This is a genomic window from Bacillus sp. 005/A4HT-01/001 (genome assembly GCF_004634445.1).
Taxonomy (GTDB): domain Bacteria; phylum Bacillota; class Bacilli; order Bacillales; family Bacillaceae; genus Bacillus; species Bacillus altitudinis.
Genome location: NZ_SEIZ01000005.1, coordinates 1 through 57,415, shown reverse-complemented (window position 1 = coordinate 57,415; position 57,415 = coordinate 1). Strand labels below are relative to the sequence as shown.

Annotated in this window: 62 protein-coding genes, 2 tRNA genes, 1 rRNA gene, 1 pseudogene, 1 riboswitch and 1 other annotated feature (1 of these 68 cut by a window edge); of the genes and pseudogenes, 21 read left to right on the top strand and 45 right to left on the bottom strand. The window is 38.8% G+C overall.

The window, feature by feature from the left end:
* The 3 genes from ES896_RS20175 to ES896_RS14985 form a co-directional block, all read right to left on the bottom strand.
* Window positions 1–87, bottom strand: the 5' portion of a protein-coding gene (locus tag ES896_RS20175; protein ID WP_008344307.1) for a hypothetical protein. 75 nt of this gene lie to the left of the window's left edge; the window shows 87 of its 162 coding nt (coding positions 1–87); it begins with the start codon at window positions 85–87; its stop codon lies off the left edge, out of view.
* 206 nt (window positions 88–293) lie between these two features.
* On the bottom strand, window positions 294–1,619 hold the full coding sequence (locus ES896_RS14990) for an NCS2 family permease (protein ID WP_035703624.1): 1,326 nt from the start codon (window positions 1,617–1,619) through the stop codon (window positions 294–296).
* 145 nt (window positions 1,620–1,764) lie between these two features.
* A riboswitch (purine riboswitch) is annotated at window positions 1,765–1,866 on the bottom strand.
* 126 nt (window positions 1,867–1,992) lie between these two features.
* Window positions 1,993–2,871, bottom strand: coding sequence for a LysR family transcriptional regulator (locus tag ES896_RS14985; protein WP_017366744.1), 879 nt, complete (start codon window positions 2,869–2,871; stop codon window positions 1,993–1,995).
* Between the two features lie 100 nt (window positions 2,872–2,971).
* Between ES896_RS14985 and ES896_RS14980 the strand changes: the two genes are divergently transcribed.
* The gene (locus ES896_RS14980; RefSeq protein ID WP_135226966.1) at window positions 2,972–4,159 is read left to right on the top strand and encodes an MFS transporter; all 1,188 of its coding nucleotides are present in this window, start codon (window positions 2,972–2,974) and stop codon (window positions 4,157–4,159) included.
* Window positions 4,160–4,177: 18 nt separating this feature from the next.
* Here the strand turns inward: ES896_RS14980 and ES896_RS14975 are convergent, their stop codons facing one another.
* Together ES896_RS14975 and ES896_RS14970 are read right to left on the bottom strand one after the other, a co-directional pair.
* The gene (locus ES896_RS14975) at window positions 4,178–5,608 is read right to left on the bottom strand and encodes a DUF4179 domain-containing protein (RefSeq protein WP_025206854.1); all 1,431 of its coding nucleotides are present in this window, start codon (window positions 5,606–5,608) and stop codon (window positions 4,178–4,180) included.
* The gene (locus ES896_RS14970; protein ID WP_025206853.1) at window positions 5,577–6,122 is read right to left on the bottom strand and encodes a sigma-70 family RNA polymerase sigma factor; all 546 of its coding nucleotides are present in this window, start codon (window positions 6,120–6,122) and stop codon (window positions 5,577–5,579) included. Before ES896_RS14970 ends, ES896_RS14975 begins: the two co-directional genes overlap by 32 nt.
* A gap of 179 nt (window positions 6,123–6,301) precedes the next feature.
* On the opposite strand from ES896_RS14970, the gene ES896_RS20325 reads away from it, so the two are divergent.
* Entirely contained in the window at window positions 6,302–6,475 is a 174-nt protein-coding gene (locus ES896_RS20325) for a hypothetical protein (protein WP_025206852.1), read from the top strand.
* A gap of 44 nt (window positions 6,476–6,519) precedes the next feature.
* Here ES896_RS20325 and ES896_RS14960 read toward each other — a convergent pair whose 3' ends face one another.
* Window positions 6,520–7,089, bottom strand: coding sequence for a hypothetical protein (locus ES896_RS14960; RefSeq protein WP_052320602.1), 570 nt, complete (start codon window positions 7,087–7,089; stop codon window positions 6,520–6,522).
* 134 nt (window positions 7,090–7,223) lie between these two features.
* Between ES896_RS14960 and ES896_RS14955 the strand changes: the two genes are divergently transcribed.
* From ES896_RS14955 to ES896_RS14940, 4 genes are all read left to right on the top strand, one after another.
* Window positions 7,224–7,799, top strand: coding sequence for a GNAT family N-acetyltransferase (locus tag ES896_RS14955; RefSeq protein ID WP_135226965.1), 576 nt, complete (start codon window positions 7,224–7,226; stop codon window positions 7,797–7,799).
* A 15-nt stretch (window positions 7,800–7,814) separates the two neighbouring features.
* Entirely contained in the window at window positions 7,815–8,267 is a 453-nt protein-coding gene (locus ES896_RS14950; RefSeq protein ID WP_035391468.1) for a LytTR family DNA-binding domain-containing protein, read from the top strand.
* A gap of 5 nt (window positions 8,268–8,272) precedes the next feature.
* Window positions 8,273–8,683 carry a hypothetical protein gene (locus ES896_RS14945; RefSeq protein ID WP_008344327.1) on the top strand — a complete coding sequence of 137 codons (411 nt, stop codon included), beginning with the start codon at window positions 8,273–8,275 and terminating at the stop codon, window positions 8,681–8,683.
* A gap of 94 nt (window positions 8,684–8,777) precedes the next feature.
* Entirely contained in the window at window positions 8,778–9,533 is a 756-nt protein-coding gene (locus ES896_RS14940; RefSeq protein WP_052321114.1) for a CPBP family intramembrane glutamic endopeptidase, read from the top strand.
* A 563-nt stretch (window positions 9,534–10,096) separates the two neighbouring features.
* Here the strand turns inward: ES896_RS14940 and ES896_RS14935 are convergent.
* The 4 genes and pseudogenes from ES896_RS14935 to ES896_RS20475 all read right to left on the bottom strand — a co-directional run.
* The gene (locus ES896_RS14935) at window positions 10,097–10,687 is read right to left on the bottom strand and encodes a DUF6037 family protein (RefSeq protein ID WP_135226964.1); all 591 of its coding nucleotides are present in this window, start codon (window positions 10,685–10,687) and stop codon (window positions 10,097–10,099) included.
* 285 nt (window positions 10,688–10,972) lie between these two features.
* A complete protein-coding gene (locus tag ES896_RS14930; protein ID WP_135226963.1) occupies window positions 10,973–12,856 on the bottom strand; it encodes an ATP-binding protein in 1,884 nt (627 codons plus the stop codon).
* Window positions 12,843–13,859 (bottom strand): SIR2 family protein, encoded by a 1,017-nt coding sequence (locus tag ES896_RS14925; protein ID WP_205687773.1) that lies wholly within the window; start codon window positions 13,857–13,859, stop codon window positions 12,843–12,845. The genes ES896_RS14930 and ES896_RS14925 overlap by 14 nt, the downstream gene beginning before the upstream one ends.
* Window positions 13,860–14,094: 235 nt before the next feature.
* Window positions 14,095–14,367 (bottom strand): annotated as a pseudogene (locus ES896_RS20475) (GMP synthase (glutamine-hydrolyzing)); the annotation flags it as partial.
* Between the two features lie 101 nt (window positions 14,368–14,468).
* Between ES896_RS20475 and ES896_RS14920 the strand changes: the two are divergent.
* The 4 genes from ES896_RS14920 (at window position 14,469) to ES896_RS14905 (ending at window position 19,142) form a co-directional block, all read left to right on the top strand.
* Entirely contained in the window at window positions 14,469–15,236 is a 768-nt protein-coding gene (locus ES896_RS14920) for a helix-turn-helix domain-containing protein (RefSeq protein ID WP_225310541.1), read from the top strand.
* 347 nt (window positions 15,237–15,583) lie between these two features.
* Window positions 15,584–15,848 (top strand) — a binding site (T-box leader).
* A 55-nt stretch (window positions 15,849–15,903) separates the two neighbouring features.
* Window positions 15,904–17,565 (top strand): 2-isopropylmalate synthase, encoded by a 1,662-nt coding sequence (locus tag ES896_RS14915; protein WP_135226962.1) that lies wholly within the window; start codon window positions 15,904–15,906, stop codon window positions 17,563–17,565.
* A complete protein-coding gene (locus tag ES896_RS14910) occupies window positions 17,566–18,675 on the top strand; it encodes a helix-turn-helix domain-containing protein (protein WP_135226961.1) in 1,110 nt (369 codons plus the stop codon).
* Window positions 18,657–19,142 (top strand): YbaK/EbsC family protein, encoded by a 486-nt coding sequence (locus ES896_RS14905; RefSeq protein WP_052320940.1) that lies wholly within the window; start codon window positions 18,657–18,659, stop codon window positions 19,140–19,142. Before ES896_RS14910 ends, ES896_RS14905 begins: the two co-directional genes overlap by 19 nt.
* A 205-nt stretch (window positions 19,143–19,347) precedes the next feature.
* Here ES896_RS14905 and ES896_RS14900 read toward each other — a convergent pair whose 3' ends face one another.
* From ES896_RS14900 to ES896_RS14840, 15 genes are all read right to left on the bottom strand, one after another.
* The gene (locus tag ES896_RS14900) at window positions 19,348–19,926 is read right to left on the bottom strand and encodes a hypothetical protein (RefSeq protein WP_135226960.1); all 579 of its coding nucleotides are present in this window, start codon (window positions 19,924–19,926) and stop codon (window positions 19,348–19,350) included.
* A gap of 18 nt (window positions 19,927–19,944) precedes the next feature.
* A complete protein-coding gene (locus ES896_RS14895; protein ID WP_135226959.1) occupies window positions 19,945–21,186 on the bottom strand; it encodes a tyrosine-type recombinase/integrase in 1,242 nt (413 codons plus the stop codon).
* On the bottom strand, window positions 21,186–21,389 hold the full coding sequence (locus tag ES896_RS14890) for a DUF3173 domain-containing protein (protein ID WP_056705756.1): 204 nt from the start codon (window positions 21,387–21,389) through the stop codon (window positions 21,186–21,188). Before ES896_RS14890 ends, ES896_RS14895 begins: the two co-directional genes overlap by 1 nt.
* A gap of 20 nt (window positions 21,390–21,409) precedes the next feature.
* The gene (locus ES896_RS14885) at window positions 21,410–22,441 is read right to left on the bottom strand and encodes a replication initiation factor domain-containing protein (RefSeq protein WP_135226958.1); all 1,032 of its coding nucleotides are present in this window, start codon (window positions 22,439–22,441) and stop codon (window positions 21,410–21,412) included.
* Window positions 22,419–22,925, bottom strand: coding sequence for a hypothetical protein (locus ES896_RS14880; RefSeq protein ID WP_034320420.1), 507 nt, complete (start codon window positions 22,923–22,925; stop codon window positions 22,419–22,421). The genes ES896_RS14885 and ES896_RS14880 overlap by 23 nt, the downstream gene beginning before the upstream one ends.
* A gap of 299 nt (window positions 22,926–23,224) precedes the next feature.
* Complete coding sequence (locus tag ES896_RS14875; protein ID WP_236810255.1) at window positions 23,225–24,613, bottom strand: FtsK/SpoIIIE domain-containing protein; 1,389 nt, start codon at window positions 24,611–24,613, stop codon at window positions 23,225–23,227.
* A 17-nt stretch (window positions 24,614–24,630) separates the two neighbouring features.
* A complete protein-coding gene (locus ES896_RS14870) occupies window positions 24,631–24,993 on the bottom strand; it encodes a hypothetical protein (protein WP_135226957.1) in 363 nt (120 codons plus the stop codon).
* A 152-nt stretch (window positions 24,994–25,145) separates the two neighbouring features.
* Window positions 25,146–25,364: a hypothetical protein gene (locus tag ES896_RS14865; protein ID WP_135226956.1), complete on the bottom strand. Its 219-nt coding sequence runs from the start codon at window positions 25,362–25,364 to the stop codon at window positions 25,146–25,148.
* 25 nt (window positions 25,365–25,389) lie between these two features.
* Window positions 25,390–25,530, bottom strand: coding sequence for a hypothetical protein (locus tag ES896_RS20170; protein ID WP_167764461.1), 141 nt, complete (start codon window positions 25,528–25,530; stop codon window positions 25,390–25,392).
* A gap of 220 nt (window positions 25,531–25,750) precedes the next feature.
* The gene (locus ES896_RS20165) at window positions 25,751–25,927 is read right to left on the bottom strand and encodes a hypothetical protein (RefSeq protein WP_167764460.1); all 177 of its coding nucleotides are present in this window, start codon (window positions 25,925–25,927) and stop codon (window positions 25,751–25,753) included.
* Window positions 25,928–26,056: 129 nt separating this feature from the next.
* Window positions 26,057–27,598, bottom strand: coding sequence for a glutamine-hydrolyzing GMP synthase (guaA, locus tag ES896_RS14860; RefSeq protein WP_017359841.1), 1,542 nt, complete (start codon window positions 27,596–27,598; stop codon window positions 26,057–26,059).
* Window positions 27,599–27,784: 186 nt separating this feature from the next.
* Entirely contained in the window at window positions 27,785–29,983 is a 2,199-nt protein-coding gene (locus ES896_RS14855; RefSeq protein WP_135226955.1) for a transglutaminase TgpA family protein, read from the bottom strand.
* A gap of 11 nt (window positions 29,984–29,994) precedes the next feature.
* Window positions 29,995–31,185 carry a DUF58 domain-containing protein gene (locus ES896_RS14850; RefSeq protein WP_007496954.1) on the bottom strand — a complete coding sequence of 397 codons (1,191 nt, stop codon included), beginning with the start codon at window positions 31,183–31,185 and terminating at the stop codon, window positions 29,995–29,997.
* Complete coding sequence (locus ES896_RS14845; RefSeq protein ID WP_135226954.1) at window positions 31,182–32,144, bottom strand: AAA family ATPase; 963 nt, start codon at window positions 32,142–32,144, stop codon at window positions 31,182–31,184. The genes ES896_RS14850 and ES896_RS14845 overlap by 4 nt, the downstream gene beginning before the upstream one ends.
* Before the next feature lie 102 nt (window positions 32,145–32,246).
* Complete coding sequence (locus ES896_RS14840; RefSeq protein WP_008344349.1) at window positions 32,247–33,146, bottom strand: cation diffusion facilitator family transporter; 900 nt, start codon at window positions 33,144–33,146, stop codon at window positions 32,247–32,249.
* Window positions 33,147–33,628: 482 nt separating this feature from the next.
* On the opposite strand from ES896_RS14840, the gene gabP reads away from it, so the two are divergent.
* The 3 genes from gabP (at window position 33,629) to ES896_RS14825 (ending at window position 37,281) form a co-directional block, all read left to right on the top strand.
* Window positions 33,629–35,017, top strand: a complete 1,389-nt coding sequence (gabP, locus tag ES896_RS14835) for a GABA permease (protein ID WP_017359846.1) — start codon at window positions 33,629–33,631, stop codon at window positions 35,015–35,017.
* A 97-nt stretch (window positions 35,018–35,114) separates the two neighbouring features.
* Entirely contained in the window at window positions 35,115–36,644 is a 1,530-nt protein-coding gene (locus ES896_RS14830) for a multicopper oxidase family protein (protein WP_017359847.1), read from the top strand.
* Between the two features lie 262 nt (window positions 36,645–36,906).
* Window positions 36,907–37,281, top strand: coding sequence for a carboxymuconolactone decarboxylase family protein (locus ES896_RS14825; protein WP_007496965.1), 375 nt, complete (start codon window positions 36,907–36,909; stop codon window positions 37,279–37,281).
* A 213-nt stretch (window positions 37,282–37,494) separates the two neighbouring features.
* Here the strand turns inward: ES896_RS14825 and ES896_RS14820 are convergent, their stop codons facing one another.
* Together ES896_RS14820 and ES896_RS14815 are read right to left on the bottom strand one after the other, a co-directional pair.
* Entirely contained in the window at window positions 37,495–38,544 is a 1,050-nt protein-coding gene (locus ES896_RS14820) for a hypothetical protein (protein ID WP_046342824.1), read from the bottom strand.
* Between the two features lie 73 nt (window positions 38,545–38,617).
* Entirely contained in the window at window positions 38,618–38,986 is a 369-nt protein-coding gene (locus tag ES896_RS14815) for an RlpA-like double-psi beta-barrel domain-containing protein (protein WP_003213878.1), read from the bottom strand.
* A gap of 209 nt (window positions 38,987–39,195) precedes the next feature.
* Between ES896_RS14815 and ES896_RS14810 the strand changes: the two genes are divergently transcribed.
* The 3 genes from ES896_RS14810 to ES896_RS14800 all read left to right on the top strand — a co-directional run bounded on the left by ES896_RS14810 (window position 39,196) and on the right by ES896_RS14800 (window position 40,951).
* Window positions 39,196–39,870 carry a hypothetical protein gene (locus ES896_RS14810; RefSeq protein ID WP_135226953.1) on the top strand — a complete coding sequence of 225 codons (675 nt, stop codon included), beginning with the start codon at window positions 39,196–39,198 and terminating at the stop codon, window positions 39,868–39,870.
* A 124-nt stretch (window positions 39,871–39,994) separates the two neighbouring features.
* Complete coding sequence (locus tag ES896_RS14805) at window positions 39,995–40,462, top strand: hypothetical protein (RefSeq protein ID WP_017366718.1); 468 nt, start codon at window positions 39,995–39,997, stop codon at window positions 40,460–40,462.
* Window positions 40,463–40,600: 138 nt separating this feature from the next.
* The gene (locus ES896_RS14800; protein ID WP_017366717.1) at window positions 40,601–40,951 is read left to right on the top strand and encodes a DUF4064 domain-containing protein; all 351 of its coding nucleotides are present in this window, start codon (window positions 40,601–40,603) and stop codon (window positions 40,949–40,951) included.
* Window positions 40,952–40,996: 45 nt separating this feature from the next.
* Here the strand turns inward: ES896_RS14800 and ES896_RS14795 are convergent, their stop codons facing one another.
* The gene (locus ES896_RS14795; protein ID WP_017366716.1) at window positions 40,997–41,422 is read right to left on the bottom strand and encodes a hypothetical protein; all 426 of its coding nucleotides are present in this window, start codon (window positions 41,420–41,422) and stop codon (window positions 40,997–40,999) included.
* A gap of 205 nt (window positions 41,423–41,627) precedes the next feature.
* Between ES896_RS14795 and ES896_RS14790 the strand changes: the two genes are divergently transcribed.
* Entirely contained in the window at window positions 41,628–42,506 is an 879-nt protein-coding gene (locus tag ES896_RS14790; protein WP_135226952.1) for a D-alanyl-D-alanine carboxypeptidase family protein, read from the top strand.
* Window positions 42,507–42,541: 35 nt separating this feature from the next.
* Here the strand turns inward: ES896_RS14790 and ES896_RS14785 are convergent, their stop codons facing one another.
* The 5 genes from ES896_RS14785 to groES all read right to left on the bottom strand — a co-directional run bounded on the left by ES896_RS14785 (window position 42,542) and on the right by groES (window position 46,518).
* On the bottom strand, window positions 42,542–43,153 hold the full coding sequence (locus tag ES896_RS14785; RefSeq protein WP_081114873.1) for an FMN-binding negative transcriptional regulator: 612 nt from the start codon (window positions 43,151–43,153) through the stop codon (window positions 42,542–42,544).
* Between the two features lie 20 nt (window positions 43,154–43,173).
* A complete protein-coding gene (gene paiA / locus ES896_RS14780) occupies window positions 43,174–43,692 on the bottom strand; it encodes a spermidine/spermine N(1)-acetyltransferase (RefSeq protein ID WP_135226951.1) in 519 nt (172 codons plus the stop codon).
* Window positions 43,693–43,713: 21 nt separating this feature from the next.
* A complete protein-coding gene (locus ES896_RS14775; protein WP_135226950.1) occupies window positions 43,714–44,166 on the bottom strand; it encodes a MarR family winged helix-turn-helix transcriptional regulator in 453 nt (150 codons plus the stop codon).
* 376 nt (window positions 44,167–44,542) lie between these two features.
* Entirely contained in the window at window positions 44,543–46,177 is a 1,635-nt protein-coding gene (gene groL / locus ES896_RS14770) for a chaperonin GroEL (protein WP_007496015.1), read from the bottom strand.
* Window positions 46,178–46,233: 56 nt separating this feature from the next.
* Window positions 46,234–46,518 carry a co-chaperone GroES gene (groES, locus tag ES896_RS14765; RefSeq protein WP_003214120.1) on the bottom strand — a complete coding sequence of 95 codons (285 nt, stop codon included), beginning with the start codon at window positions 46,516–46,518 and terminating at the stop codon, window positions 46,234–46,236.
* Between the two features lie 230 nt (window positions 46,519–46,748).
* On the opposite strand from groES, the gene ES896_RS14760 reads away from it, so the two are divergent.
* Genes ES896_RS14760 through ES896_RS14750 form a run of 3 tightly spaced genes read left to right on the top strand, consistent with a single transcriptional unit; the run spans window position 46,749 to window position 48,358 of the window.
* On the top strand, window positions 46,749–47,483 hold the full coding sequence (locus ES896_RS14760) for a CPBP family intramembrane glutamic endopeptidase (RefSeq protein WP_017366711.1): 735 nt from the start codon (window positions 46,749–46,751) through the stop codon (window positions 47,481–47,483).
* A complete protein-coding gene (locus tag ES896_RS14755) occupies window positions 47,480–47,674 on the top strand; it encodes a YdiK family protein (protein ID WP_017366710.1) in 195 nt (64 codons plus the stop codon). Before ES896_RS14760 ends, ES896_RS14755 begins: the two co-directional genes overlap by 4 nt.
* Before the next feature lie 57 nt (window positions 47,675–47,731).
* The gene (locus ES896_RS14750) at window positions 47,732–48,358 is read left to right on the top strand and encodes an NUDIX hydrolase (protein ID WP_135226949.1); all 627 of its coding nucleotides are present in this window, start codon (window positions 47,732–47,734) and stop codon (window positions 48,356–48,358) included.
* A gap of 39 nt (window positions 48,359–48,397) precedes the next feature.
* Here the strand turns inward: ES896_RS14750 and tatC are convergent, their stop codons facing one another.
* From tatC to moaC, 4 genes are read right to left on the bottom strand one after another with little or no spacing between them, the layout of a single operon-like run.
* On the bottom strand, window positions 48,398–49,162 hold the full coding sequence (gene tatC / locus ES896_RS14745; RefSeq protein ID WP_135226948.1) for a twin-arginine translocase subunit TatC: 765 nt from the start codon (window positions 49,160–49,162) through the stop codon (window positions 48,398–48,400).
* A 6-nt stretch (window positions 49,163–49,168) separates the two neighbouring features.
* The gene (locus ES896_RS14740) at window positions 49,169–49,348 is read right to left on the bottom strand and encodes a twin-arginine translocase TatA/TatE family subunit (protein ID WP_012009077.1); all 180 of its coding nucleotides are present in this window, start codon (window positions 49,346–49,348) and stop codon (window positions 49,169–49,171) included.
* A 27-nt stretch (window positions 49,349–49,375) separates the two neighbouring features.
* A complete protein-coding gene (locus ES896_RS14735) occupies window positions 49,376–50,029 on the bottom strand; it encodes a redox-sensing transcriptional repressor Rex (RefSeq protein ID WP_008355687.1) in 654 nt (217 codons plus the stop codon).
* 15 nt (window positions 50,030–50,044) lie between these two features.
* Window positions 50,045–50,536, bottom strand: coding sequence for a cyclic pyranopterin monophosphate synthase MoaC (moaC, locus tag ES896_RS14730; RefSeq protein ID WP_026050052.1), 492 nt, complete (start codon window positions 50,534–50,536; stop codon window positions 50,045–50,047).
* A gap of 138 nt (window positions 50,537–50,674) precedes the next feature.
* On the opposite strand from moaC, the gene ES896_RS14725 reads away from it, so the two are divergent.
* Window positions 50,675–52,597, top strand: coding sequence for an ABC-F family ATP-binding cassette domain-containing protein (locus ES896_RS14725; RefSeq protein WP_073414383.1), 1,923 nt, complete (start codon window positions 50,675–50,677; stop codon window positions 52,595–52,597).
* Between the two features lie 468 nt (window positions 52,598–53,065).
* Here ES896_RS14725 and tsaD read toward each other — a convergent pair whose 3' ends face one another.
* The 8 genes from tsaD to rrf all read right to left on the bottom strand — a co-directional run bounded on the left by tsaD (window position 53,066) and on the right by rrf (window position 57,291).
* The gene (gene tsaD / locus ES896_RS14715) at window positions 53,066–54,094 is read right to left on the bottom strand and encodes a tRNA (adenosine(37)-N6)-threonylcarbamoyltransferase complex transferase subunit TsaD (RefSeq protein WP_135226947.1); all 1,029 of its coding nucleotides are present in this window, start codon (window positions 54,092–54,094) and stop codon (window positions 53,066–53,068) included.
* Entirely contained in the window at window positions 54,087–54,515 is a 429-nt protein-coding gene (gene rimI / locus ES896_RS14710) for a ribosomal protein S18-alanine N-acetyltransferase (RefSeq protein WP_008344382.1), read from the bottom strand. The genes tsaD and rimI overlap by 8 nt, the downstream gene beginning before the upstream one ends.
* A gap of 25 nt (window positions 54,516–54,540) precedes the next feature.
* A complete protein-coding gene (gene tsaB / locus ES896_RS14705; RefSeq protein ID WP_007496036.1) occupies window positions 54,541–55,230 on the bottom strand; it encodes a tRNA (adenosine(37)-N6)-threonylcarbamoyltransferase complex dimerization subunit type 1 TsaB in 690 nt (229 codons plus the stop codon).
* Entirely contained in the window at window positions 55,211–55,687 is a 477-nt protein-coding gene (tsaE, locus tag ES896_RS14700; protein WP_007496038.1) for a tRNA (adenosine(37)-N6)-threonylcarbamoyltransferase complex ATPase subunit type 1 TsaE, read from the bottom strand. The genes tsaB and tsaE overlap by 20 nt, the downstream gene beginning before the upstream one ends.
* Window positions 55,688–55,699: 12 nt before the next feature.
* A complete protein-coding gene (thiL, locus tag ES896_RS14695; RefSeq protein ID WP_041093276.1) occupies window positions 55,700–56,677 on the bottom strand; it encodes a thiamine-phosphate kinase in 978 nt (325 codons plus the stop codon).
* 278 nt (window positions 56,678–56,955) lie between these two features.
* Window positions 56,956–57,032, bottom strand: a tRNA-Asp gene (locus ES896_RS14690).
* 49 nt (window positions 57,033–57,081) lie between these two features.
* Window positions 57,082–57,158, bottom strand: a tRNA-Met gene (locus ES896_RS14685).
* 17 nt (window positions 57,159–57,175) lie between these two features.
* Window positions 57,176–57,291 (bottom strand): 5S ribosomal RNA (gene rrf, locus ES896_RS14680).
* Window positions 57,292–57,415: the final 124 nt, after the last annotated feature.

Genomic DNA, 57,415 nt, shown 5'->3' with positions numbered 1-57,415 from the left:
ATGTTTTTCTTCATGCCCCCATAAAAGGAGCTGCTCAATCAATACCTGCTTTTTCCGCTCAATCACCTGCCTAAGCCAGCGTGACAAGTCATCCCCTCCCGTTATGATGAATGCAAGAAAAAAGGCACTCTGAACCCTTCTATAGAAAAAAGGAAATCAAAGCGCCTTTGGTGATCCAATCAGCGAATTATGTCTTTTTATCATAAACACATAATTCCTATAAGTCAACTATGTTTTTAAAATTTCCCTACAAAAAACAGCAGCCTCCATGAGCTGCTGTTTCAGACAAACGATTAATGATTTAAGAAAGCAAAATATAGAATAAAGATGACAAACAGGCCGTACATAATTGGATGCACTTCTTTTGCTTTTCCTTTAAAGATCATGGTGATCGGGTAGAAAATGAAACCAATTGCAATCCCTGTCGCAATACTATATGTCAGTGGCATCATAATCATGGTTAAGAAAGCCGGTACCGCAATTTCAAAACGATCCCATGCGATCTTCGCAAGAGGTGCTACCATCAGTGCACCGACAATGATTAAAGCAGGTGCCGTTACATTCGGTGTCACGACAGATAAAAGCGGCGAGAAGAACATCGCAAGTAAGAAGAAAATACCTGTCACGACAGCTGCAAAACCAGAGCGGGCACCCGCAGCAACACCTGAACTAGATTCAACATAAGACGTCGTCGTTGATGTACCAAGAACAGAACCGACGACGATAGAAGAAGAATCCGCCAGAAGCGCTTTTCCTGCACGCGGCAGCTCATTATTTTTCATTAAACCAGCCTGCGTTGCCACAGCCACAAGTGTACCAGCTGTATCAAAGAACCCAACGAATAGGAACGTTAAAATAACCACAAGCATTTGAATGGAGAAGATGTCTGGCAAGTGAATCAAGGCTTGACCAAAAGTTGGAGACAAGCTTGGAATGCTATCTACAATTTGAGATGGAACTGGCACAAGACCAAGGATCATCCCAGCAATAGCTGTCACAAGCATCCCAATGAAGACACCTGCATTCACTCGAAGAACCATTAAAATGACAGTCACAACGATTCCAAATACCGTCAACAGGACAGGACCACTATGAATGTTTCCAATCGAAACGAGCGTATTATCGTTATTTGCAATAATACCGGAGCCTTGAAGCCCTACAAATGTAATGAACAAACCAATCCCTGCACCAACAGCCAGCTTCAGCTCACTCGGAATAGCATTGATGATTTTTTCACGGAAACCTGTTAAAGAAAGAGCAACGAAAATCAATCCTGAAACAAACACACCGGAAAGTGCTGCCTGCCATGAGATTCCCATACCAAGAACAACTGAGAAAGCGAAGAACGCATTCAGTCCCATACCTGGTGCAATTGCGATCGGGTACCTGGCGATCAATCCCATCAGGAAACAACCTGCCGCAGAAGCTAACGCTGTAGCTGTAAAGACAGCCCCCTGATCAATTCGTAATTTATCTGGAAAATCCGGTACTGCTACTAAAGCAAGTGTGATCGGATTGACAAACAAGATGTAAGCCATCGACAAAAATGTCGTTAAACCGCCGATGATCTCTCTGCGATAATTCGTACCTAACTCATCAAACTGAAAAAACTGTTTCAAAGCCAACTGACTCCCTTCATGTCCTTTTGCTTTAGTCTGTCCCATTCACAAGTCAAATAAAAAACGCCCCAACAGTTTTTGGGACGCTTGACTACAATGTGAATTCAGACCGTGACATCAAACAAGAACAATGCATGATTTATATCAAACGAGTGTGAATTGACGTAGTCAAGCCATTTACGGTAGCTTGGTAGAAACTTGCGGGCCATATCCCCGCCATTATACGACTTCTATCTATTTGATTTCTGTGTCTATTGTACCAACTTCATTTTTAAAACACAATACAAAATGCGAACATTTTTCAAAGAAATGTCCGCTTCATTCGTCTTATTACACGAATTTGGAAAATCACATCTAGTTCTTTATACACCCATCACTGAATTCTGGCAAAAACCGTTTCTGCTACATCGAAAAATGCCTTCACAGCAGGAGAAGCTTGCGTGAGCGATGGACAGGCAAGCGCCACCTCACGATGATGCGATACATTCAGGTGACTGATCTGCACAAGTTGCTGCGTTTTCAGGAATAACTCAGGACCTATCGTCACACCAAGTCCTTCCCCAACCATGCGGGCAATGGTCGTACAATCATGCACTTCAAATAAAATAGACGGCTTGATTTGCGCCTCTGAAAAAATATCCTCTACATGGGATTGATACATGCCAGTTGGCATAATAAATGGTTCATCTGCTAATTCTTCCATGTCTACAATTGGCTGCTGCTCAAAACGATGATTTTCGTGATAGGCGACCACCATTTTATCTTTCATAAGTGGCAATAGATCAAACGATTCATCCGCTTTACCTTTTACAACAAACCCAACATCAATAATGCCAGAATCGAGCCACTCCAATATTTCTTCATATGTCCCCTCATAGAATTTAAATTCAATCTTTGGATGCTTTTTCTGATAGCTCACAAGCAGTTTTGGCAATAAACAAGCGGATGCACTGGCAAATGTTCCAATCCGAATCAAGCCAGATTCAATATTTTTGGTGAGCGCAATTTCCTGCTGAATTTTCTCTACTCGATTTAGCACTTCTCTTATATGCGGAAGAAGGGTTTCACCGGTGTCTGTCAGCGTAATGCCCTTTTTTCGGTCACGCACGAATAAAGACACACCCCACTCCGTCTCTAAACTTGCCACCGCATGACTCACGGCAGACTGTGTCATATTTAATGCTTCAGCTGCAGCTGTAAAACTGCCTAGCTCGACCACCTTAGCCATCGTCTCGAATCGAACAAAGCTCATGAGTATTCACTCATCCCTTTCATGAAAAACATCAATTTTACTTATGTTAGCACGGAATTTAAAATGAATACAACGTTTCAACATAAAGGAAGGGTTCAAAATGAAAAGTACATCTTATCCATTGCTTATATTTCTTTTAGCCGTCGGTTCTTTCGTCACAGGTACTTCAGAATTCGTCGTATCAGGCATACTGGACATCATTTCTGACGATCTGCACATCTCCATCCCTGTTGCTGGTCAGCTCATCACCATCTATTCTCTTTTTTATGCCGTGGGTGCCCTCTTTTTAGTCATGGCCACATCGAAATTGAATCGAAAAAAGGTTCTTTTATCGGCGATTTCCATGTTTATAGCAGGGAATGTGCTTGCCTTTTTTAGCCATCACTTTATGCTGCTCATGCTCTCACGGGTCATCATGGCCATGAGTGGCGGCTTATATATTGTACTCGCAACAAATTATGCAGCGCAGCTCGCCCCGCCAGAAAAAAAGGGGAGTGCGATGGCCACGGTGATCACTGGATTTACAGTTTCACTAGTACTCGGTGTACCGATTGGAACATTTTTAGCAGGATATGTAGATTGGCATGCCATTTTTCTCATCATTGCAATAGGAACCGCTTGTCTCTTGTTTCTTCTGTATCGATTATTACCGCCTATGGAGGGACATTCCCATGTGCCATTTAAGCAGCAAATGCAAATTCTTCAAGACCGCAGGGTGTTAAGCGGCTTAGCCACGACAGCCTTTTGGATTTTAGGTTACACAATGGTATTTGCCTACATTTCGCCATTATTGCGTCAAACATCCGGATTTACGCTTGAACTGACAAGCATTGCCTTGCTTGTCTTAGGCATCTCTGCTTTTATTGGCTCACGCTTTGGTGGATACGCTGTCGATCAATGGGGACCAAACCGAACCATTTCAATCAGCATCACGGTTCAGATGCTCATGCTCTTTGCATTATCCTTTACACAATTTTCGGTAGTTGGCGTCTTCATCACGCTCGCCATTTGGGGCACCGCCACATGGACAACAACACCAGCGAAGCAATTTTATCTCATCTCCCTAAAACCCGAAACATCTGAAACCGTGCTGAGCTTTAATACAGCGATTATGAATATCGGCATGATGCTCGGCTCGTCAATGGGTGGTCTGATTATTCAATATACAAATGTAACGAATTTAAGTTGGATCGGCGGGCTAGCCAGTTTTGTTGCATTGATGTTGATTCGGTACTCGTTCAATCGCAATCGACTGGCGCATCAACAGATAAAAAGCGAACATGTGTAATCATGTTCGCTTTCTGATTTATCGATTAGCTTTTGATGTTTCTTTTTTGACTGGAATGGTTACAGGTATATCTTTCTGTGGTGCCAATCGGTTCAGATCTGACAAATCAAGGTAAAGTCCATAATCCTTAAAAGAAAATGTGTCTAACTTCTTCACATCAAATTCAAAGGTGGATTGCATAGAGGCTATCTTGAAATTGGTCACCTTCGCATCGTTTCTCTCCAAGTAATATCCGTTTTCATCATTTGCTTCAGGATCTGACCACGATTTCAATTTTTTAACATCACCTAATCCTATCCATTCACCGATATTCTCCATAACATCCTCATCTAATTCTTTCTGATCTAGTCCAGTAAATTGATAATAAACTGTCACAGAATGCCCCTTTTGCTCTATTTTATTGATTTTGATCCCTATTCCATGATGCTTTGTTTTGAACTGAACAGGCAGCTTTGTCTGAAGAGGAATGATTTTGCTTTCTTCTTGTTCGTCTGTCACACCCGTGTAAAATGTTAATTCAGTTGCCTCTGGATCAATCGACTGATCTAAAATGGTCAAATGATTTTTTCTAGTTTTGTCAGAAGTCAGTTGTTTTTCTCCTAAAACTGTTCCAATTTCGAGCTGATAATCATTCCCTAGATTATCCTTCATTCTTTCTATACTAATTATATCGTCTTTAGCAAAACCATTGTAATCAATGGTATATTGAATAACAGAGCTTTTCACTCCATTTTCTACCTTTATATTTCTTAAGTGATAACGTCCATTTAAAATAGACACGTCTTTTTGTCCAGCTAATACAGTGGTTTTTTGCTTGACCGCTGGTACCTTGAAGCGCCAATTCCCTACAATATCCCCAATTTTAGAAATGACAAGTGGCACTTGTTGACCTTGTTTGATCGTTTGACCATTTGTATAGACTGTCACCTGCCCAACATAATGGCCATCTTTTAATTTTTTCAATTCATGATTGTAGGAACTCGATTGGGAAGCTTGATTTACTGGATCTAAGTTGACTATGAAAGGGACAACATCTTCCTTTGTATTCAAATTCTCCACAGTAAACGTATAAACAAGCCGCCCTGCATCATAATACACACTGTTCACTTTCACAGTAACCCCTCTTGATTCAGCCCCCTCATTGACATGCTTCACCAACTCACTCTGAAAAAGAGACATTCCTACTTTATCGTGAAACATCATATATAACTGTCCAACAAACGGCACTCGAGCCATCGCTGTATTAAGAGAAGGAAAAAGGAAGCCGGATGAAAAATAAAGAACGATTAGTACGATGGCAGAATATATTGGCGTTCTCCAATTCCATGTGAACCAACGTCTTTTCTTTTCCGCTTTCACATCTCCCATTGCTTGGCGAACCGCAGAGGTCAATTCAACCTTTGGTACATCAATCTCATCATAGAGCTTTTTCATTTCTTTTCGTTCCATCGACACTCTCCTCCTTCTCCAATGTTTGCTTTAATAACTTTCTTGCTCGATACAAATGAGTTTTGACCGTTCCTTCGGGCACACCCATCTGTTCAGAAATCATTGAAATCGAATAATCTTGAAAATAAAATAGCTGAATCACGAGCTGATATTGCTCATCTAATACATCTAGTGCATTTTTTAAATCCAGCTTGTCTTCCAAAAAATCATGCCGCTCAACGCTCTCATGATGCTGTTCAAACGGAACAACATCTTGCTGTTTTTTCTTCATCGCAAAAATTGTATGAATCAAAATTCTCGTCAGCCAGCTAGAAAAATAAGCCGGTTCTTTTAATCCAGATAGATGCTTAAACGCTTTAATGACCGTCTCTTGAACAGCATCTAACGAATCCTCTTTATTTCTTGTGTAGAGAAAAGCCGTTTTATATAAACGCTCTTGATACATCAGCATTAATGTCTCAAATGCCGGGACATTCCCTTTTTGTGCTTTTTTAATTAGACGCACTTGCTTCATCTCATCCACACCTCCTACACCTGTTAGAGCAAGGTTTCTCTCAAACGGTTTCAACCCTCGGAAATTTCTTTTACTTAGCATATGTCGGATAAAAATAGAGAAAGTGAAGAATGGAGTCGAAAGAACAAGTTGGATATTTGATATAATTGAAGAAATATCTACAAAAAGGAATATGTCGATTGTTTCGATTCGAAGAACCCACGTGTGCTAGCTGTCAGAAAAAAATAGAAGGAAACGAAGAAGTGTACGTCAAGCTGGTCTATCCAAAGAGAAAAGGAATGACAGAGGTAAAGGCTTGGCTGAGGAGTGAAGGGGTTTTTTATTGTAAGGCATGTTATGAAAAAACAACATAAAGACGAGCACTTCAATAGAATGCTCGTTTTTACTTTCTACTATTTCACTCCCGCTTACTGCGAAGTTCAATGAGTGCTAGTGTCTCGTCATTGAAAAAGAACTCCAAAATGATGCCATTTGATTGATCTTGGTATTGTATACCTTTGCTATACCCTTCGACAAACCAGAGCTTCTTGAATTGCTCTCCATATGTTTGTATCACAGATGAATAATCTTCTCCTATTTTAACTCCCTTAGATGTTTGAAGATTTTTCTGTTTTGACTGATTGTAAATAGATGTTACTCGATGATGCTGATCAACTGATACGACAAAATCTTCATTTTCTTTTTCCATGTAGACCGTCTGTTTTTGATGAGAGAATTGAGAATTCTCAACAAACTGATGATCTCCCTTAAATGTTTGACCGATCTTAAAATGACCTATCGATTCATCTGTTAAAGTGATAGAGTGAAAATTAAAAAACATTGCTATCCAGACAACTAGTATGGCTCCACCTAAAACAGAACCTATTATCACTAACACCTTAGAACGAATGGCACCTTTTTTAAATAAATAAATCATTAAAGATACGGTGATCATCATGATACAAATCATGATCAGAAAAATGCCCATTTTTTTTATCCTCTTTTTTGTAAAATTCGAATGTACATGATTACCCCAATGATAAATTCATATTATATCAGAGCAGTCCACAAATTGTGCCAATACAGGTATAATTTAAATAAAATAAACTATAGGAGATACATATGACTAGACATAAACTGATATTTCCACAATCATTTCCAACGATACAGACCGAAAGACTGATCTTAAAACAAGCAACGATCGCAGATGCCGAGGATATGCACTTCTACTTATCCAATGAAACCGTGTGCCGCTATATGGGCATTGATGCACATGAAACCATCGAAGACACAAAAGGAGAAATCAAGTGGTATGACAATATCTACAAAAAACAAACAGGCATCCGCTGGGGAATTTCTTTAAAAGATAACCCTACCATCATCGGCAGCTGCGGCTTTCTCAATCTAGAAAAACAGCACCGCCGTACGGAAATTGGCTATGAATTACACCATGATCATTGGAGAAAAGGCATCATGAATGAAGCGATTACTGCGGTGTTGTGGTATGGATTTCAGGAGATGAACTTGAATCGGATTGAAGCGATCATTGATCCAGCTAATACGTCCTCTGTTCAATTATTGGAGAAGATACATTTTGTACAAGAGGGTTTATTAAGAGAGTATGAATTAGGTCAGAAGGGATTCGATGATGTGTATATGTATTCGATTTTGAAGAGAGATTACGAAAAATCCTATTAAACAGAGGAGAAACAAATGAAAACGGATATTCATTTCATCCAAAAGCCGCAACCAGAGTATGTTTCTTTTCACATTTATGAACTCAATCCAGCGATTGAAAAACTTGTCCAGCAAGTGGAGCAGTCAGCTCCCTATTTCTTAGCACAAGAACCCACGAAAGAAAGAGTGAAAAAGGTCTATTATCACGACATTTTATATATAGAAAGCGTTGATAAAAGATCGTTCTTGTATACGTCAGATGGAGTGTTTCTCTTAAAGGAAAAGTTATTTGAACTTGAAAAACAGCTTGAAGCGCACGATTATGTCAGGATTTCAAAATCGATGATTCTAAATATAGATTCTATTGCCGCTATTTCTCCTAAAACAAGCGGTCGTTTTGAAGCAAAGCTTACAAATGAGGAAAAGGTGATGATTTCACGTTTTTATATCCAATCATTAAAAGAGAAACTTGGGTTACGAAGGAAGTGAACAGGATGAAACGTTATATCACAAATCTTTTGATCACATTTTGTATAATCTTTACTGCACTCGTATTGATTTACTGTTTCACGTTTGGAACGATGCCCATCTATATTTTACAAGCCATCATGTTCAATTCCTTTTTTTCAAGCGCCCTGACCTTCTTGCTATACCCAAAACAAACGTACAGCCATCAACGGATTCTTTTTCAACAAATTCTATATATCGTCCTTGTGATGTGTATGATTATGACCACCATCATTATTGTGAGCGGTCAAATCAGCCCCCTTTCGTTTATCGTGAATTTCCTTGTGGTCATGGCTTTATTCTTTGTGATCAAGTACCTATTGTATAAAAAAGATCAAGCAACCGCTGAGGAAATCAACGATCTTTTACAGCAGCGAAAGAAACGAACAACATCTTAATATGCATCTTAGGGCTAAATATTGACATGTTAGGAAGATTTCATTGTGACTTCTGCATGATTCCACTACTCTGACATTAGAGGGGGAATCAACAATGAAACCAATCACAATCATTCGAAAATCAGTACTTCTACTGCTCTTTTCTTTAATCATCCCAACAAGTGCAGGTGTCTATTTATCCATCAAAGAAGTCACCGACCCGATGACCATCTATCTCATCAATGGCTGCGCCATGCTAGCTGGGTGTCTTTTACTTCTATTCATTATTCAAAAAAGTCGTTTTCACTTGAAAGAAATAGGTTTTCGAAAAGGCTCTCTCGGTATGTGGATATTTCCGATCCTGATCATCGAGGCCATTCCGTTTATTGCTGGATTAAATAAGGATCTAACCCTTTCTTCCTTTCTAGCACTTTGTTTCTTCATGGTGTGTGTCGGTCTTTTTGAAGAAGGAATCTTTCGAGGCATTCTGTTTCAATATTTAAAACAAATCAACTTGCGCACTGCCATATGGGGCTCCGCCGTACTATTCGGCCTTGGTCATGCTGCGAATCTACTAAGCGGAAAAAGCATCACATTAACAGTGGCACAAATCTTATTCGCCTTTTTATTTGGATTCGTTGCAGCTGAAATCGTGGCACTCACAAACAGCCTGCAATGGGTGATCTTATGGCATGCCGTTCATAATATCGTGGATCAAATGACAAATGGGCAAACGCCTGTCGGAATGCAAATGCTTTTACTTTCGGTTCAATGTGTCATTTTGCTTGTTCTTGCGGTGGTGTTGTGGAGAAGATTAAAAATGCGAACCATCGTCAATAAATTTATTTTCTACAATGATCGAATGCAGTAAGCAGGAGAAAAGAATTGATACGGCTTACTTTCACAAAATTATTTCACTCAAAGATTTATATAATAGATATGATGACCTTCTAGTAATTCTGTATTTGATTATTAGTAAATATAATAGAATAAATTATTAGATGTTACTTGAAACTAGTGACAGAAATGATATATAACGCCTTTTCCTATGTATCGCTTTTATCTATTCTTTATGAGTTAAACAGGCCATAAATAAACCACTTAATTCACATCTAATTTAGATGATATAGGTAGAGATACGTTGGAAAAAATCTGAATAGTCGCAAGTGTTTCAAGGAACTCTATAAGGTTAAAAGAACAAAAAAGCTACTATGGAGAGATAAAAATAGTCTGAAATATATTAATCTCAGGGTTAGATTTTGCTTTATGTGATAAACTTATTCCAAAGCACTCGATTTCAAATAACACATTATCTCTGTAATTGATCTATTCTCGTCAAAACCTTAGTTTAACTCAAACTAGATGTTTATATTTTATTTTGCATCTAAGTTAAAAATCATTAAAAAAGGCGTAGTATCATCGCCTTTTTTTAATTTACGATTTATTTTTAGGGAAGTCTCTCATTGATTTACCTGCGTACTTAGGATTGTCTGTCCAGCCACTACTTATGTTCCTTTCTTTACACGTTCGATAAGCTTCTTCTCCAATTAACAATCTTGTTTTCTCTAAATTTTCAGGTTTGGCGTTAGATTTAATACCATCATGAGGAATCCATTTTAAAAAATAAATTTTATTTTCTTCTTCAGCAATTTTTCGATAGGGAGCAATATCTGCGGGAACAAGACGATCATTTTCTGATATATTATGAGGAACTCTGTCATTAATATGATTTAGAAAAGCATTAGTGCTAAATTTATTATTATCATCTCTCTTTAAACCTAATATCTCACATAATCGATAATACTTATCTTTTTCTATGTAAGAGTTAACTTTAAAACCATGTTTAACTTCAAATTCTAAATAAAAATTCTTTCCTCTAGCTGCTAATATTAATTTAAATGGGGATTTATCAACAAGAAAAAGGCATTTGAATAGTACTCCCTTAAAAAAGAATTCAAATTTAGATCGATCAATATTTTTAATTTTCATATCCTTATAAAGTAATTTCAAGTTATTTAATTCCAAACAGTCTACCTCCTATTTTATTAAAATCATTACGTTTATATTTTTACGTTTTAATTCCTTGAAAGGTTTCATTTGCATATATTTGGACTGAGCACCAAAAACCGAAAAAGCCAATTCCTTATATTGAAGGAATTGACTTGGCCAAAGCACCACAATTTTATATTTTTTGTCACATAGGGCATAAATTGAATTATAATGTCTAAAATTAAATTATACTCTGTAGATAAATTTTTAGTATATTCTTTTATCTGCTATATTTCATCTTTACTACAACTTTATACTATTTTACGTTTCAATCCACAAATTAGTAAGCTTGATATCATCACTAGCTGGCCGGAGTGATTTCTCTTTATCAACTTTTACGAATACAGGAACTTGCATAGCATTACCTGTTATAATCGCTTCACCTTGTCCTAGACTAGGAATCATCTGATACGAACTTTTATCAAGTGTAGGCATAGTGTTCTCAAGCATTCTTAAATCTTTCTCATTCACTAAACGATGAATCAAATAATTATGTGTTTGTGAAAGAATCGTGGGTGAAATATCTGCGGGCCTCTGACTGGATAAAGTTAAGTAAAAACCAAACTTTCTCCCTTCTTTAATAATTTCTTCAAAAATAGTTAATCTATAATCTTGCCAGTCATCTCCATTATTCTTATACTCAGAATTTAAAATGTTATGAGCTTCATCAATAATTAAGTGTTTAGTTTGATTAACACTGTTTCCCGAAACTATTTTTTTTTGCTCATCATATATCATTTTAGATAATAGCATAGGGATTAAACGAGTGATTTCTTGATTTGCATGGACAAGTGAAATAATATTTATCATTTTATAATCGTCGATAGCCTCATCTTTTACTTCAATAACTTTCTCAAGACTCTGAAAAGATGAATTGATTCGGCTAAACAACGGATTTAAATGTTCACGATTTACTTTACCCCAAGCAGTTCGATGGACCCGCTGAAATTCTAAAAATATTTTCAATTGGTTTAGTGGTGTAATTTCCATACGCCTAAAACACATAGTAAGACTTTCAGATATTGCATGAATTTTTGATCTATTAAGAGAATCTTGCGAAATTCCCTCTTCGGAACCACTATTGAACCAGATTTTTAATGAGGGAATACTATAATCCCCAGTATTATATTGTACAATTTGGTCTAATTCTGAAAACAGCGAGGAGTCTTGCAAATAGTTTTTTGCTGTGTCTATCCAGTCTTGCAAACTATCCTGATTAGCAGACTTGCCAGATGTTAATATCTTCTTAAGAGTTCCTGTTGCATATACACCAAAACAAAAATTGGTCTCATGAGAAACTTCATTAAATCTGGTTATCGAACTTCTTAGAAAAGGTACTTGTGTAGCCGGTCTTGCATCAAAAAGGATTGATAGAATGTCTGCATCAAAAAGGTACTTCTTTTTAACTGGTAATTTTCTCCCTTCGCACAGATTCCGAGTATTAATTTCAAAGATTTCTTTGTCTTCTTCATCAACACCAAAAACCCCTTTTTGAGTAGCTCCATCAATTTTTGATGATGAATATTCTCCATTAAAATCAATTACAAAGAATTGAGATTTATTTATCATTTGATTATAAAATTTCGATCTAAACAGCTCCAAATATAATTTATGCAAACTATTAGACTTTCCACTTCCTGTGTTCCCAAATATACCTATGTGAGAAGCAAAAAACTTATTAATTGATAATTGAATTGGTTGATTTTCTAAAATTGATTTTCCAATTTTAATTGTTGATTCATTATTTTCAATTCCATAAATAATTTTCAACTCTTCTATACTAGTGAGAGAGACCTCATTACCAATCATGGGTACGTATTGACTTGTTACTTGAAATTTCCCATCTTCAATGACTCCTTTAGTTTTCACAGAAACAATTCTATTTATTGAATTTTTAGAATATCTGTTATCAAATTCAGTACTTTTTATTGAGTTTTGTTGATCAATTACTTTCTCATTTGAAACAGTTACTATTATTTTAATCTCATTTTGATTAATAGTAAGATAAGCTCCAATTTTTGGTCCTGCCAATATTTCACCATACCAAATGAATTCTGCGTCATTTGACATGCTGTACATTCCAACTTGTGATACATCACTATCAACAGAAGTAATTACTCCTAATTTTTTCTTAGGACTTTCCATCTTTTAAGTCCTCCAACCTTATACCAGAAAATAGATCAGTTAAATTTATTAAGTTAAAACTGTGCCAGATCTCTTCATCATTAATTATGTTTTTTGTTTTATATTCATCACAGAAATTTTCAGGAGTTAAAATAGTAAAATTACTTCGTTCACCCTGCCATCCTAAATTTGATAAAAAGGTTGCTCTATCATTATCACTGAACCCAAAAACATACACCATTAATTCTGGGTTTTGAATAGCTCTTTTAACCATCTTTGCAATATGCTTATCTTGAAAAGAAAATCCAATTACAAATAAAACTGCTTGTGGCTTATCTAGCTCTAACTGAAAAACCCTAAGCATCTCATGAAAATGATTATTATAAAACGTCTCTTGTTCTTCATAACCTGTGGGTTTTACAATAAGTGGATTATCAACAACACTATTTCTAATATACACTGAATCATTATTTATTTCCCAATTCATAGAACCATGAGGTTTTATTAGTGTAAGTGATGGTATTTCATTTGTATAATTATCGTTTAATCCCTTATACGATACAGTTCGATTATAATTAGAGCCATCAAGTTCTCTTTCAAAGTAACCACTAGCACCATCATTAACCACAAATCTATAATTTTTTAGTACTTTGTCAAAAGCTTTCTCAATGAATAAATCATAGTTTGTCGTAAAAAGATTTGCTGTACGAGAAGTTTGCCTTGAATTTGACATGTTAAGTATATCTATTATGGTTGAAAGAAAATTTATATAATTATTCAATGTAATAGATATTTCGCTACATTCTTCAACATTATTTAATAAATCTTTACTTACTGCTTTAACTTTTTGTTTTAATTTTTCATTTCTTTTTTCATAATCTTTCTCATCAATCATTCCCATTAAAGGTATAGCAGGTAAGGAGTTACCTGAACCAATTAAAAAATTTAACTGCTTTGTAATAGCCATTTTTCTAAGTGTTTTTACTAATTCATCATTGTTATTACTCATCCGTTCGTCAACCATATTGCCCTCCTACTCGACTACTGATTACCAGATTACTACAATTATACAACACTTCACAAAAAATGAACTTACGTTGCAGAATATTTTTATGATAAAAATTACAAAACTTACACAGATGATCTTCACATAATATTGAAATTTGGTTGGAAATTCATAGATAACAAATTTATATTTGGAAAATCACCTTTAAACTCACAAATCTCCATTAAATATCATTTAAGTTACCATCTTACTTCTACTCTATCGCGCAGGTCTTACTCGTTATATCATATACCCCGCGGTTATCATGCTTCCTTGACGATACGAATTTGGTATCTCTCAAGCACTTCTTCAAGGATACTCTTGCCCAGTCACTCGTCATACAGCGCGGAGGCCAATTGTGTAGTTAGTATGTTCTTGCGTCATCCAAGACCGAATCTAAGGAAATTCCTTTACGTAGAATTGCATCCAATTCCCGGACGATTTCTAACTTTTCTACAGAAATTTCAACCAGTACACGGATACCTAGGACTAAAAGATACATTCTACAATCGCAACATAGCACAAAAAGTGAAGTTTCCTAAAAAGCATTTCCGCTATACTAAACTCGTAAGGCAAGTAGGTGCTCGATTGTCCTATCAAGAACATGAGAAAACGATTCAAGACACATTAAATTATATTGAACAGCACCTGAAAGAGGATTTACATCTTCAAACTCTAGCGAAACACGCTAGTTATTCTAGATTTCATTTTCACCGTATTTTCAAGAAAGTGATTGAGAAGTCAGTTGTGGATTATATACGGGAACGTCGAATAACCCAAGCGGCGAAGGATTTAATTCATAATGACCAACGGGCGATTGAAATCGCGTTGCAGTTTCGATTTAGTTCACAGGAATCCTTCACTAGAGCCTTTAAGAAGATATATGACATGTCATCCGCACGTTATCGGAGATTACTAAGGAATGTCATTGATAAGGAGGTAACGAATATGGTTGCAAATAAGAACACACCTACTGGCTGGATTATGACGGGAGAAACACCAACTGATTATGAAACAGGTTTGGTTGACAGAATTGTACACAGTGGGACTAACTCCGCTTATTTGAAATCAAAAGATGAAAAAACTGGAGGTTTCGCAACATTGATGCAGCAAATTAAGTCTGATCGTTATCAAGGAGAACGGCTTCAATTTTCGGCTTTTGTTAAAAGCGATGATGTGAAAAGCTCAGCTGGTTTATGGATAAGAATCGGCCATTCTTCAGGTAAAATTCTTGCGTTAGACAATATGATGAACCGAACCATTACAGGAACAAATGGATGGAATCATTTTAGTGTAGTAAAAAGTGAAGTCATTGCGTTTGGCATATTGCTACAAGGCACAGTCACATTTGGATAGACGAACTTAGTTTTAAAACGGTAGATGAAAGTGTGCCAGTGACAGAACAAAATACTGTGGATCATTTAGAGGATGAACCAGTGAATTTAAATTTTGAAGGCTAACAGGCTGAAGTGAAGAGGAGGTTAATTGCCATGAAAAAAATTGGTGTGATTTTATTGTTCGCTTTGAATTCACTCACCTTTATTTGTGGCCTTGGATTTTTATTTAAGGAAGAGGATACCACTTTAAAACAGAAGTAAAATAAAGATCAGACACCCACAGGACAAAAAAAATCAATTAAAAAAGATATCCCTACCACTATCACTTTTTTGTCATCTTGATATAATAGAAAAAATCAGAAAAATGAGAATGCGATGATAAGGAATATTACTTGCCGAAATGTTGTCAGAAAGTTGCTGGTTGATGAGAAGCAATAACATAAAGGCAGGGAACTCACCTTAGAGTAGCCTTAGTGAAATGAAAAGGATTGATGTAGTTAAGGTCGGCACCCCACCGTTATACGGGAAGGATATAAGATATAACAATCTGTATCCGAATAAGGGCATGATAATGTAAAGTTATCATGAAACAGGGGTGGTACCGCGTAAGAAGAAGTCTTTCGTCTCCAAGTTCAATCTTGGAGATGATAGGCTTTTTTTATTTCCATTTACAGGAGGAATCGATGATGTTTAACCACAAAAAATACGAAAAGAAATACTTTCTGCCACCGAACCTTACTTATGATTGGGTGAAGAAAGAAACATTAGAACGTGCTCCGATATGGTGCAGTGTGGACTTACGGGATGGAAATCAAGCATTACCTATTCCTATGAACTTAGAAGAAAAATTGGACATGTTTCAGTTACTAGTAGAGATCGGTTTTAAAGAAATTGAAATCGCATTTCCAGCTGCTAATGATACGGAGTTTAAGCTATTACGGACACTGATTGATCGTCATATGATTCCAGACGATGTCACGATTATGGTGATCACGCAAGCGAGAGAGCATATTATCCGCCGAACCTTCGAAGCCATTAAGGGGGTACCGAAAGCGATTGTTCATTTATATAATTCGACTTCAGAAGCGCAGCGCAGACAAGTATTTAAGAAAACAAAAGATGAAATTAAACAAATTGCCATTGATGGCGCTATTTTAGTAAAAGAACTGGCCGAAAAAACAGAAAGTGATATTTATTTTCAATATAGTCCTGAAAGCTTTCCAGGAACAGAAGTGGATTACGCGTTAGATATTTGTAATAGTGTTTTAGATATTTGGAAACCGACACCACATCACAAAGCGATCATCAATATTCCGACAACAGTTGAATATTCAATGCCTCATATCTTTGCAAGTCAGATTGAGTATATACACAAAAATCTGTCTTACCGAGACAGTGTGACATTATCTGTTCACCCTCATAATGACCGCGGGTCTGGGGTGAGTGATGCAGAATTTGGTGTGCTAGCTGGCGCAGAAAGAGTCGAAGGGACATTATTTGGTATCGGTGAACGTACAGGGAACGTAGACTTGATTACCTTGGCAATGAATATGTACTCACAAGGTTATGATCCACAATTGAATTTCAATAACCTAGAAGCGATTCGTAAAAAATATGAAAAACTAACAAAAATCACTGTTCATGAGAGACAGCCATATTCTGGTGAGATGGTTTTCACCGCATTCTCAGGGTCACATCAAGATGCGATATCTAAAGGTATGAAATATAGAAAGGAACATCATGTTGATAAATGGGACGTTCCGTATATCCCAGTAGATCCAGTTGACTTGGGGAGGAATTATCAAACGGATGTGATTCGAATCAATAGCCAGTCTGGAAAAGGCGGCATAGGCTATATATTAGAAACAAATTATGGCATTCAACTTCCTTATCAAATGAATGAAGCCATGGGATATGCAGCGAAGAAAGTATCTGATCAGACAAATAGGGAATTGTCTGTCGAAGAAATATATCATGTTTTTAAAGAGCAGTATGTTGATTTTCACCCTCATTTCCAGCTGATCGATTATCAATTTCATAAAGGAGAGAAGCAAGAAGTCACCTTAACTTTGCTGAGAGATCATCAACAAATTGACATACAAGGAACTGGCACTGGAAGTTTAGATGCAATCAGTAACGCGTTAAAAGCACATTTTCATCTCGAGTATGATTTGGAAGTCTATGAACAGAATTCTTTGGGCAACGATTCTCAAGCAAAAGCCTGTGCACAGATTGGTATTTCATATCAAGGAAAAATGCATTGGGGTGCTGGAATCGATAAAGATATTATAGAAGCAACAGTAAAGGCCCTGGTGGTTGCAGTAAATAAACTAGAGGTTTGGATGTAGATGGAAACAGATACACTTGAAAAACATGAAGCGATGCAATATTTAAGAGAGTACAACGAACAAGAAATCTTTTATCAACAATACCAACAGAAAAAGCATGACAATCAATCATTGCAATTATTTTTGAAGGATTATGATCAAAACAATTTCATGCAAAAGCAAATATATATAGAAGAATTTTTGCTAAGAGGCCAAAACGAATTTGAAAAAGAGGATACTATGTGGTTAGGTCAGGAGAAAGATATCGAAGTGAGAAAGTATAGCCGTTTTATGCCTCAATTGTCGGCTATCCATGATTTCTTTGAGATGATTTATGTTCTAGAAAATGAGATGTATGTAGAAGTGGAAGATAAAAAAATCGTTTTAAAATCAGGAGATATTGCCTTTATTCCACCTGACACAATACACAAGCCACTTGTAATGGAGAATACAATCGCAATCCAAATCATGATCCGCAAAAGTACTTTTCAAAAAGTGTTTTTTAAAATGTTAAAAGGAAATCATGTCATTTCAGAGTTCTTTTTGAATGCATTGTATATAAAAGAAAATAAACATATTCTTATTTTCCATAGTCACTTGGATAAAAACTTGCTAGACTGCTCTCTTCAACTTTTCACAGAAAATCACAATCGATTTCCTAGTTACCAGTTGATTATGAATAATTTGTTTGAGATATTATTATGTCTCTTATTAAGATTCAAGCCAAGTCATATGAACTTCATTCAGGTCAAACCATATAGTGATATACGTATGATTCAAATGCTTCAATATATTCAGCAATGTTGTGAGCATATAACACTCCAGAAGATGGCAGAGAAATTTAACCTTTCACAATCTTACCTGTCTAAATATATAGCTCGTAAACTCGGCAAATCATTTCGTGAGATTCGACAAGAAATAAGATTGGAAAAAGCCTGCGAAATGCTAACCGGTAGTAATTTACAAGTGGATCATATTTCGGGAGCCGTTGGTTATCAAAATGTAGAGCATTTCATTCGTTTATTTAAGAAAAAGTATCATCTAACACCACATCAATATCGTTTAAATAATAGATCATGTCAAATCAATACGAATAAAAAGGAGAAATCATCATGTCAATCAAGCAAGTAAAAGATTATTTTAAACAATATGAAATGGATACTCGAATTCAGGAATTTTCAGTATCTAGTGCAACCGTAGACTTGGCTGCTTCTGCATTGGGCTGCGAACCTGAAAGAATCGCAAAAACACTCTCCTTTCTAGTAAATGGACAAGCTATTTTAGTTGTGACCTCTGGTGATGCAAAAGTTGATAACAAAAAATTCAAAGAATATTTTAAAACAAAAGCGAAAATGCTGCCTCCTCATGAGGTCGTTGACTTGGTCGGTCATGAAATTGGCGGAGTATGTCCTTTTGCTATAAAGAATGGCGTTTCTGTTTATTTAGATATGTCACTCAAACGTTTTGAGACAGTCTATCCAGCCTGCGGGAGCAGTAACAGTGCTATTGAACTAACAATCAAACAACTAGAAAAACACTCCGGTTATACACAATGGATTGATGTGTGTAAGGGATGGAATGATGAATTCACACAATAAAACGGAAGGAAAAAGTGCAATTTAACATAAAAAAGAGCTAGAAACCCTTGATACACAAAGGTTTCTAGCTCTATTATAACTACTCCCACTCGATCATGCATAGTAACAAAAATTCCTTTAGTAGCAAGGTTTCTTAACTGTCTAATTTGATTTGGTGGTAATTTCGGTGGGAAAGCAAATTGCAAACATTATAAAAACAAGATTATCATTGTTGAAGATTCCTATTGAAATCAATTAAATCAATATTATGTTTTTCAAAATCACTAGCATCTTTTTCTTTGTAATATGTTTTAGCAGCTAAACAAATGTACTCACACAATTTATCAATATTTATGGTCACACTTTTTGTCTTTATGATTTTTCCATTATCACAAACTGAACTTGAACAAGAAGAACCAAACGAATCTGCCCCACCTATCCCTAGCTTAAATTCGTAATAATAACGATGTTCATCGTCTTCATTCTCTCCCCACTCTTTTATAGCTGAATTTCCAGCATGTAAAAAAGAGCAGCGTAGACCATAACACATTTCTCCAGTGAAATATGGATTTTCCGCCTCTGAATCATTATTTGTCCAACCTGTGTGGTCTGCATAATATTGATTTACCCAATCATTAAACCATGTTTCATACTGTTTTCTACCTAGTCTGGACCCATTTTTGTGTTTAAATTGGGGATATTCAATTCCCCCACAAATATCAGGTAAAGTTAAAGATAGTGCCAGCGCTGATAAATAGCTTTTATTACGAAGAGCATTTTCAATATCCTTTATTAAATCTAACATGGAATTTTCCTCTCTAATTCATTTTTTTAATGATTGGTTTCCATTGAATTTTATTTTTGTTTGTAAAGCAGTTTCAATTAAAATATTTCCTGCCATTACCTCAGCTAGTGCAGTATCTGCCCCACTCCACATATGGGCATAGTGTTTTAAAGTAATCTCTGGACTTGAATGCCCCATACGTTGTGATAACACAAGAACAGAAACGTTAAATTCGTTGATTAGATACGAAGCATGGGAGTGACGCAATCCTTTTGCTTGAATCCCTGTTACTCCTGCGAATTGAGAATAGCGTTTAATGATTCTGCCTATTGTCGATTTAATCATTGGCAATCCATCATAACTAAAAATAAAGTCATTTGAATTACCTAATCCTATCTCCAATTGTCGATTTCGCCATACTGTTAATATATTTATTGTATCATCATCAAGTGCAATTATTCTCTTTCCATCTTCCGTTTTTGTATAAGAATTTCTTTTCCATTCACTTCTCGTTTTCATAATTAACATATGATGGACACGTAAACGTTTATTTTTCAAATCGACATCATTCCACCATAAAGCAGTGCCTTCATTCACTCGTATTCCTGTCATATAGTAGACCCACAGCATAACAAAATTCAAATGTTCATAAAAATCTTCTATATAAATTTGGTTTATTACTTTTTCAAAATCTTCTTTTGTCCAATACGACACATTTGCCTTACCTTTTGGTATTGCTCTAACCTTCTTAGAAATATTCATTTCTAAGTATTGCATTTCCACAGCTTTATCTAAACTTTTACGGAACGTTCCAAATACTAGACTTGCATATGATTGTGAATACCCCGCACCACCATTTTCTTTACTTGTTAATAACCATGTTCGAAAATGCTGTACGTCTTCTACCGAGATTGAACGAAGAGGGATAGAAGCAAATCTATCCCTGATCTTTTCCAATATCCTTTTTCGAACAGAAAATGTACTTTCTTCAACATTCGTTTGATAATAAGGTATGTACACACTATTCATAAATTGTTCGTAAGTCATTTTATAGTTAGAATAACTGTTAACCTTATGATATTCTCTTTTTAATCGAGTTAACTCTTTGTTTGCTTCAAATGCAGAAGCAAAAGGCTTGCCATTAACATCTTTTCTTCCCTTTTTACGTATTCGTTTTCCCGTAATTCGATCAATACCAAATTCCGATTGATAAAAGAAATTTCCTTTATCATCAACATATACACCAGGGTATTTCGTTGTTTGTTGCGTTTTATTTTTCATTAGGAGTTACTCATTTCTGCCAAAAGGGAAACTCCTAAAATTGATTCAACCACATCCCTCGGTACTCTCCCCAGCCTTTTGTTGTTATAATACGGACAACCTTTTTGTACCATGATTGCTTTTGCCTGCCTAATTAGCGAAATAGCTTGATATTTCTTATAGCCTAGTTTTATTAAATCATCTTTACAAATTGTTGTACCCATCACACATATCCCTTTCCACACTAATATTCATCTTCGCTTACAAGTTCTAAAACACGTTGCTCGATTAATGATTGATCAGACTCAGTGATTTTTTCTTTCCCTATGTGTACTAACTCTTTCAAATATTCCTCAGCATATTTTTCACCGTATACTCGCCTAAATGATTCATAGACCATACTTATTGACTTTACAGTTGAATGCTCAACCCATTTTTTCTTTTTCTTTAAAGTCAACTTTTCACGCTGTACTTTCAAAGGTATTTCTTCAATACCTTCTATAAACTTTCCCCACCATTTCATTGTAGGAAGCCTATTTTTGTTATGTAACTCACTAACATTCTTAGGTTGTCTCTTGAAACAATAATGTGCTGATAGAACACCTTTAACTATAGCGTTCAATGGTTTCCCATTTGAGATTTGAAGAGCAACTAACATTGCTTTGTTTCCTGTCAACTCAAGTTCCCATCTAACCCATTTTCCAATGTTCACAACTTCATCTGCATTATCTCGTCTTTCTTGTTTCTTATCATAAATTCGTAAAATTTGAGGAGATGATCCTACGTACAACGTAAACCCTGTTAGTTTTCCATCAAGAATCCTTCCACTATTTATTTCAACATATTTATGGCTTTTCGTACTCAACTGCCCTCGTTTCACATAATCCTGTAGCGTTTTTACAGATGGAGAAGCATTATCGAATATATCTAATGCCAAATCTATCCTTGATACCTTCCCTTGTATTCCTAAAATAAATGATACAAATTTGTACCAATGCCATCCATCAATTCTTGACATGTATTCCTCATACTGTCGACAAGCTTGTCCTGACATATCTACAAGAATGCTTCCATGATTTCCCGAAGAATGTAGTTTTATATTCGCAAAGCTAATGCATCTATCGTATGTTGGATAAGGTGACCCCTTAATCTCTGAAGAAAATTCAGAGATAGGGATTCCTAAAATTTCATTAGCAACAATTGAAAATTCACTATTCGGAATTGAACAACGAAAGTAATCAATGAGACACTGATTACTTCGATTTAGACGACTCATGTGCTTCACCAATGATATAACTATCAGCTTCAACTTTAAGCTCTGAATACTGCCATGTATCAATCATTGGTTTACCTTGCCCAACAAATGCTTTCTTTTGAACCTTTTTAGGCTTTACTTTTAGTCCCGAAAAGGAAATTGGAATGAACTCACCATCTTCATAATCATCTAAAATAGGTAGGCTATCCTGTTTTTCAACTATTACAGTAATAGGGGAGCCAATTTCAGTACCGCCATTTTGTAAGACGAGTTCGATAAATGGACGATCATATACTTTAAATGTGACAGAATACTTTCCAGTTTCAACTAACTCTCCATTTAGATTTTTTTCTTTCTCAATTCGAGTAGTAAAGCCGTCTTTCTGAATCAGCATGGCTGTAGGAATCTTAAATTGTTTAATATCAAAGTGGAAATCAGCCAAATCCACATTTTCCGAGTCATTTAACGAATGTAATTTAGACGATTTTAATATTAGTTTTCCCATTTTTACAGACACCTCTTTATCATTTTTTAAATCCCCAACTCTCGGGATTTCACACAGCCCTCTAACCCATGAGCACCAAGGGTTTCGAGCATTTTCGTTGAGGGAGATTCACCAGTGTTACCCAACTGGTGCGACCCTATTTTTCGATTCATGTTGAGCAAAAATCGCTCAACTGGCCATCACTTTTTCTGAACGTTTTAGACCACTCCGTTCGGATGGCTCTGCCACCGCCTCAAACCTTCACAAAAATTGACGGTCAATATTGGCTGTAGTTGTTTGACAAGAATAGCATTAAACACTTAATTTGCTCTCTGAATCATTAGTTTTTCTATTTCTGCTATAAAATCAAAATCTTTGTCTATATACGGCGTTTCGAAATAAACTGGAGAAGTGTGTTTGCCATCTAGTTGTATGTAACCTCCACCTTTTTCTGTGACGGTCTTATATTCAACGTTTTTCGTATCAAATATCATATTATAGCCAATGGAATCCATAGCACCTAACCCAGCTTTAAACCCCATTTGTGCCCTTATATTCGTAGGTAGATCATCTGCTGATGGACGTTGCATAAGGATCTCGATCATTACTCCTGCTTGTCTACCTTTCATTACTAGAGTAAATACATAATCTAATGCTTCTTTAGCAATTTTCTTATCTACTGAATGCATAAAAGCTGAAAATTCATCAAATATCACAATAACAACAGGCAAATTGAAGTCTCGATACGTTTTTCCGAAAGCTGATATATCATTAAAATACTCCGTATATCTTCGTTCCATCAATTCGACAGTTTCCCTAAGAATTCGGCATATTTGGTTGGCATCTGTTGCAACTTTATTTTCAAATCCAGTAACAAATCTAAACAGACTTAAATCGGCTTTTTTAGGGTCTATAATTCGCAAATCAGCTTGCGGAGTCAACTTTAAATAATTAACAATTTTACCTAATATAAAGAATGATTTTCCCGATCCAGTGCCTCCTACAATAAGAGAATGGGGAACCTTGTGAAGCTCATAAGATATGTTGCCAGTTATTTTGATTTCATCTGAATCATTTACGTTAGTAACAGTAGAATTTAAATCTATACGTTCATCTTTATGCTTTAAAAATACATATTCAGCATAGTCTACTGATTTATTGATAGAGTCTAGTTCCAAGCCTAAAGCAGCTTCTAAATTCTCTCCAAGTTTCGTGGCTTCTTTGGTAAACCTATCACCGTCACGTAAAATCCTTACGACTACATGCTTACTTGTTTCCCTATATTGAATTCGAATTACTCTGATAATTTTCTTTTCCCTAACAACTTTATCGTTTTTAATAGATTCAAAGTATTCCTCGTCATATAATTTCAAAGTATCAATCATATAAGCTAAATTGTTCGCAATCCATGATTTAGGATACTCAACAAAGTTAAAGTAGAGCCTTATACTTTTATAAATGGATACCGCCCAAAAAATGATGATGATTAGATTAACGAAACCATTAAAACTGACAGAGCGATACACCACAGGAATATTAATTATTAGTGGAGGAATAGCATTAGACACCATTCCACAAAAAGCTGTCAGCACAAATATGAATACTCCAAGGAGATATTTTAATAAATTCATTTTCCTGCGCGGAAAAACAACATGATGCCATTCATTCTGCCTTCTACTAAGGATATTCTTTAGTGCCTCTAGCTTCACGGATCACTAACGCCCTTTCAAGTTCTATTTTTTATATTTACTCGATTCACTAATAATTTTACAAGGCCCACATGAATTAGCTTGCCAATTAAAACTAGAAGAATTGCAGATATTAATCCGCCCCAAAATACATGGGAAACATCAAAACTGTAATTTTCAAAACCTTGACCAAAGGTATCAAACTCTATCCAGCCATACTTTACTCCTGTCCCATAAACTTCACGAAGATTAGTTACATCAGATGAAAACACATATGTTCTACCAAAATCCGTAATACCTGACAGCCAATTCCCCAATACCAAATAAACAATCGCAAAAGGTAGAAGAATTATAGCTACTTCAAAGATGAATTTATTTATCACTTTAATTTTATTTTTCATTGTATTCTCTTCCTTTTTAAATTGATGTCCCGTTGAAAATAATTATCCAAAACGTTATTTAATATAATGGATATATTTATTTTGGTAGACTACTTTTTGGCGGGAAATGAATTCCCGCCAATTAATTTCTTTTTCAAACGAATATTGCTTCTTCACTTATTAATCTTTTTAGAATTCAGAAGAATACGCTTATCAAACAGTTCTTCTATATGAATGATTTTACTTTTTAGAGAAACGAGTAGATTCTTTACATCATCTTCATTACATTCATAACGATTTGTTGAAAGGTTTGCTATTAAATCTAATTTGATTAATGCTGTGTCTAATCTTTTATTACATAATCTTTGAAATTTATCTTTTTTTGATGACATGTAAGTTTTCTCCTTTCTAATTAAATTAATCAATAATGATTTCCCCATTTTGATCAATCTGATAATCTCCATTCCCAATAAACACAAACTCAAAATATTCATCTAAATATTCTAAAACATCTTTCTGTTCTTCATCTGTTAAATTTTCGAAATTTTCGTCAATCATATGAATCAGCTCCTCTCTTATAAATGTTTATTCTTCAATAACTGCAATATAATATTTCAGTTATTGAAGTTGTATTCTATCACAATTCTGATATCACTGCAATATCATGTTACAGTGATGTTGCAGTGATGTTGTAGTAATGTCAGAATGAACTATAACTATTGTATTGATAAGAATTAAAAAAACTCACGAACGCAATGCATTCGTGAGTTTTTTGACACTAATCTTTATTATTTTTCTCTTTATCAACACTATCAAAGTAGCGTTGTAAAATTTCACCTATAGCATACCCTTTTCGAACTATAACACCTTCACCCAATTCTTCTTGTAATTCTTTTACTGCTCTATTGATTAATTCATCAGCATTCTTTGAAACAGTAATTTGATATCTGGGCATCTTTATCACCTTTCTATTTTTGGTGGTGTGTTTGGTGGGGAACTACTTTAATAAAAACTCATTTCACATTTCTTAAACCTCAATAAAGGCTGTAAAACAGGCATTTACAAACATAATTACTCAAGTAATTTATTCCCACTCAATCGTAGCAGGAGGCTTACTCGTAATATCATACACCACACGGTTAATATGCTTCACTTCATTCACGATACGAGTCGAGATCTTTTCAAGTACATCCCAAGGGATTCTTGCCCAGTCACTTGTCATACCGTCAATAGATGTAACAGCACGGATACCGATTGTGTAATCGTATGTTCTTGCGTCACCCATGACACCTACGCTGCGGATGTCTGGGAGGACTGTGAAGTATTGCCAGATGTCTCGCTCAAGGCCGAAGTTGGCAATTTCTTCGCGTAAAATCGCATCCGATTCACGGACGATTTCTAGTTTTTCTTCAGAAATTTCACCTAGTACACGGATTCCTAGTCCTGGACCTGGGAATGGCTGTCTCCATACGATGTCGTCTGGAATACCTAGCTCTGATCCTAGAGCACGGACTTCATCCTTGAATAGCGTATTAAGTGGCTCAATCAATTCAAACTGCATGTCTTCTGGAAGACCGCCAACGTTGTGGTGAGATTTGATTGTTTGTGCCGTTGCTGTACCACTCTCAATGATGTCAGTGTAAAGAGTTCCTTGTGCTAAGTAGTCGATTCCTTTTAGCTTGTCCGCCTCGTCATCGAATACATAGATGAATTCGTTACCGATGATTTTACGTTTTTGCTCAGGATCAGACACACCTTTTAGCTTGTTTAAGAAGCGATCTTTCGCATCTACTTTAATCACGTTCATGTTGAAACCTTCGCTAAATGTTTTCATAACCCCTTCTGCTTCGCCTTTGCGAAGAAGACCGTGGTCAACGAAAATACATGTCAGCTGATCGCCGATGGCTTTGTGGATCAATACCGCCACAACAGATGAATCTACACCGCCGCTTAGTGCGCACAATACTTGTTTGTCGCCTACTGTTTCACGGATTTTCTGCATTTCGATTTCAATGAAGTTCTCCATTGACCATTTGCCATCGCACTCACATACGCCGAAGACAAAGTTCTTCAATAGATCATTTCCGTACTCAGAGTGACGTACCTCTGGGTGGAACTGAACGCCATAGAAATTCTTCTCAGCTAAGCTCATCGCTGAGTTTGGACAATGTGCACTTGTTGCATCAACTGTAAAGCCTTCTGGTACTTCAACGACAAGGTCACCATGGCTCATCCAAACGACTTGATCCGTTGGAAGGTCTTTGAATAGAGCAGGTGTTCCGTTAATATGAATGTCTGCTTTTCCATATTCACGCTGGCTTGCCGCTTCTACTTTCCCACCTAAATAGTGAGTCATCAGCTGCATGCCGTAGCAAATGCCTAGAACCGGAATGCCTAGATCAAAAATCTTTTCGTCACAGCGGAAAGATCCTTCATCATAAACACTGTTTGGTCCACCAGAAAGGATGATTCCTTTAGGGGCCATTTCTTTAATTTCTTCAGCAGTTAAAGTGTGCGGATGAAGCTCACTGTACACACCAAATTCACGAATACGGCGAGTGATCAGCTGATTGTACTGACTGCCGAAATCGAGAACCAAAATCATTTCATTTACTAAATTTGTCATGGTGTCACCTCTATGTCCAATATAGTTTTTTATAAACGCACAGAAAAAATGAGAGGAGAAAACCTGCTCTCAGTGTGAATCACGCTTTTGAAGCGCCCAGACTCACATCCGAACGCTTCAATTTCATGTATTTTAGAAGGTTTTAATATTCACCTATTCTAACAACAGGAAGGTACGCGGTCAAGACTATCTCCTGTTTATTAAATTTTCCCATAACTTTGCCGACTGCTGCCAAAGCGCCGACGCATCCTCTCGCCGATAAAGCGCACGTTCATAAAGCTTCGTCAGCTCTGACATGTGATGATCTCCATCCTTGTCATCGATCAAAGAAGCGAATTCTCTTAGCGTCATGCCTGGCTTTTTCTCGATCCCTCTGCGCCTTAGCTGTTTTAATAGAGCAGCATATGCGTAGAAAAAAGCTTCCTCATCTGGCAGACGTTTTACCTTTCTCACAATAAAGATTGGCAGCCATCTTGCTCTGAACCGGTAAAGCATCCAGCCTATGAAACCAAGAAAGACAATGACACCTGCTGTGTAGCCCAAGATTGAACCAACATGAACCATACTTGGCTTTGCTTTAGCTGCTTGTTCCTCTTGTTTTGCCGGCTGTTCTGTTTCTTGTTGCTGCGGCTGCTGTGTCTGCTCGTTTTCTTGTTGATCAGATGCGGGCTGATCTTTTTCATCCTCTTGATCATCTGCTTGGTCGTTGTTAGCCGTGGTTTCATTCGTAAATGTCTCTGGGTTCGTGAACCCTTTTGTCGGTTCAAAAGTCACCCAACCACGGTTTGGAAAATACACCTCTACCCATGAATGGGCATTGTTATTGGTCACTTCATACACATTGTTTCCATCCATCTGTGTTTCATATAACTGACCAGACGTATATCCTTTCACCCATCTCGCCGGAATTCCAATCGAGCGAAGCATGACAATCATCGAGGTTGAAAAGTTATCACAATAGCCAATCATCGTATCAAATAAGAACTGATCCACATAGTCTTCGTTACGCCCAGGCACAGAGACATTTTGGGTTTCATATGAAAACTTCGCAGATCCTAAATAATCCTCGATCGCTTTTGCTTTATCATACATATTATCCTTCGTTTCCGTTAAGCTGTTCGCCAATGTTTTCACACGCTCTGGCAGCGAGGATGGGAGCTGCAAGTATTCACGTCCGACCTGCTGGTTCACTTGCTGCTTGGTCGGTACTTTGATCCGCTGTAAATCCTCTAGGATAAATGTAGGTGATAAGAAGCTGACTCGATAGCTCCCTAAATTTTTAGGCGGGTTTTGAGTAGACGGGACAATTTTCTCCGTTTTGCCCATCATTTGCAGTGGAATGTTTTCCATTGGCGTCAGCATAACCGTACCAATCGGATAAACAGCATGATTAAATCGATAATTTGATTCCATATCGACTCTTGTTTCATGCTCCTCTGTTTTTACGCGATTGGTAAACCACCGGTTCGGCACATCACTCCCTTTTAACCGAGTAGGTTTCGTATCATTTGAAGCATCCTCCCAGCCTTTCCCCGTGTAAATACTTTTTGTTTCTACACGAAAATAAGACGGCTCTTTTCCGCTCCATTTAAATACCGGTGTACGGTCCTCACTAAACGGTCCCCCAAGCGACGAATCATCCGCACTATATCCCACCTTATTCTGCCCGGTGGAACCATCTTGATTCGTGACCGCTTTAAAAAACGGGACAGGGTCAGGCCATTTCGGATCAGATTTTGGCAAAGACGCACCGAGTGATGCTGATACAAGAACAAGCGCCAGCATGGGTAAGAACCAATTGAGACGCGCTTTCTGTGACACCCGCACACCTTCAGCCGAACGAAGCCGGTCGAAATAGAGCAGGCCAAGCAAACAAAAGCCAAATACCATAATTCGAATGATCGCAAAAGTCGCATCATAAGGCGTAAACGTATCAAGAATCGTGACATATACAATCGTCATCAGTAAAAAGAAAAAGATACGCTGCTGATACACAACCCAATAATGAAGCAAATAAACAAGTAGCCAAAGCAAAATATAAAACAACAATGTGCGGAAAGACGGATACATGTCACTCCACATGCCCATGCTCATCAAAGAAATATTATCTTTAATATCAGCAAACAGCGCAGGCAGATAACTTGGCTCTGATTGATAAAAAATCAAATATAATGCGAGCAAGATCAATCCAGCACAAATAGGAAACGTCACATACCACTTCAATCGAAAGAACGTAAACAAACACGTAAGCCCTATAAAAATGATGAAATAAGACGTATGACTCGTCTCTGTAAAATCTTGAAGCGGACGAAGCCACTCCCAAAGCAGCAGAAATGCGACAGCATAATAGATGAACAACTCAAAACGACTTTGCCGCTGATGCATATAAATGTTTGTCACCTCACAGTTCTTTCGTGCAGCCGGTCCTCAAATAAAAGGGTCGTGTGTATCCCAGAAGCTTTAAGCCGGTCCACAAGCTGTTTTTCTTTTGCCGTCAATCGATCAACGGCTCTCTTCACTAAAAGAACGGTGATGTTCTTTCTGTTTCGATTCCCAAGTAAAATGACAGCAAGCTCTTCTTGCAGATGACCTGTCACCACATACTTTCCTGTCTGCTGGTGCTCACTCGATGTTAATGATTGATAATCAGGTGCACGAGAAGGCTGATACTGCACCTTTGTTAAATAGTAGAGCATGTCCTGTAAATGCCTCTCTCCTTGATCCACTCGAAATAAGTGCTGATACCCAAGCGGGACAAGGCCTACCGGCACCCCTTTTTTCACAGCCGTTTGCAGAACCGATGCGGCCATAGACACAATCGTTTCAAAAGCGGCTTCATCTGTAAAATCAGCAAACACCACCAGATCCTTTGTCTGATTCTGTTCAAACTCCTTCGTCATAAGCTGACCTCTTCTAGCTGTTGTCTTCCAGTCCACCCAAGCGAAACGGTCTCCTTGCTGGTATTCACGCACACCTGTTGTCACATTTGTCGGTTCATTTAACCAAGAGTGCAACGCTTTGCCTCCATTTTCATTCACCGATGCAGCAGATTCAACAGGAATATCCAACATTTTAGGATACACAAGCAATTTTTTCTCTAGTGGAAGAATCACTTCTTTTTCCACAAACCCAAACATATCACCCGTTTTGATTCTAACCGCTCTCAATTGATGCTCTCCCCGCATGATGTCATTAAATTGATATGAAAATCGCCACGTTTGCCGAAACCATGGAAAGATCATTCGCTTCATTTCAATCTGTTCCTGTAAATGGAAGGTATCCGGTGGGTCATCCTCAAGTATGACGTACACGTACGGAAATAGATTCGTCCGCTTGATTTCAAGGTCAACAGACAGCACATCCCCTGCCTTTAACCGGGTATGCTGTAATGTCCTTTTGGCTGTTGCACGAAGTGGAACAAGGGCAAACAGCAAAGCATACAAAGCATATGGTGAAAATGCATAAAAAAGGAACCAGCTCACAAAGCCGCCCTGAAACATGGCATAGCAAAAGGCTGCTGCCGTGAGGAGAAGGAGCATAAACACCCGTAACCATAGTGAAAAAGCGAAACGGTCACGTGACTTCATTGAGTCATCGACTTTTGAACTGGTACGCCAATATGCTCAATCATCTGTCGTAGCAGTGTCTCCGCCTTCTTCCCTTCATATGTTGCTTCCGATGTCAAAATCATGCGATGCGGCAATGTGTAAGGCGCCAAATACTGTACATCATCAGGAATCACATAATCCCGCCTGTTCAACAGCGCATACGCCTGAGCCGCTTTCATCAATGCAATTGAACCCCTTGGGCTCACGCCTAAATAGACAGACGGATGATTTCGCGTCGCTTGGGCGATTTCGACAATATATTCTTTAATCGATGCATCCACATGTACGGTCTGAACCGCTTGCTGCAAAGCATGGATATGATCTTTTGTCATGACTGCCTGAAGCGTGTCAATTGGCGATTGTTTCTCCTGCAAATTCAGCACCTCAAGCTCCTCCAGCATGGTTGGATACCCCATCTTCAGCTTGAACAAGAAACGGTCCATTTGCGCCTCTGGAAGTGGATAGGTTCCCTCATACTCCACTGGATTTTGCGTAGCCATCACAAAGAAAGGATCTGCCAGCGGCATCGTTTCTCCGTCCACTGTGACACTGCCTTCTTCCATCGCTTCAAGAAGGGCTGATTGTGTTTTAGGAGAGGTTCGGTTGATTTCATCAGCCAAAATAATCTGCCCCATAATCGGTCCTTGTCTAAATTCAAACTCGTTTGTCTTTTTATTATAAATCGACACACCTGTTACATCTGAAGGCAAAAGGTCAGGCGTAAATTGAATTCGCTTAAACTCACACCCAATGGATTTTGCCAGAGCACGAACCATCATGGTCTTCCCAACGCCAGGCACATCCTCTAATAGCACATGCCCCTTCGCCAAAATCGCAACAAGGCTTAATATCGCAATATCTTTTTTCCCTACCATTACTTTATTGATGTTATCTACGATTTTTTGTAAATCTGAATGCATCGGTTCATCAAATGCCATCCTGATCCTCCTATCACGTTTCCGTCAATTTTCATATAGTCTAACTTTACCATACAACACGCATTTGCATGAAACATCAACACGTAGAAAAAAGAAGCCTTCTCACGATGGAAAAGACTTCTGCTCCTCTTTAGGCTCACTTGCTGGTTCCATATGAACATGAGAGTGTAGAATATCATGTTCCTGCTTCATTCTGCGTTCAATTTCATCTGCAATATCATGGCTTTCTGCGATGTTTAAATGCGGTTCTACTTCAACGACCACATCCACATGGACGGTGCTTCCAAGATAACGAGCTTTAATGTCTTTCAAATCGCCCACTCCTGGTGTCGCTTCAATCGTCTCTTTATATTTAGACATATCTTTTATATGAAAACCGTCCGTTAACGAATGAGACGCATCTCTGAAAATCTCCCACGCCGTTTTACAGATAATTAAGCCAATCACAAACGCAGCAAGCGTATCAACCCACGCCAGCTGAAATTGAGAGGCGATAATTCCGACAAACGTCCCGATACTCACATAAGCATCTGATTTATTATCAGCCGCTGCCGCATATAGCGCCTGGCTATTAATTCGTTTAGACAGTTTACGGTTATACATATACACGCCATACATCACAACAGCACTTCCTGCTGCCGTCCAAGCCGCAATCATATCAGGCGTTTGATGCTCTGATGAGAAAAGCGACTGGCCTGCACTCAGCAAAACCTGAAGCCCGACAAGCATCATAATAAAGGAAGCCACAAGTGACGCAATATTTTCAGCTCTAAAATGACCGTATGGATGATCCTCATCAGGTGGCTTCTGAGAAATACGCAGCCCAATTAATACGGCAAGCGAAGCAATGATATCTGTCGTATTATTCAAGCCATCTGCGGAAAGGGCTTCTGAATGAAACACATACCCAATGATCAGTTTGACAGCAGATAAGATCACATAGGCTATAATGCTGACCCAAGCACCTGTTTCACCTTGTCTTAATTCGTTGTAGCGCTCCATACCGAACAGCGCCTCCTCACACATTACTTTTCTATATTTATCTTACAAAGCCAAGCCCGTGTGGGTCTACAGCAACATGATTCGCTTGAATCAGCAAAATAGGATACATAGAAATGTGTTGACCTAAGCAAACTTATTTTTATAAGGTCAATTGACCTCAAGACCTACTCCCATCAACGTTTTTCAAAACCACCCCGAAAAATGAAAAAGAACAAAATCACTCTGCCGCCAAATTGTCAGAATAGTTTTATTTTAAAACACAACTTTTCTTTCTTCCTTCTTATGCTATTTTTAAGAATGGGCAGAGGAAAATGAGGGAACATAATCTCTCAAATCCTTTATACTTTTTAACATCATGTTAAGAGGTTTGAAATGTCAGTTTGATAACCTGTCCAATGCTGAATGACAATTCAGTATGATAAAATTTAAAATATTCTAAAAACAAACTCTCGAATAAAAGAGAAATGTTTGGAGGTAAAGAAATGTCCAACATGACAAACGGTCTTCAAAAAAACCTTAAGACAAGACATATTTCAATGATCTCCATTGCCGGGGTCATTGGGGCAGGGCTATTTGTTGGTAGTGGTGCTGTCATTCATTCTGCAGGGCCTGGATCGATTCTTTCCTATTCATTTGCCGGACTTCTGGTCATCTTTATTATGAGAATGCTTGGAGAAATGGCATGTGCCTATCCGACAAGCGGCTCTTTCTCACAATATGCGAGCGACGCCATCGGCCCGTGGGCTGGGTTTACAATCGGCTGGCTTTACTGGTTCTTCTGGGTCATCGTCATCGCCATTGAAGCCATTGCCGGTGCTGCCATTATTCAATATTGGTATGGAGATGCACCTGTTTGGCTCACAAGTCTTATCCTCACAATCCTCTTAACTTTGACAAATATCTTTTCTGTTAAATCTTTCGGCGAATTTGAATATTGGTTTTCATTGATTAAAGTCGTCAGCATTATTCTATTCCTACTCATTGGTTTTGCATTTATTTTTGGTTTTGGCGGTCATCATACTGCAGGTCTTGCCAATTTAACGGGGAATGGCGGTTTCCTTCCAAACGGGTTCGGCTCTGTGCTCCTCGGGATTGTCGTTGTCATCTTTTCATTCATGGGAACCGAGATTGTGGCAATTGCCGCAGGTGAATCAGCAGACCCTGTCAAATCTGTGACAACAGCTACCCGTTCAGTTGTATGGCGTATTATTGTTTTCTACGTCGGGTCGATCGCCGTCGTTGTCACGTTACTCCCATGGAATTCAGCGAATATTTTAACAAGCCCGTTCGTTGCAGTATTAGAATACATCGGTGTCCCATCAGCCGCTCAAGTCATGAACGTCATTGTTTTAACAGCCGTTCTTTCTTGTTTAAACTCCGGTCTATACACAACGTCCAGAATGCTTTATTCATTAGCAGAAAGAGGCGAAGCACCAAAACGTTTTATGAAAATCAGCAAACGCGGTGTCCCTGTAGCAGCTACAGTCGCTGGTACCTTCTTTTCCTATATTGCCGTCATGATGAACTACTTTTACCCTGAAACCATCTTTCTATTTCTAGTCAATGCCTCTGGTGCCATTGCACTTCTTGTCTACTTGGTCATTGCCGTTTCACAATTAAGAATGCGTCGTAAAATTGAAAAAGAAAATCCAGAACAACTTAAAATCAAAATGTGGCTGTTCCCATACCTTACGTACTTTACCATTTTGGTCATCTGCGCCATCTTGGCCTCTATGCTGTTTATCGAATCAATGAGACCTCAGCTCATACTGACAAGCATCATTACCATCAGTGTACTAGCCGCCTACTTCATCTTTAAACCAAACAAAAAAGTGCCTGCAAGTGCAGCGCTTGAAAATAAACACCCTTAATTCTCCCGCTGAAAAGCGGTTTTTTTTATTTTATTCACCTATTTGGATGTCCGCACTTATAATGTATCAAATTGATTTTAAGTGAGGATTAGTCAACATGAACCTAGAAAAGTTTGTTGACGAGCTGCCAATTCCAGAAGTCGCAGAGCCCGTCAAAAAAAACCCAAGACAAACGTATTATGAAATCGCTATGGAGGAGGTGTTCCTAAAAGTTCATAGAGATCTGCCCCCAACCAAGCTATGGACCTATAATGGCAGTTTGCCTGGTCCAACCATTAAAGCGAATCGAAATGAAAAGGTCAAAGTGAAATGGATGAACAAATTGCCGCTGAAACACTTTCTGCCTGTCGATCATACCATTCACGCTGGACATCATGATGAACCCGAAGTCAAAACAGTCGTTCACCTGCATGGGGGCGTGACACCTGCAAGCAGTGACGGTTATCCAGAGGCTTGGTTTTCGCGAGACTTTGAAGCGACCGGCCCCTTCTTTGAACGAGAGGTTTACGAATACCCTAATCACCAGCAAGCATGCACATTGTGGTATCACGATCATGCCATGGCATTGACACGATTAAATGTATACGCCGGATTAGCTGGATTTTATTTGATCTCAGATGCATTTGAAAAATCGCTCGAATTACCAAAAGATGAATATGATATCCCTTTAATGATCATGGACCGGACGTTTCAGGAGGATGGCGCACTGTTTTACCCAAGTAGACCAAATAACACACCAGAAGATAGTGACCTTCCGGATCCCTCCATCGTGCCATTTTTTTGCGGGGAAACGATTTTAGTCAATGGAAAAGTATGGCCGTATTTAGAAGTAGAGCCTCGAAAATATCGTTTTCGTATCTTAAATGCGTCCAATACAAGAACTTACGAGCTTCATCTAGACAATGACGCCACAATCTTACAAATTGGATCTGATGGCGGCTTTTTGCCAAGACCTGTTCATCACCAATCTTTTAGCATTGCACCTGCTGAACGTTTTGATGTCATCATCGACTTCTCAGCTTACGAAAACAAAACGATTGTTTTAAAAAATACGGCAGGCTGCGGTCAGGATGTCAATCCAGAAACAGATGCGAACATTATGCAATTTAAAGTCACTCGTCCGCTCAAAGGAAGAGCAGCTAAAACATTACGTCCGATCTTCAAACCACTGCCACCGCTCCGGCCGAGCCGAGCTGATAACGAGCGAACGCTGACCCTTACTGGCACACAAGATAAATATGGGCGCCCGATTTTATTACTAGATAACCAGTTTTGGAATGATCCTGTCACAGAAAATCCTCGACTTGGCAGTGTAGAGGTGTGGAACATCGTCAATCCAACAAGAGGTACACACCCTATTCATTTACATCTTGTTCAATTTCGAGTGATTGATAGAAGACCATTCGATACAGACATCTATCAATCAACAGGTGAAATCGTGTACACAGGACCAAATGAGGCGCCTCCTTTGCATGAACAAGGCTACAAGGATACAATTCAGGCGCATGCCGGTGAAGTCATTCGCATCATCGCTCGGTTTGTCCCATATAGCGGACGATATGTGTGGCATTGTCACATTTTAGAACACGAGGATTATGACATGATGCGGCCGATGGATATCATTTAGTAAATATGAAACCTCTCTTAATTGCGTAATATGAAAAGGGCTAACAGCTTCTATATATTAGCCCTCTATTTTCTTTTCAATCTCCATGAGAAAAAACGAACAATGTATCGCATGAATGGCATTTTTTTGAACATTACACACTTAAAAAGTTGACGAAGTAAACCGATAATACTACTATATACCCATTACCTCTATCAAAAGGCACTTAAGAAACCATGCACAAACAAATAGAAAATCGTCATAAAAAACGGAGGAGTTCAATTTGAATGAAGAAAAAGAGACTTGCCAGGTCAAGCAAGAAACAGTGGCAGGTAACAGGGAGAAGCTTTCAATTCATGAAAACGAGAGCATTCGATCAAACATTGAACAACTAACAATTGAACTCGGTGAACAAAAAGAATTCAATCACTTCATATTAGATGAAAAACAGAAGGCCATCAGCACATTATCGGCTCTCATTGCAAAAGGTGATTGTGATGAAGAGTTAAAAGCTCATTTTGTACAAGCATTACATATCGGGCTCTCTGTTATAGAGATTATGGAGATCATTAAGCACTGTACAAAGGTTGCGGGATTCCCTCATTCCATTAATGCCTTGTTTATTTTTCAAAACTTACTAGATGAAAACAATAAATAAGAGAAAACGAGAAGTCTTCTGTCCTCTCGTTTTTTTATTTCCACTTACTTTACTCTCTTACGCTGATTCTGTCACAGTAGCAAAATATCAAAATACCACTCATTTCCTTGCTTAAAAAGTGATGTTGATTTCACAAATCCGCATTTTCACCAACACATCCCATGACAAAATAAAAAAACGTCCAGTTATATGAAATAACTGAACGCGCACCTTTTACCGATTGACAGTGAAATTGTTAACAATCCCGCCTTCTTTCTCCCAAGCGGTTTCTACTGTTTTCTTCTTAATATCATATTCAAAAATGGTTCTGACCTTCGCCTTTCGTCCTGTGTCATCCTTTAATTCCTTTGCGTTCTTTGCAACACCTAAGAAATAAACAGATGTACCATCCGCAGAAAATTGCGGCTGGGCAGCACTTAAAATACGTACATCCTGACTGTTTTTAACAAGTGTCTTCGTTTTTCCTGTATCTACATCCATCACCTTAATAGATGATACTTCTTTTTCATTTCGAACCTTCACTTCTGTATAAATGAGTTTTTTATGATCTGGTGAAAAAGAAATATCATTGATGGTTTGAGAAATACGTGCAATTCGCTTTCCCTTCTCACCTGTTTGTAGGGTAATCTTCATGGTCGTTGGTTCAGGATCCATTCCTTTTTCATTTGCCTCATCCGTCTTTTTATAATCCTCTTTTAACGAATAATGCTGAATGGCCAACAGATTTGATGCTGGATCATAAGCAAAAGAACTCACCGTATCATCATCACTTTTTTCTGGATATAACACTTTCACTTTCTGTGTTTTCAAATCAAAAGACGCTACATAAAATTGCTCACCTGAATCCTTGTTATACCTTAAATATAACTGTTTTCCGTCACCAGAAAGTCTCATACTGTCGATTGAATCGTCACTCGTAAAGAGCGTTTTTTCTTTATCCGTTTTCACATTCAATTCCCGTATACTTACTTTTTGTGTGTCTTCATCTGTATACGTGTAGTATAAAAGCTGTTTTGCCTGATCATAAGCAATTGAAGGATATGCTGTCAGTTTCTCTGTATGAAGCGCCTTGTCATGCAAGTAATAAGTATTGTTTAACTTTTGATCCGTAAATGAAACAAGCAATTCGTCTTTTGCATCTTGATTTGTTTTCACTTTTCCTGCATGTTTTGCCTCTTGCCCCGGCTTCATCATGAAGAAGATGACGGCCGCAATTGCTGCGACTCCAATCACTGTGACGATCCACCATGTTGATTTTTTCATTGATTTTCAGACCCTCTCCACAAGAAAAGAAGCCAGAAAATGAACTTTTCCCGCTTCTTTGCATGCCTATGTATTAATAAGTGTAATGCCCTTTGACGACACCTTTACTTGTTTTATACCCAAGTGCTTTGAATGCTTTCGGACTTACGTCTAATACTGCGTTTGGCATTCTACCTACATCATATTTATATACTGTAATCACTTTATGTGGTTTCGCTTTTGTTGTCACTCTTAGTTTTGTACCTTTTTTCGGTACGTCAAATCCCATTTTCGTTGCTGCATCCCAATGACCGAGTTTTTTTCCATCTGCGCCTTTTTTACCGACACCATTATACCATGTAATATTGCCGCTTACTTTTTTTGCACTTGCTCCATGTGAGAAACTAAACGCTAAAAATAAACTAGCTACTGTTACGATTGTCGCGATAAGCTTTTTATTCATTAAAAAATCCTCCGTATTTGGTTTCTGACCCTATTATACATGAAGATGCACCCAGTTATTTTACAGTCACATTACAATTCGAATACAAGTTGACCACTTAATGACCGATTTTGTTCATAAATTTCACCAAAAACAGCCAGAACATCGTAAGTAGACCTCCCCTTTCGTTTTATATAATAGAAATGAATCAAAGATAAGGAGGAATTTCCATGAAAAAGTGGTTCATCGTTTTGAGTGTAAGTTTGACCTTCGTTTTGATGCTTTCAAGTATTCCCGCCTCTGCGGCTGGTCCTCGTCACGGCGCCATCGTGACACAAACGGATGAAGCCAAATGGTCAGGTATCTCGGCTGATATTGTGCTGCCAAAAACAGCCACTATTAAAAATGGCTATGCTGACTGGTATCTTGGTCTCGGTTCTGCCGTTGTTGAAAGCGGGATTTCAAAAACATCTTCTGGCTATAAGGTATTCCTGGGCACCGGCTCCCAAGGCGGCAGTCAATATTGGAACAGCGAATACGATTCAAGTATTAAAGATGGTGCACGTGTCAACTTAAAGCTCATCAACAATGGTGATGGCACAGTGTCACTATACGTCAACGGGAAACTGCGCTATAAGCAGCCTGTTTACAACCCTAGCCGTCTGAAAGACCTCGATGTCGTCAAAATGGTACACGGCGTACAAGATAATGGAACAAACAGCTACTCGCAAGCAAGTTTCTCTAATGTACAGCTCCGTGCAAATACATCTGGAAGTGTCTACAAAAAATGGGACGGCACCATCAAATCATCTCTTTTACGCAAAAATCTAGAATCTGGTGCTCCGGCTCCAAAATTCACGGTCATTTCGTCTATCCCACTTAGTACAACCCTTTCAGCACAATAAAACATGAGCACCCACCTTTGGGTGCTTTTGATTGTTCACAGCTTATCAACACTTCTCTTTTAATCAAAACATCAATTCGTGGTAACATAAGCATACATACTTTGAAGAACAAAGGAGAAAGAACGTGAGAAAAAGTCTACTTGTTTTCATGAGTCTTGTTGCAACCTTCTCTATCCTAGCAGCTTGCTCAAATACGGCAAAAGAAGAAAAAACAGAATCTACGGCACTTCCAACGATTAATGAACGCATTCAAAATGAAACGAAAGAGGTCATGGAGCAGTCTAAGCTCGTAAAAGACACAGCGATCACCGTTGATCAAAAGAAAAAAGTCATTTCCTTAAACGTGACGGCTTCATCTGAGACCAATAGTGATTACGCTGAAGTCATTGGTTTGAACTTTGCCAAAACACTAGCTATTGGTGCATCCACTGAAAAGGAAAACAACCTGCATAAACCGGAAAATGACAGCCTCGGCGCCCTCTACTCCTTTTATGACCTAAACATCACCGTGAAACAAGAAAACGGAAAAGTACTGGCAAAAGGAAAGAAAACAACAAATGAAACAAAGATTACCTGGGAGAGAGCCCAGTAATTGGACAAGAAAATTCTTTATGGATTTTCTTGTTTTTTTTAACAAAACTATTAATATTGTGAAAAGAATGCCGATGAGTAAGATTGTGTTGGTTCTTAAGTACCAATAATTCTTATTTACATATCGGAGGAAAGTATCATGAAAAGAACGACAGAATTTGTTTTAGGCTTAATTGGAGGTATTTTGGGATTTTTCGGTGCAATGTTTGCACTTGCTTTTGGAGGACTAGATGCCGCATTTAATGAATCAGGTACGAGTCAATTCACAGGATTAGGCTGGTCAGCGATGCTTTTCTCTATTCTTGCGATTGTGGCATCTGTTATCGTGAAGAAAAAAGCAAAGCTTGGTGGCATTTTATTATTAGTTTCTGCTGTAGGCGGTATTATTTCTATTTTTGTGTTCTTTATCCTTCCAGCTGTATTAATCATCATCGCAGGATGCATGGGTGTGTTTAGAAAAGAGCCTGTCAAAACAGTTCCTGCTGAATAAAGTTGATATAAAAAAGCTTGTAGAGGGTCGCTCTACAAGCTTCTTTTATTGTATATTTTCATTTAAATCTTCTCTTATGATATCAATCAGCGTGTCAATATCCGAGTGAGCTCTAGATGCTAATCGTACCAGCAAATGATCGATATACTCATACAAATGACGATCTTTCAACATATACTTCCCATAATACGGAATGACAAAGAAATAGAGCAAATCAGCTACTTCTAGTGCAACGTCATCACCAACTTCATTCTTTAGCGCCTCCCCAACACATTGGATCAGCCAATTCAAATCTTCTTTCTTTTCAATCGGAACGTACATCAGCTGATGAATACGGTCCGTATCTCCCGTTTGTAAAATCTGCTCCGCTGCTCCCTTTGATAGAGCACCAATCTCTTTAGAAGATATATTAAGAACCGCGAATTCATTCTCTGATCTGTCTTGATCCATTTGCAGCACGTTTTGGTCCATCTCGACTCACTCCCCGTTCTCAGATACTTTTATTATAAGGAATTCATCTGATTTTTTATGGAAATAGTGGATTTTTTTATGTAATTTTAAACAAAAAAAGAACCTAATGATATGATTCAATCTCAATTGACATAAAAAAACCATTGCACTTTATTTCAATCTATCTCAATATATGTATGTTAGTAGATTGAAAGGGATGAGAGAAATGAAGATGAAACACCCGTGGATCAAAGGAATTATTGTCAGTGTGGTTCTCGTACTTGGGCTTGGAATCTTTCCTGTCCAGCTGCCCTTTTTACACATGACTCATGCGACACCAGTCGCAAAAGCAGCCGCACCGAAATACGTGACAACAGCGAATGTTCATCTTCGCAAAGGACCTGGAACAAAATATTCAGTGATATTGACCATTCCAAAAGGGAAAAGGATTCCTTATCTTAAAAAGAATGGTTCATGGATTCAAACAAAGTATAAAGGAAAGACGGGTTACGTCAGCTCTCAATATATCAAAAAAGCAGGCAAAAGCTCACCAGCTTCATATGCTGCTCCTTCCACTAAAACGCCAGGTACGTATGTAAAAGGGATATTGGTTGTGAATAAGAAACATAGACTCCCATCTTCATACAATCCCGGAGAAAACAAACAAGCGAGAAAAGCAGTAAACGCTATGATCGCGAAAGCAAAAAAAGCAAACATCCGACTCACCGCTTTTAGCACCTTCCGTTCATACGACCGTCAGCGTGTCTTGTACAACAATTACGTCGCCTCTCATGGCAAAAAACAAGCAGATCAATTTAGCGCAAGACCAAGCTATTCCGAACATCAAACCGGCCTTGCTTTTGATATCGGCGGTGCCAATTCAAAACATTGGGCTGAAGATTCTTTTGCCAATACAAAAGAAGCGAAATGGCTGGCCAAACATGCCCATGAATTTGGTTTTATCATCCGTTATCCGAAAGGTAAAGAAAAAGTGACAGGCTATCAATATGAACCATGGCACCTCAGATACCTCGGATCAAAAAATACGAAAAAAGTGAAAAAGAGCGGCAAAACCCTTGAAGAATATTTAAACATAAAAGGATAACAACAAAAGCACTCTTTTTCTTCAGAGTGCTCTTTTCATATATTCTCTTCTCTCTTTTTCATCGCAGCCGCCATTTCCACTTCACCCTCTGCTTCCAGCTGTTCAATAATGCGAGCATAATCTCTTTCATGGCGATTTTGGCTTAACTTAAAAGCAGCTTGAACTTCATCAATGATGATTTTGAAGCCCACAATCCCTTTCATTTGTTTCTCTAACAGTTCCTCAGACAACGTATCCCATAACACTGGCTGATCTCTATGACTTTCATATGTCTCCAGCATCGCTGTTAATTCCTTGACCAGTTCTGATTTTTCGAGCAGTGCAGCCTTTCCATATACATGTACAGCTTGATAATTCCACGTCGGTACGGCTTCTTTCTCATACCATGAAGAGGATATGTAGGCATGCGGCCCTTGAAAAATGACGAGCACCTTCTCATTTTCTTCAAACGTTTTCCACTGAGGATTTCCAATTGCCATATGCCCTGAGATCACATACGAATCGCCAATTTGATGAAAACTCACTGGAATATGTGTCGCAATGGGCTTTTCATTCGTTGTCGTCACAACTGTAGCAAATGAATGAGATTGAATAAATGATTTGATTTTCTCCATATCTTTCACTTGAAAAAATGATGGTATATGCATGTTCCCTTCCCCCTTTTTGATTACCTCAATGTTTTGGTCATAATGAAGTCCATTTGCTCCTCGTCCCCCATTTGGAAAGCATGCACTCCTGTTTGAACAAACCCAAGATTTTGATAAAATGCCATGGCGGCTTTATTATGCTCCCACACACCAAGCCAAACATCACGTTTATGATGTTTCTCTGCAATTTCAAAGGCTTGATTCATTAAATATCGACCTAATCCTAGTTTTTGAAAGGACTGTTTGATATAAATGCGTTCAATTTCTAATGTGTCATCACCCATCTCTTCTGACTGTGCATCGTCCATATTGACCTTTAAATAACCAGCAAGGCGCCCATTTACTTGAACCAAATAAAATTGTGAAAAGGGATGTTGAAATTCTTTTAGCAGCTGGTTCGAATGAAAAGCTGTCTTCACATATGCGTCGATATGCTCCGCCTTGTTTTGCTCCTGAAACGTTTCTATAAAAGTATCGATTCCGATTTTTTGCAGATCTTTTATATGTTGTTCATTACACCGAATGAGCGTGACGGTCATGAAGTAACCCCTCCTTAGTCATTAGTAGCTTCTCTTTTTGCCTTTTTTCACATCTTCCCAATCTTTTTCGATATTCTTTCGCACCCTCAAAAGATATTGATAAATCTGTTCCGCTTCCTCTTCAGAAAACCCATCCAGCGCTACCCGATTTGAATGATCATGTTCTCGTTTGATAATTGGATAGACGGCTTTCCCTTTCTCAGTTGGAAACAATTTCTTGATTTTTTTATTCGCTGAGTCATGTTTCTTCTCAATAAATTCATGCAGCTCTAATTTTTGAATAGCCCGAGCAGCCGTAGTTCGATCCACCTTAATCATTTCCGCTAGTTTTTCCTGAATGATGCCAGGCTCCTCACAAATACGCACAAGATACAAATACTGCCCCTTCGTTAAATCATACTCTTTAAATTCAATATTACTAATGGAATCAAGCGCGCGAGCAATCACGCCGATCTCCCGCAAAATTTCTTTCATATACCTCGACTCCTTTTATTGCATTTACAACAAATAACTAAAGTTAGTATAATTGATTAATGTTGTATTTGCAACAAAAAACCCACTTCTTAATTGAAAGTGGGTTTTCAACTCTTTCTTTATTTATCACGCCTCTTCGATCCAAACAATCCAAATACGACAGCCAGTGCAACTATAATCGCCACCCAAGTCGTAAAGCCCATATGATCACCGCTTTTCTTTTGAAAATCATCTCTTTATGTTAGATAAAACCAAAAAAATCACTGTCTCTTTAGTTAACGGATGTAAAGCGGTGAAAGTTTCAATTCATTTAACGCTCTTAACCAAAAAATAGACAAAACAAAAACCCCTATATTTCAAGGGGTTTTCGGGGGTGTTACATCATTCCACCCATTCCGCCCATACCGCCCATATCCGGCATTCCGCCGCCTGAGCCGCCTTCTTCTGGTTTGTCAGCTACGACTGCTTCAGTTGTAAGAAGCATAGCTGCTACAGAAGCTGCGTTTTGAAGTGCAGAGCGAGTGACTTTTGTTGGGTCAACGATTCCTTTTTCGATCATGTTTACCCATTCGTTTGTTGCTGCGTTGAAGCCTACGCCAATTTCTTCGTTTTTCAAGCGCTCAACGATGACTGATCCTTCAAGACCTGCGTTGTGAGCGATTTGACGAATTGGCTCTTCAAGAGAACGTAGAACGATGTTGACACCTGTTTGAACGTCACCATCAGCTTCGATGGAAGCGACTTTGTTGTATACATTCACAAGTGCTGTACCACCACCGGATACGATACCTTCTTCAACTGCTGCACGAGTTGAGTTCAGTGCATCCTCGATGCGTAGTTTGCGTTCTTTTAGTTCTGTTTCAGTTGCAGCACCAACTTTGATGACAGCAACGCCGCCAGCTAGTTTTGCAAGACGTTCTTGTAATTTTTCTTTATCGAATTCAGAAGTGGTTTCTTCTACTTGCGCACGGATTTGGTTCACACGTGCTGCGATTTGAGCAGAATCTCCTGAGCCTTCTACGATCGTTGTGTTCTCTTTTGTGACAACCACTTTAGACGCACGGCCAAGCTGACCAATTTCAGTTGATTTCAGGTCAAGTCCTAGGTCTTCTGTGATTAATTCTCCGCCAGTTAGAACAGAGATGTCTTCAAGCATTGCTTTACGACGGTCACCGAATCCAGGTGCTTTTACTGCCACTGCGTTGAATGTTCCACGAAGTTTGTTCACAACAAGTGTTGCAAGTGCTTCGCCTTCTACATCTTCAGCAATGATCAATAATGGTTTTCCTTGTTGTACGACTTGCTCAAGTACAGGAAGGATTTCTTGAATGTTTGTGATCTTTTTATCAGTGATTAAGATGTAAGGATTTTCAAGAACCGCTTCCATCTTATCAGAATCAGTGACCATGTATGGTGAAGCGTATCCACGGTCAAACTGCATTCCTTCAACCACTTCAAGCTCAGTTGTGAAACCTTTAGACTCTTCAATTGTGATGACGCCGTCGTTTCCTACACGCTCCATCGCTTCCGCAATGAGGCTGCCGACTTCTTCATCTGCTGCAGAAATAGACGCAACTTGAGCAATTGATTCTTTACCTTCGATTGGTTTAGAAATCTCGTGCAAGCCTTCAAGTGCTACTTTCACTGCTTCTTCGATCCCTTTACGAACACCAACAGGGTTTGCGCCAGCTGTTACGTTTTTAAGACCTTCACGGATCATTGCTTGAGCTAGAACTGTTGCAGTCGTTGTACCGTCACCAGCTACGTCGTTTGTTTTGCTTGCAACTTCTGCCACAAGTTTTGCACCCATGTTTTCAAATGCATCTTCTAATTCGATTTCTTTTGCAATCGTTACACCATCATTTGTGATAAGTGGAGAACCGAATTTTTTCTCAAGAACCACGTTACGTCCTTTAGGTCCTAAAGTTACTTTTACAGCATCTGCAAGTGCATCTACACCACGTAACATCGCACGACGTGCTTCTTCACTGAACTTAATATCTTTTGCCATAATAACGAAACCTCCTCAGTCTTTTTAGAAATATATCTCAATCTTTGTTTATGTGATTAACCAATAACAGCTAAAATGTCGCTTTCACGAAGGATTAAATATTCTTTTCCTTCATATTTCACTTCAGTACCTGCATATTTTGAGAAGATAATGCGGTCGCCTGTGTTTACTTCTAACGCAACGCGCTCACCACTTTCAAGTACACGACCTGAACCTGCTGCAACAATTTTACCTTCTTGCGGTTTTTCTTTTGCAGAATCCGGTAAGACAATACCGCTAGCGGTTTTTTCCTCAGATTCAACGAGTTCAATGATTACGCGATCGCCTAATGGCTTTAACATAAGAAACAACCTCCTCAATTTTTATATGTAGTCTTTTTTAGCACTCATCACTAGCGAGTGCTAACACATTTATTATAATAAAGAATGTCTTCTGTAATTTCAAGTAAAAACCTTTAAAAATTTTTACGCTTTCATGATCTTTTTTTTATCACCGATTCTTTCCTTTTCAACGAAAAAGAAGACTTGTGTTACAATAAATCTAGTTCTTTTAGTAAAGGGGTTTTCGTTACTTGAAAAAACAATATTGGTACATCATCTTAACGTATATATTGGTGCAATTTTCTGCGTTTCCGTATGTGTTCATCATGAAGTGGTTAGGTTACATTCAGACACCGATGACACAAGCAGAGCTCTCCAAATTGTCAGGAACATGGACAATCATCAGCTTCTGTATTGGACTAATCATTATTCTGCTCATCCTTCGGACTGTACCAAAAGCTTCACTCCGAAATGAAGCACCGGCATCAGTCGGCGTGGCAATCGCTTGGATCATTGGCGGTTTCTTTCTTTCCCTCTTTGCACAATCCATTGCGGGGGCGATTGAACAATATGCATTTGGCATTAGCCGAGAATCCGAAAATACTCAAAACATTTTAGCCATTATGGATGCAGTTCCATGGCTTGTCATCGTCATCGCTCTGATTGGACCGATATTAGAAGAAATCATTTTCCGAAAAATCATCTTTGGTGTCGTTTATGAAAAAACGAATTTTTTCATTGGCGCACTTGTCAGTTCAGTGGTTTTTGCTGCTGTACACAATGATTTCCCACATATCTTGCTCTATACCGCAATGGGCTTTACATTCGCCTTTTTATATGCGAAAACAAAACGAATCATTGTGCCAATCGGCGCACACATGCTGATGAACTCGCTCGTCATTCTTGTGCAGATTGAGCCAGTAAGAAAAATAATTGAAGAACAATCTCAAACAATGCAAATGATTATTGGAGGCTTTTTCTCATGAGAAACCCTGTCGTATGGGGCATTATTTATTTTGCCGTAGGTGTGGCGTTCACCTATATGGCCATTCAAAATCCAGGTGACATGTGGTCATTTTACAGCATTTTGCTGATGGTGTTTGCGGCCTATAATATTAATATCGCGTTAAAAATGTTTGCTTTTTCTGTCAAAATGAAAAAACAACAGCAAAAATAAACAAAAAACCATTTTCCGCCGTTTGGAAAATGGTTTTTTTATGGAGGTCATGTTTTCATGGAACACGAAAAACTGAACATCATGAACAATCAGCATGAAACGATTGGTACAGCCGCTCGATCTGATATCCATGCTGAGGGCCTTTGGCATGAAACCTTTCATTTCTGGCTTTTAAAAAAGGAAGATGACACAGTGTTTCTCTATTTTCAGCTGAGGAGTCCCTCCAAAAAGGATTTCCCTTCTCTATTTGATATCACAGCAGCAGGCCACCTTCTCGCAGATGAACAGCCTTCTGATGGCATCAGAGAAGTCGAAGAAGAGCTTGGTCTCTCCATCTCGTTTGAGAACCTTACCTTTGCCGGTGTCATTAAAGATGAAATCCATATGCCATCGTTTACCGATCGTGAGTTTTGCCATGTGTATTTTTATATGGATCAAAAAGAGCACATGGATGTCCATCTACAGAAAGAAGAAGTTGCTGGACTTTATAGAGCAAGGCTGATGGATGCACAGCAGCTTTTAAGTAGAGAATGCGAAAAAATGAACATCGAGGGCTTTGAAGTGGATGCAGACGGCAAGCGACGTGAGGAAAAGAGAGAGGTCCGTATACATCATTTTGTCCCGCATGAACCTGCCTATTATGAGCATCTCTTTCAAGCAATCAATCAATTTCTTTCGCAATAGAAAAAGCATCGTGACCCCTATTAGGATCACGATGCTTTTTTATGAGACAACATCATTTTCTTTCTCCTCTGTCTCTGTTTGCTGCATTTTGCGATAGGTCACTCTTGAAATGACAATACTCACTTCATACAAAACGAGCATTGGCAAGGTAACCATGAGGTGAGAAACGATCTCTGGCGGTGTAATCAGTGCGGCAATGACAAGGAGGACAAAATAGGCATACTTCCGGATTTTTGATAAAAACATCGGTGTGATGATGCCAAGTCTTGTGAGAAACATCAACACGACAGGCATCTGAAACAAAAAGCCAAATGGAAGTGTTAACTGCATCAGAAATGTAAAATACTCATGAATCCCAATCACTTGCTCCACATGTAAATCATTTGACATCCGTATCATAAAATCGACGACAAATGGAAACAAAATAAAATAAGAGAAAGCCACACCGCTCAAAAATAAAAGCAGTGCAATCGGAATATAAGCAAGTGTCACCTTTCTTTCTTTTTCATATAAGCCAGGACTCACAAACGCCCAAAGCTGATATAAAATTACGGGACACGTCAAAACAAGAGCAATGACAAAAGCGAACTGCATAAACACGTACAGTGGATCTGTGAGCTTAAATGCGTTCAATGTCAGTGTGGCCGCTTCATCGGTATTTTGTAAATACACAATGACCGGCTTAGCGAGAAAAAAACCTGCCACCATAAAGGTGACAAAAAACATCGCAATGATCACTAAACGTTTTCGCAGTTCCACAATGTGCTCCATAAGCGGCATATCTTTGACATTCATGAAGCTCATCCTATTCTACTGATCTTCTTTTTTCTTATTTTCTTCCTGATCATCAGCTAAACCTTTTGTGGCATTTTTAAATTCACGTAAAGTATCTCCTGCTGCTCTTCCTAATTGAGGAAGCTTTTTCGGCCCAAAAATAATGAGCGCAACAATCGCAATCAGAACCAAACTTCCAGGACCAATCGGACCCATTTGCTCCACCCCCTTTACCCCTTTTCGTCAGTCCTCCTGTGTAACAGAGTAATGCTTTAAGAAATACACAAGAGACTGAAGTTCAACCGCCAAATCTATATGATGAATTCGAATGTGTTCCGGCACATTCAATCGGGCCGGCGTAAAGTTAAGGATTCCTTTGATGCCAAGGGCAATCAAACGATCTGTAATGGATTGAGCTGCTACGGCAGGCACTGTCAAAATCGCAACAGGAATATCTCCTACCTCTTGCACATGCTCTTCAAGCTTATCCAAATCATAGACAGGCACGCCGCCTATCTCACTTCCTATTTTACTCTCATTGACGTCAAAAGCCATTGAAATTTTTGTATTATTATTTTTAATGAAATTATAGTGTAAAAAAGCAGTCCCTAAATTCCCGACACCGATGAGCATGACATTCGTCATTTCATCTTGGTCAAGGGTCTTTCTAAAGAAGGTCAAGAGGTAATCGACATTATAGCCATACCCTTTCTTCCCAAGTGCACCAAAGTAAGAAAAATCTCGGCGAATGGTGGCAGAATCCACTTTGACTGCATCACTAAGCTCTGCCGATGACACCCTTTGTTTTCCTGATGCATGCAGATTTTTTAAAAAACGGTAGTAAAGCGGCAAACGTTTGGCTGTCGCTTGTGGAATTTTTGACTGGTCTATATTCATATAAGATCCTCCAACTTAAATATCAGATGCTCTGTGAAAATCACCGTTTTTCCCGCCTGTTTTTTCTACTAGATAGGTCGGGCCGATGATCATCCCTTTGTCTATTGCTTTGCACATGTCATAAACGGTCAGTGCACATACTGAGGCAGAAGTGAGCGCTTCCATCTCCACACCCGTACTTCCTTTTGTTTTCACCTGTACTTGTATGTTCAGAATGTACGCATTTCCGTCTTCCTCCCAATCAAAGGAGATATCGACACCTTTTAATGCAAGCGGATGACACATTGGAATGATGCTGGACGTTTGCTTTGCTGCCATAATGCCAGCTACCTGTGCGACAGATAGTACATCCCCTTTTCCAATGTCATGCTTTTGTATTTGATGAAATACTTCTTTTATCATACGAACGCTTGAAACAGCAACGGCAGTTCTCACTGTAGACGATTTGTCACTAATGTCGACCATCTTTGCTCTTCCTTGTTCGTTAAAGTGGCTAAATTGACTCATCTTTCAACGCTCCCTCACTCAAATCATACACTATTTTTTCCTATCTGTCTTTCATTTGACCATCGCAGCCGTATGTAAGATTTGCCGGTTTACTGCTGATAAGCTACACTTAACATATTATAGCAGAGGTGAAGTTACATGATGATTCTACAAGTGAATCAGCTGTCCAAATCGTTTGGCGCTGATACCGTTTTAACGAATATAAAATTGGAAGTCAAAGCGAGGGATCGTATTGCCATTGTCGGTCGTAACGGTGCAGGAAAATCCACGCTTTTAAAAATCATTGCCGGTCAAATGTCTTACGAACAAGGTGAGATCATCAAACCGAAAGACCTATCCATTGGATATCTAGCACAGCATACAGATGTGACGTCTACACGTACGCTAAAAGACGAACTACTATCGGTTTTCGATCATTTAAAAGAAATGGAACAAGAGATGAGAACCATAGAAGAGAAAATGGCTTCTTCCACAGGAACAGAATTAGATTCTCTAATGAAAACCTATGACAGACTGCAGCAAGCATTTAAAGATCAAGGCGGCTACCAATATGAAGCGGATGTCCGCTCCATTTTACACGGACTCGGCTTTAGTCATTTTGAAGACCATACAACCGTCCAATCCTTAAGCGGCGGTCAGAAAACTCGTCTAGCGCTTGGAAAGCTATTATTGATGAAACCAGAACTCTTGATTTTGGATGAGCCAACCAACCATCTAGATATTGATACCTTATCATGGCTTGAGCAGTATTTGCAAAATTATACAGGAGCCATCCTTATCGTTTCCCATGACCGATACTTCTTAGACAAAGTCGTGAATCATGTATATGAAGTGTCGAGAACAGCGATGAAAAAGTTCGCAGGGAACTATAGTAAGTATCTTGACCAAAAAGCTGAGCAGCTAGAGCGTGATATGAAGCTGTATGAAAAACAACAAGAAGAAATTTCGAAGCTTCAAGATTTCGTGGATCGCAACTTAGCAAGAGCCTCCACCACAAAGCGTGCTCAAAGCAGAAGGAAACAGCTGGAACGGATGGATCGTTTAGATAAGCCGTTAGGAGATGAAAAATCCGCAAACTTCCATTTCGATATTATGAGGCAAAGCGGAAATGACGTGCTGAAGGTGCATGATCTCGATATTAGTTACGATAAAAAAACGCCGCTCCTCTCCTCCCTCTCTTTTCATATTAAACGGGAGGATAGCGTGGCACTCATCGGTCCTAACGGTATCGGGAAATCAACTCTTTTAAAAACCTTAACGGATACGTTAAAACCAGTAAAAGGCGAGATCAGCTTTGGTTCTCATGTGACGATTGGCTACTATGATCAGGAACAAGCCAAGCTTACATCCTCCAAAAAAGTGTTAAATGAACTTTGGGATGATTATCCCCATATGACTGAAAAAGACATTCGGACTTGTTTAGGAAACTTCCTTTTTTCAGGTGATGACGTCTTAAAGCCTGTACATGCTTTAAGTGGTGGAGAAAAAGCACGACTTGCACTGGCAAAGCTGATGCTCCAAAAAGCCAATTTCCTCATTCTCGATGAGCCGACGAACCATCTTGATTTGGACAGTAAGGAAATATTAGAGAATGCACTAATAGATTATCCAGGCACCATCTTGTTTGTTTCGCATGACCGTTACTTTATCAATCGCTTGGCAACAAAAGTACTTGAGCTTTCACCAAATGAAACAAAAGAATACCTCGGTGACTACGACTACTATCTTGAAAAGAAAAACGAACAATTAGAGCTTGAAGCACTCCAAACTCAGGAGACGCATAAAAAACAAGCAGAAAAACCAGTAGAAACAGCAAAACTTTCCTATGCAGAAGAGAAAGAACTCAAAAAGAAAGAAAGACAAAAGCAGCGCCGAATTGAAGAAATTGAAGAGCGTATCGCTGTCATCGAAGACAAGCTCAGTGAAAACGAAGAGCTTCTATGTGATCCTGCTATTTTCCAAGATCACGAGAAAGTACAAGCCATTCAAACAGAAAATGATGCGCTCAATCAAGAGATGGAATCACTTTTTGCGGAATGGGAAGATCTATCAGATGCATAAAGAGTGCCCTAACGGGTGCTCTTTTTTTTAGGTGAGAATCTTTACCCACAATGATACCCACAATAACATCTTGATTATTCTTAAATATTTTAAAGTTATCCACTTTATCCACAGTATTTTAATCACATATCCACATAAAAGATCACATTTATACACATTCTCTTCATTTTAAAAAGAATTTTCTAACAATTGTGGATATATAACGTTTACATGTGAATAAATCGCTTTCATTTCAATAGAAAAAACTCCCGTATATCCACAGGAGTTCCAAATTGTTGACAAAGGGCTAAAATGTTGTTTATTTTAGCCTTTGTCTTCTTTTCCGCGTGATAGAAAACCTTTGCAGTCTAGGAAGGACGAGTACTGGCGCGGAGCGAATTTCACATTCGTGAGCACCGGAACGCAGGACTGACACCGAATGCGAGGGTTTGTCTACACGCTGAAACTCCTGTATATCCACAGAAGTTCTTATTCATAGGAAACAAGCGGCAGTCCAGGTTGACCGTTCATTGCCATGTCGCCTCTTATTCCCTTTTCAAATGCAATGGTTCCCGCAGCAGCAATCATGGCTGCATTGTCTGTACAAAGAGACAATGGCGGAATCATGACATTCACTTCAGGTAGCTTCGCAAATGCTGACGTAAGGGCTTCTCTAAGACCTTTATTGGCAGCAACCCCGCCAGCTAGAACGACTTGTTTCACACCATACGCTTCAGCCGCTTTTAATGTCTTTCCAACCAGCACCTCAATCACACTTTCTTGGAAACTTGCAGCCAAATCCTCTGGCGCAATGGTTTCACCCTTTTGAGACGCATTGTGTAGTGTGTTGATGACCGCTGACTTTAAACCGCTGAAGCTAAAATGATAGGACCCTTCTTCAAGCCATGCTCGAGGAAGCTTAATCGTTGGCTCCCCTTCATGTGCCAATCGATCAATGTGAGGTCCCCCTGGATATGGCAGACCCATTGTCCGAGCTACTTTGTCATACGCTTCTCCAGCCGCATCATCCAACGTTTCACCAATGACCTCAAAAGACCCATGCTCTTTCATCAAAACAAGCTCAGTATGCCCACCAGAGACGACTAGAGCTAAACAAGGAAACACAAATTCACCAACAAGCTGGTTCGCATAAATGTGTCCAGCAATATGATGAACACCAACAAGCGGAATCTGATGTGCAAAACTCAATGCTTTGGCTGCATTAACACCTATCAAAAGTGCACCAACTAAGCCCGGTCCTTCTGTCACAGCAATGGCGTCTAAATCCTGAAAGGTCATATTGGCCTGCGTCATGACTTCTTCTAATACGATCGTCATTTGTTCCACATGATGCCTTGAAGCGATTTCTGGTACCACGCCGCCAAATCGTTTATGGCTTTCTATTTGTGAGGCGACAACATTCGCTACGATCTCTGTCCCATTTTTCACAATGGACGCAGCTGTTTCGTCACAGCTTGTTTCTATACCTAATATGAATCGATCTTTTTTTTCACTCATTTATCTTCACCCACATGACTAATGCATCTTCCCCGTTATCCGTATAATAATTCTTTCGAATAGAAGCTGGTTTAAAACCTAGCTTTTCATAAAGGGATTGTGCTGGCGTATTTGATACCCGCACTTCTAGTGAAAGATGATCTGTCTTTTTTTCTTTGCAAAATTCCATGACATATCGAAGCAGCGCTTCCCCGTATCCTTTTCCCCGGTGCTCAGGGAGAATCGCAATATTCGTAATTTGTGCATCATCCATGACAATCCAAACGCCGCAATACCCAACTGGCTGACCATCTTCTTCAATGAGGAAATAATGGCTGTATTGGTTATGGAGAATTTCATAGACAAACGACTCTTTTTTCCAAGGCGCTGTAAACGAATGCACTTCAATCGTATATACCTCTGGGATGTCCTCTACTGTCATTCTTCGCATCTCTACTGTGTTGAGATTATTTTTGTCCTTCAAGCCATTTCACTTCCGCTTCTGCCAAACGAATATAATTAGGAACAAGCTGATGGACATCTTCAGCAGGGCGGTCTGCCCCCAAAAATGCGAGCACTGAAGGTCTTGGGTTGTGAAATGCCTCGTCTGCGATCACAGCAGTTTCTCCAAGTATGGAGAGAACATTCTCTTGATGAAGATGCACATCATGTCCAAGAAATAAAACAGGGTTCCCTTCCTTTTTCAGCTCTTGAAGCCAATCAGTGAGCAGGATATTTTGATCTGGTTTCACTTCTTTTATCTTTCCACCTTCAAATGTATATAACCCTGTATAAACTTGTCCTCTTCTTGCATCAAATATAGGAGAAATCATTCCATCAAAATATCGAGCATTTGCCGCCAGCGTTTCTAAACTTGAAACAGCAGCTATTGGGATAGACAGCGTCCAAGCAAGTGTTTTTGCAATGGTCACACCGATTCTAACGCCAGTGTAAGAACCGGGCCCTTTGGCTACAACAATTTTGCTTAATTCGTTCGGTGCTACGCCGCATTCTTTCATCAGTGCTTCAACTGTTGGCATTGCACGTACTGAATGATTCTTCTTTAAGTACGTAATACTTTCCCCCACCACAGTGTCATCACGGACAAGAGCTATTCCGAGTGTATGGTTTGACGTATCAATTGCCAGTATGGTCAATGTCTTTCATCTCCTTACAAAGGGCCTCATAGCGCTCCCCTTTTGCATAAAACGTGAGATGACGTTCTTCTTCACGTTCTGTTCTCAGCATTTCAATTTTTAAATACGATGAAGGCAATTGAGGTTCAATGAGATGTGCCCATTCAACCAAACATACACCTTCCCCCTCAAAATATTCGCCCAGTCCAATATCTTCTTCCGCATCTTCCATACGATACACATCCATATGATAAAGTGGCAGTCTGCCATCCGTATATTCTTTAATAATTGTAAAAGTAGGGCTGTTGACGATACGGGTAATACCTAAGCCTTCTGCAAAACCTTTTGAAAAAGTCGTTTTACCTGCGCCTAAGTCTCCTTCTAATGTTAAGACATCGCCGGGCATCACAAGTGTAGCCAAGGCAGCAGCAATTCGTTTCGTCTCATCCGCACCTTTTGTTGTCCACGTTAACTTCATGGTGGAGTCACCTCATTTCTTAAAATGATTATATCCTTTTTTCATTAAAATTGTTTGTTGATCGTGGTCTTTTAAAATAACGCTGGACGCTCGATCATCTTTGACTTGTCCAATTCGCGTGACCTGAATGTGATCTTTTTTACATTGCGTCTCAAAACGCTTCCAATCCGTTTCAGGAATCGTACCAGTTAAGACAAAATCCTCTCCACCGAACAAGACCCATTCAAGCCATTCTTTATGTAACAACGGTAGATGTGGATGTTTTGGGAGCTGATCAGCTTCAATTTCAATCGTCACACGACTGGCTTCCGCTATTTCGTTTAACTCACTCGCTAATCCGTCACTCACATCATTCAAGGTCACCCGGGGGAAGCTTGAACAAATAAGGCCAGCAGCAATATGCGGCTGCGGCATTTTGTGTCGTTCTAGAAAAAAAGCAGTGTCAATCGAATGTGCAGCATTTACTTCATTCATTAAAAGGGATAGCCCAGCAGCTGATGAACCTAGTTCACCTGTGACAAAGACAACGTCTCCTGTCTGAGCACTATGACGGTAACAGGCTGTTCCCTTTGGAATCTCACCAATGACCGTTACTGTGATGACAAAGTCACTGCGGGTGGCTACTGTATCTCCACCGATTAAATCCATATGATATCTATCAGCCAATGCTTTCATTCCCTCGTAAAAAGCTGCGACAATTGCTTCATCCCCATGAGGCGGGATCGCGATTGATACAAGATAATACTTAGGGGTTCCTCCCATGGCTGCGATATCACTGATATTCACTGCCAGCGCTTTAAATCCAACCTCAAAGGGTGTGGAAAAATCAAATCGAAAATGGACATGCTCTACCATTGTATCCACACAAACGACCTCTTCACAATGTGAATGAGGTTGATAAACACTAGCATCATCACCGATGCCCATGACCAAAGAACGCTGATGCGTTTCTTTTGGTGTAATTCGGCGAATAAGATCAAATTCATCCATAAAAGACAGCCCCTTCATACAATCAACTGATTGAGCAAACATGATGTCAGACACAGTTAGTATTAGTGTAGCGAATATGAGCCTCGGTTCCAACTAAAAACGATATAAAGAAAGCCTGGTATAAAAAAACCAGGCGTTGTTTGTTGAAGTCATGATCTTTTCTTATCACATTTAGTGTAGCCAAACACAAGGAGTTTCATTGCATCTAGGATACTTATTGAAAGAAAAAGACATAAAAAAAAACGAAACTATACGTTTTCGTTTACAAGTCATAAAAATGGCGGTCCGGACGGGACTCGAACCCGCGACCTCCTGCGTGACAGGCAGGCATTCTAACCAACTGAACTACCGGACCATTTTGGCTGTACTCAATGAGTACTCCCTATTTAAGAGGTAAAATAATTTGGTTGCGGGGGCAGGATTTGAACCTGCGACCTTCGGGTTATGAGCCCGACGAGCTACCGAACTGCTCCACCCCGCGACGATATAAAATGACAAGCTTGGCGGCGTCCTACTCTCACAGGGGGAAACCCCCAACTACCATCGGCGCTGAAGAGCTTAACTTCCGTGTTCGGTATGGGAACGGGTGTGACCTCTTCGCTATCGCCACCAAACCTGATGGAGAGAATGTTCTCTCAAAACTAGATAACAATGTTCATGCTTCACATTAGAATATAGGTTAAGTCCTCGATCTATTAGTATCTGTCAGCTCCACGTGTCACCACGCTTCCACCTCAG

Excerpts from the sequence above, each read along its gene's own strand:
- ES896_RS14985 (WP_017366744.1), bottom strand. The coding sequence starts at position 2,871 with ATGAGCTTTGTTCGATTCGAGACGATGGCTAAGGTGGTCGAGCTAGGC.
- ES896_RS14980 (WP_135226966.1), top strand. The coding sequence starts at position 2,972 with ATGAAAAGTACATCTTATCCATTGCTTATATTTCTTTTAGCCGTCGGT.
- ES896_RS14975 (WP_025206854.1), bottom strand. The coding sequence starts at position 5,608 with ATGGAACGAAAAGAAATGAAAAAGCTCTATGATGAGATTGATGTACCA.
- ES896_RS14970 (WP_025206853.1), bottom strand. The coding sequence starts at position 6,122 with ATGAAGCAAGTGCGTCTAATTAAAAAAGCACAAAAAGGGAATGTCCCG.
- ES896_RS14960 (WP_052320602.1), bottom strand. The coding sequence starts at position 7,089 with ATGGGCATTTTTCTGATCATGATTTGTATCATGATGATCACCGTATCT.
- ES896_RS14955 (WP_135226965.1), top strand. The coding sequence starts at position 7,224 with ATGACTAGACATAAACTGATATTTCCACAATCATTTCCAACGATACAG.
- ES896_RS14950 (WP_035391468.1), top strand. The coding sequence starts at position 7,815 with ATGAAAACGGATATTCATTTCATCCAAAAGCCGCAACCAGAGTATGTT.
- ES896_RS14945 (WP_008344327.1), top strand. The coding sequence starts at position 8,273 with ATGAAACGTTATATCACAAATCTTTTGATCACATTTTGTATAATCTTT.
- ES896_RS14940 (WP_052321114.1), top strand. The coding sequence starts at position 8,778 with ATGAAACCAATCACAATCATTCGAAAATCAGTACTTCTACTGCTCTTT.
- ES896_RS14930 (WP_135226963.1), bottom strand. The coding sequence starts at position 12,856 with ATGGAAAGTCCTAAGAAAAAATTAGGAGTAATTACTTCTGTTGATAGT.
- ES896_RS14925 (WP_205687773.1), bottom strand. The coding sequence starts at position 13,859 with ATGGTTGACGAACGGATGAGTAATAACAATGATGAATTAGTAAAAACA.
- ES896_RS14915 (WP_135226962.1), top strand. The coding sequence starts at position 15,904 with ATGTTTAACCACAAAAAATACGAAAAGAAATACTTTCTGCCACCGAAC.
- ES896_RS14910 (WP_135226961.1), top strand. The coding sequence starts at position 17,566 with ATGGAAACAGATACACTTGAAAAACATGAAGCGATGCAATATTTAAGA.
- ES896_RS14905 (WP_052320940.1), top strand. The coding sequence starts at position 18,657 with ATGTCAATCAAGCAAGTAAAAGATTATTTTAAACAATATGAAATGGAT.
- ES896_RS14900 (WP_135226960.1), bottom strand. The coding sequence starts at position 19,926 with ATGTTAGATTTAATAAAGGATATTGAAAATGCTCTTCGTAATAAAAGC.
- ES896_RS14895 (WP_135226959.1), bottom strand. The coding sequence starts at position 21,186 with ATGAAAAATAAAACGCAACAAACAACGAAATACCCTGGTGTATATGTT.
- ES896_RS14890 (WP_056705756.1), bottom strand. The coding sequence starts at position 21,389 with ATGGGTACAACAATTTGTAAAGATGATTTAATAAAACTAGGCTATAAG.
- ES896_RS14885 (WP_135226958.1), bottom strand. The coding sequence starts at position 22,441 with ATGAGTCGTCTAAATCGAAGTAATCAGTGTCTCATTGATTACTTTCGT.
- ES896_RS14880 (WP_034320420.1), bottom strand. The coding sequence starts at position 22,925 with ATGGGAAAACTAATATTAAAATCGTCTAAATTACATTCGTTAAATGAC.
- ES896_RS14870 (WP_135226957.1), bottom strand. The coding sequence starts at position 24,993 with ATGAAAAATAAAATTAAAGTGATAAATAAATTCATCTTTGAAGTAGCT.
- ES896_RS14865 (WP_135226956.1), bottom strand. The coding sequence starts at position 25,364 with ATGTCATCAAAAAAAGATAAATTTCAAAGATTATGTAATAAAAGATTA.
- ES896_RS20170 (WP_167764461.1), bottom strand. The coding sequence starts at position 25,530 with ATGATTGACGAAAATTTCGAAAATTTAACAGATGAAGAACAGAAAGAT.
- ES896_RS20165 (WP_167764460.1), bottom strand. The coding sequence starts at position 25,927 with ATGCCCAGATATCAAATTACTGTTTCAAAGAATGCTGATGAATTAATC.
- guaA (WP_017359841.1), bottom strand. The coding sequence starts at position 27,598 with ATGACAAATTTAGTAAATGAAATGATTTTGGTTCTCGATTTCGGCAGT.
- ES896_RS14855 (WP_135226955.1), bottom strand. The coding sequence starts at position 29,983 with ATGCATCAGCGGCAAAGTCGTTTTGAGTTGTTCATCTATTATGCTGTC.
- ES896_RS14850 (WP_007496954.1), bottom strand. The coding sequence starts at position 31,185 with ATGAAGTCACGTGACCGTTTCGCTTTTTCACTATGGTTACGGGTGTTT.
- ES896_RS14845 (WP_135226954.1), bottom strand. The coding sequence starts at position 32,144 with ATGGCATTTGATGAACCGATGCATTCAGATTTACAAAAAATCGTAGAT.
- ES896_RS14840 (WP_008344349.1), bottom strand. The coding sequence starts at position 33,146 with ATGGAGCGCTACAACGAATTAAGACAAGGTGAAACAGGTGCTTGGGTC.
- gabP (WP_017359846.1), top strand. The coding sequence starts at position 33,629 with ATGTCCAACATGACAAACGGTCTTCAAAAAAACCTTAAGACAAGACAT.
- ES896_RS14830 (WP_017359847.1), top strand. The coding sequence starts at position 35,115 with ATGAACCTAGAAAAGTTTGTTGACGAGCTGCCAATTCCAGAAGTCGCA.
- ES896_RS14820 (WP_046342824.1), bottom strand. The coding sequence starts at position 38,544 with ATGAAAAAATCAACATGGTGGATCGTCACAGTGATTGGAGTCGCAGCA.
- ES896_RS14815 (WP_003213878.1), bottom strand. The coding sequence starts at position 38,986 with ATGAATAAAAAGCTTATCGCGACAATCGTAACAGTAGCTAGTTTATTT.
- ES896_RS14810 (WP_135226953.1), top strand. The coding sequence starts at position 39,196 with ATGAAAAAGTGGTTCATCGTTTTGAGTGTAAGTTTGACCTTCGTTTTG.
- ES896_RS14800 (WP_017366717.1), top strand. The coding sequence starts at position 40,601 with ATGAAAAGAACGACAGAATTTGTTTTAGGCTTAATTGGAGGTATTTTG.
- ES896_RS14795 (WP_017366716.1), bottom strand. The coding sequence starts at position 41,422 with ATGGACCAAAACGTGCTGCAAATGGATCAAGACAGATCAGAGAATGAA.
- ES896_RS14790 (WP_135226952.1), top strand. The coding sequence starts at position 41,628 with ATGAAGATGAAACACCCGTGGATCAAAGGAATTATTGTCAGTGTGGTT.
- ES896_RS14785 (WP_081114873.1), bottom strand. The coding sequence starts at position 43,153 with ATGCATATACCATCATTTTTTCAAGTGAAAGATATGGAGAAAATCAAA.
- paiA (WP_135226951.1), bottom strand. The coding sequence starts at position 43,692 with ATGACCGTCACGCTCATTCGGTGTAATGAACAACATATAAAAGATCTG.
- ES896_RS14775 (WP_135226950.1), bottom strand. The coding sequence starts at position 44,166 with ATGAAAGAAATTTTGCGGGAGATCGGCGTGATTGCTCGCGCGCTTGAT.
- groL (WP_007496015.1), bottom strand. The coding sequence starts at position 46,177 with ATGGCAAAAGATATTAAGTTCAGTGAAGAAGCACGTCGTGCGATGTTA.
- groES (WP_003214120.1), bottom strand. The coding sequence starts at position 46,518 with ATGTTAAAGCCATTAGGCGATCGCGTAATCATTGAACTCGTTGAATCT.
- ES896_RS14755 (WP_017366710.1), top strand. The coding sequence starts at position 47,480 with ATGAGAAACCCTGTCGTATGGGGCATTATTTATTTTGCCGTAGGTGTG.
- ES896_RS14750 (WP_135226949.1), top strand. The coding sequence starts at position 47,732 with ATGGAACACGAAAAACTGAACATCATGAACAATCAGCATGAAACGATT.
- tatC (WP_135226948.1), bottom strand. The coding sequence starts at position 49,162 with ATGAGCTTCATGAATGTCAAAGATATGCCGCTTATGGAGCACATTGTG.
- ES896_RS14740 (WP_012009077.1), bottom strand. The coding sequence starts at position 49,348 with ATGGGTCCGATTGGTCCTGGAAGTTTGGTTCTGATTGCGATTGTTGCG.
- ES896_RS14735 (WP_008355687.1), bottom strand. The coding sequence starts at position 50,029 with ATGAATATAGACCAGTCAAAAATTCCACAAGCGACAGCCAAACGTTTG.
- moaC (WP_026050052.1), bottom strand. The coding sequence starts at position 50,536 with ATGAGTCAATTTAGCCACTTTAACGAACAAGGAAGAGCAAAGATGGTC.
- ES896_RS14725 (WP_073414383.1), top strand. The coding sequence starts at position 50,675 with ATGATGATTCTACAAGTGAATCAGCTGTCCAAATCGTTTGGCGCTGAT.
- tsaD (WP_135226947.1), bottom strand. The coding sequence starts at position 54,094 with ATGAGTGAAAAAAAAGATCGATTCATATTAGGTATAGAAACAAGCTGT.
- rimI (WP_008344382.1), bottom strand. The coding sequence starts at position 54,515 with ATGACAGTAGAGGACATCCCAGAGGTATATACGATTGAAGTGCATTCG.
- tsaE (WP_007496038.1), bottom strand. The coding sequence starts at position 55,687 with ATGAAGTTAACGTGGACAACAAAAGGTGCGGATGAGACGAAACGAATT.
- thiL (WP_041093276.1), bottom strand. The coding sequence starts at position 56,677 with ATGGATGAATTTGATCTTATTCGCCGAATTACACCAAAAGAAACGCAT.